The 57,671-nt window shown below is 58.7% G+C and carries 50 protein-coding genes and 1 pseudogene (1 of these 51 running past the window's edge); 41 read left to right on the top strand and 10 right to left on the bottom strand.

Translation table 11 applies throughout. The features are described 5' to 3' along the window. From Q0L62_RS13750 to Q0L62_RS13690, 13 genes are all read left to right on the top strand, one after another. Positions 1 to 1,297, top strand: partial view of a preprotein translocase subunit YajC gene (locus tag Q0L62_RS13750; RefSeq protein ID WP_296680978.1) — the 3' portion only. Its footprint begins 401 nt before the window's first position; 1,297 of the gene's 1,698 nt are visible here — the last part of the coding sequence; its start codon lies off the left edge, out of view; the stop codon is at positions 1,295 to 1,297. A 16-nt stretch (positions 1,298 to 1,313) separates the two neighbouring features. Beyond that, positions 1,314 to 2,489, top strand: coding sequence for an XrtA/PEP-CTERM system-associated ATPase (locus Q0L62_RS13745; protein WP_296680975.1), 1,176 nt, complete (start codon positions 1,314 to 1,316; stop codon positions 2,487 to 2,489). A 24-nt stretch (positions 2,490 to 2,513) separates the two neighbouring features. Beyond that, positions 2,514 to 3,386 carry an XrtA system polysaccharide deacetylase gene (locus tag Q0L62_RS13740; protein WP_296680972.1) on the top strand — a complete coding sequence of 291 codons (873 nt, stop codon included), beginning with the start codon at positions 2,514 to 2,516 and terminating at the stop codon, positions 3,384 to 3,386. Beyond that, positions 3,383 to 4,459 (top strand): FemAB family XrtA/PEP-CTERM system-associated protein, encoded by a 1,077-nt coding sequence (locus Q0L62_RS13735; RefSeq protein ID WP_296680969.1) that lies wholly within the window; start codon positions 3,383 to 3,385, stop codon positions 4,457 to 4,459. The genes Q0L62_RS13740 and Q0L62_RS13735 overlap by 4 nt, the downstream gene beginning before the upstream one ends. Next, the gene (locus Q0L62_RS13730) at positions 4,456 to 5,694 is read left to right on the top strand and encodes a TIGR03087 family PEP-CTERM/XrtA system glycosyltransferase (RefSeq protein ID WP_296680965.1); all 1,239 of its coding nucleotides are present in this window, start codon (positions 4,456 to 4,458) and stop codon (positions 5,692 to 5,694) included. Before Q0L62_RS13735 ends, Q0L62_RS13730 begins: the two co-directional genes overlap by 4 nt. Before the next feature lie 34 nt (positions 5,695 to 5,728). Further along, on the top strand, positions 5,729 to 7,240 hold the full coding sequence (xrtA, locus tag Q0L62_RS13725; RefSeq protein ID WP_296680963.1) for an exosortase A: 1,512 nt from the start codon (positions 5,729 to 5,731) through the stop codon (positions 7,238 to 7,240). An 11-nt stretch (positions 7,241 to 7,251) separates the two neighbouring features. Beyond that, positions 7,252 to 9,150 (top strand): XrtA/PEP-CTERM system amidotransferase, encoded by a 1,899-nt coding sequence (locus Q0L62_RS13720; RefSeq protein ID WP_296680960.1) that lies wholly within the window; start codon positions 7,252 to 7,254, stop codon positions 9,148 to 9,150. A gap of 128 nt (positions 9,151 to 9,278) precedes the next feature. After that, the gene (locus Q0L62_RS13715) at positions 9,279 to 10,250 is read left to right on the top strand and encodes an HlyD family efflux transporter periplasmic adaptor subunit (RefSeq protein ID WP_296680957.1); all 972 of its coding nucleotides are present in this window, start codon (positions 9,279 to 9,281) and stop codon (positions 10,248 to 10,250) included. Positions 10,251 to 10,256: 6 nt separating this feature from the next. After that, the gene (locus tag Q0L62_RS13710; protein WP_296680954.1) at positions 10,257 to 11,975 is read left to right on the top strand and encodes an ATP-binding cassette domain-containing protein; all 1,719 of its coding nucleotides are present in this window, start codon (positions 10,257 to 10,259) and stop codon (positions 11,973 to 11,975) included. Next, positions 11,972 to 13,105 carry an ABC transporter permease gene (locus Q0L62_RS13705; RefSeq protein ID WP_296680952.1) on the top strand — a complete coding sequence of 378 codons (1,134 nt, stop codon included), beginning with the start codon at positions 11,972 to 11,974 and terminating at the stop codon, positions 13,103 to 13,105. Before Q0L62_RS13710 ends, Q0L62_RS13705 begins: the two co-directional genes overlap by 4 nt. Beyond that, positions 13,102 to 14,214, top strand: a complete 1,113-nt coding sequence (locus Q0L62_RS13700; protein ID WP_296680950.1) for an ABC transporter permease — start codon at positions 13,102 to 13,104, stop codon at positions 14,212 to 14,214. Before Q0L62_RS13705 ends, Q0L62_RS13700 begins: the two co-directional genes overlap by 4 nt. A gap of 135 nt (positions 14,215 to 14,349) precedes the next feature. Next, entirely contained in the window at positions 14,350 to 15,321 is a 972-nt protein-coding gene (locus Q0L62_RS13695) for a crotonase/enoyl-CoA hydratase family protein (protein WP_296680947.1), read from the top strand. A 172-nt stretch (positions 15,322 to 15,493) separates the two neighbouring features. Further along, positions 15,494 to 17,644, top strand: coding sequence for a TonB-dependent receptor (locus Q0L62_RS13690; protein ID WP_296680945.1), 2,151 nt, complete (start codon positions 15,494 to 15,496; stop codon positions 17,642 to 17,644). Between the two features lie 5 nt (positions 17,645 to 17,649). On the opposite strand, the gene zapE is transcribed toward Q0L62_RS13690, so the two are convergent. From zapE to Q0L62_RS13660, 6 genes are all read right to left on the bottom strand, one after another. Further along, a complete protein-coding gene (zapE, locus tag Q0L62_RS13685) occupies positions 17,650 to 18,759 on the bottom strand; it encodes a cell division protein ZapE (protein ID WP_296680942.1) in 1,110 nt (369 codons plus the stop codon). Beyond that, positions 18,756 to 19,217: a PaaI family thioesterase gene (locus Q0L62_RS13680; RefSeq protein WP_296680939.1), complete on the bottom strand. Its 462-nt coding sequence runs from the start codon at positions 19,215 to 19,217 to the stop codon at positions 18,756 to 18,758. The genes zapE and Q0L62_RS13680 overlap by 4 nt, the downstream gene beginning before the upstream one ends. Continuing rightward, positions 19,218 to 20,000 (bottom strand): succinate dehydrogenase iron-sulfur subunit, encoded by a 783-nt coding sequence (locus tag Q0L62_RS13675; RefSeq protein ID WP_296680935.1) that lies wholly within the window; start codon positions 19,998 to 20,000, stop codon positions 19,218 to 19,220. Between the two features lie 135 nt (positions 20,001 to 20,135). Then, complete coding sequence (locus Q0L62_RS13670; RefSeq protein WP_296680932.1) at positions 20,136 to 20,672, bottom strand: helix-turn-helix transcriptional regulator; 537 nt, start codon at positions 20,670 to 20,672, stop codon at positions 20,136 to 20,138. A gap of 72 nt (positions 20,673 to 20,744) precedes the next feature. Next, positions 20,745 to 21,593, bottom strand: a complete 849-nt coding sequence (locus tag Q0L62_RS13665) for an MBL fold metallo-hydrolase (RefSeq protein ID WP_296680929.1) — start codon at positions 21,591 to 21,593, stop codon at positions 20,745 to 20,747. Positions 21,594 to 21,737: 144 nt separating this feature from the next. After that, entirely contained in the window at positions 21,738 to 24,473 is a 2,736-nt protein-coding gene (locus Q0L62_RS13660) for a ribonuclease E/G (RefSeq protein WP_296680926.1), read from the bottom strand. A gap of 490 nt (positions 24,474 to 24,963) precedes the next feature. On the opposite strand from Q0L62_RS13660, the gene Q0L62_RS13655 reads away from it, so the two are divergent. The 6 genes from Q0L62_RS13655 (at position 24,964) to Q0L62_RS13630 (ending at position 32,512) form a co-directional block, all read left to right on the top strand. Next, the gene (locus Q0L62_RS13655) at positions 24,964 to 25,863 is read left to right on the top strand and encodes an N-acetylmuramoyl-L-alanine amidase (protein ID WP_296680923.1); all 900 of its coding nucleotides are present in this window, start codon (positions 24,964 to 24,966) and stop codon (positions 25,861 to 25,863) included. 86 nt (positions 25,864 to 25,949) lie between these two features. Next, positions 25,950 to 28,550 carry a transglycosylase domain-containing protein gene (locus Q0L62_RS13650; RefSeq protein ID WP_296680918.1) on the top strand — a complete coding sequence of 867 codons (2,601 nt, stop codon included), beginning with the start codon at positions 25,950 to 25,952 and terminating at the stop codon, positions 28,548 to 28,550. 37 nt (positions 28,551 to 28,587) lie between these two features. After that, positions 28,588 to 29,142 carry a peroxiredoxin gene (locus tag Q0L62_RS13645; RefSeq protein ID WP_296680915.1) on the top strand — a complete coding sequence of 185 codons (555 nt, stop codon included), beginning with the start codon at positions 28,588 to 28,590 and terminating at the stop codon, positions 29,140 to 29,142. 96 nt (positions 29,143 to 29,238) lie between these two features. After that, the gene (gene prfB / locus Q0L62_RS13640) at positions 29,239 to 30,366 is read left to right on the top strand and encodes a peptide chain release factor 2 (RefSeq protein WP_296680912.1); all 1,128 of its coding nucleotides are present in this window, start codon (positions 29,239 to 29,241) and stop codon (positions 30,364 to 30,366) included. Positions 30,367 to 30,431: 65 nt separating this feature from the next. Further along, positions 30,432 to 31,097: a class I SAM-dependent methyltransferase gene (locus tag Q0L62_RS13635; RefSeq protein WP_296681089.1), complete on the top strand. Its 666-nt coding sequence runs from the start codon at positions 30,432 to 30,434 to the stop codon at positions 31,095 to 31,097. Next, positions 31,094 to 32,512 carry a nitronate monooxygenase gene (locus Q0L62_RS13630; protein WP_296680910.1) on the top strand — a complete coding sequence of 473 codons (1,419 nt, stop codon included), beginning with the start codon at positions 31,094 to 31,096 and terminating at the stop codon, positions 32,510 to 32,512. The genes Q0L62_RS13635 and Q0L62_RS13630 overlap by 4 nt, the downstream gene beginning before the upstream one ends. Positions 32,513 to 32,547: 35 nt before the next feature. Here Q0L62_RS13630 and Q0L62_RS13625 read toward each other — a convergent pair whose 3' ends face one another. Continuing rightward, on the bottom strand, positions 32,548 to 33,852 hold the full coding sequence (locus tag Q0L62_RS13625) for an ammonium transporter (RefSeq protein ID WP_296680907.1): 1,305 nt from the start codon (positions 33,850 to 33,852) through the stop codon (positions 32,548 to 32,550). Positions 33,853 to 33,969: 117 nt separating this feature from the next. Beyond that, positions 33,970 to 34,989, bottom strand: a complete 1,020-nt coding sequence (locus tag Q0L62_RS13620) for a D-glycerate dehydrogenase (protein WP_296680906.1) — start codon at positions 34,987 to 34,989, stop codon at positions 33,970 to 33,972. 85 nt (positions 34,990 to 35,074) lie between these two features. Between Q0L62_RS13620 and Q0L62_RS13615 the strand changes: the two genes are divergently transcribed. Continuing rightward, positions 35,075 to 35,545 carry an SH3 domain-containing protein gene (locus Q0L62_RS13615; protein ID WP_296680903.1) on the top strand — a complete coding sequence of 157 codons (471 nt, stop codon included), beginning with the start codon at positions 35,075 to 35,077 and terminating at the stop codon, positions 35,543 to 35,545. A gap of 29 nt (positions 35,546 to 35,574) precedes the next feature. On the opposite strand, the gene Q0L62_RS13610 is transcribed toward Q0L62_RS13615, so the two are convergent. Continuing rightward, positions 35,575 to 36,771 (bottom strand): acetyl-CoA C-acyltransferase, encoded by a 1,197-nt coding sequence (locus Q0L62_RS13610; protein WP_296680900.1) that lies wholly within the window; start codon positions 36,769 to 36,771, stop codon positions 35,575 to 35,577. A gap of 130 nt (positions 36,772 to 36,901) precedes the next feature. Here Q0L62_RS13610 and Q0L62_RS13605 point away from each other — a divergent pair, with 130 nt between their 5' ends. The 21 genes from Q0L62_RS13605 to Q0L62_RS13505 all read left to right on the top strand — a co-directional run bounded on the left by Q0L62_RS13605 (position 36,902) and on the right by Q0L62_RS13505 (position 57,018). Next, complete coding sequence (locus tag Q0L62_RS13605) at positions 36,902 to 38,329, top strand: coniferyl aldehyde dehydrogenase (protein WP_296680897.1); 1,428 nt, start codon at positions 36,902 to 36,904, stop codon at positions 38,327 to 38,329. Between the two features lie 139 nt (positions 38,330 to 38,468). Further along, positions 38,469 to 38,843 carry an NADH-quinone oxidoreductase subunit A gene (ndhC, locus tag Q0L62_RS13600; RefSeq protein WP_296680894.1) on the top strand — a complete coding sequence of 125 codons (375 nt, stop codon included), beginning with the start codon at positions 38,469 to 38,471 and terminating at the stop codon, positions 38,841 to 38,843. Beyond that, complete coding sequence (locus Q0L62_RS13595) at positions 38,840 to 39,397, top strand: NADH-quinone oxidoreductase subunit B family protein (RefSeq protein WP_296680891.1); 558 nt, start codon at positions 38,840 to 38,842, stop codon at positions 39,395 to 39,397. Before ndhC ends, Q0L62_RS13595 begins: the two co-directional genes overlap by 4 nt. A gap of 7 nt (positions 39,398 to 39,404) precedes the next feature. Beyond that, complete coding sequence (locus Q0L62_RS13590) at positions 39,405 to 40,208, top strand: NADH-quinone oxidoreductase subunit C (RefSeq protein ID WP_296680889.1); 804 nt, start codon at positions 39,405 to 39,407, stop codon at positions 40,206 to 40,208. Continuing rightward, positions 40,205 to 41,416, top strand: coding sequence for an NADH-quinone oxidoreductase subunit D (locus tag Q0L62_RS13585; protein ID WP_296680887.1), 1,212 nt, complete (start codon positions 40,205 to 40,207; stop codon positions 41,414 to 41,416). The genes Q0L62_RS13590 and Q0L62_RS13585 overlap by 4 nt, the downstream gene beginning before the upstream one ends. After that, positions 41,413 to 41,769 carry a hypothetical protein gene (locus tag Q0L62_RS13580; RefSeq protein ID WP_296680884.1) on the top strand — a complete coding sequence of 119 codons (357 nt, stop codon included), beginning with the start codon at positions 41,413 to 41,415 and terminating at the stop codon, positions 41,767 to 41,769. The genes Q0L62_RS13585 and Q0L62_RS13580 overlap by 4 nt, the downstream gene beginning before the upstream one ends. A gap of 1 nt (position 41,770) precedes the next feature. Then, positions 41,771 to 42,439, top strand: coding sequence for an NADH-quinone oxidoreductase subunit NuoE (gene nuoE / locus Q0L62_RS13575; RefSeq protein WP_296680881.1), 669 nt, complete (start codon positions 41,771 to 41,773; stop codon positions 42,437 to 42,439). Between the two features lie 3 nt (positions 42,440 to 42,442). Then, positions 42,443 to 43,729, top strand: a complete 1,287-nt coding sequence (nuoF, locus tag Q0L62_RS13570) for an NADH-quinone oxidoreductase subunit NuoF (protein ID WP_296680878.1) — start codon at positions 42,443 to 42,445, stop codon at positions 43,727 to 43,729. Beyond that, complete coding sequence (locus Q0L62_RS13565; protein WP_296680876.1) at positions 43,726 to 44,082, top strand: hypothetical protein; 357 nt, start codon at positions 43,726 to 43,728, stop codon at positions 44,080 to 44,082. The genes nuoF and Q0L62_RS13565 overlap by 4 nt, the downstream gene beginning before the upstream one ends. Then, positions 44,075 to 46,078 carry an NADH-quinone oxidoreductase subunit NuoG gene (gene nuoG, locus Q0L62_RS13560; protein WP_296680874.1) on the top strand — a complete coding sequence of 668 codons (2,004 nt, stop codon included), beginning with the start codon at positions 44,075 to 44,077 and terminating at the stop codon, positions 46,076 to 46,078. Before Q0L62_RS13565 ends, nuoG begins: the two co-directional genes overlap by 8 nt. Beyond that, on the top strand, positions 46,075 to 47,130 hold the full coding sequence (nuoH, locus tag Q0L62_RS13555) for an NADH-quinone oxidoreductase subunit NuoH (RefSeq protein ID WP_296680870.1): 1,056 nt from the start codon (positions 46,075 to 46,077) through the stop codon (positions 47,128 to 47,130). The genes nuoG and nuoH overlap by 4 nt, the downstream gene beginning before the upstream one ends. Further along, positions 47,127 to 47,612, top strand: coding sequence for an NADH-quinone oxidoreductase subunit NuoI (nuoI, locus tag Q0L62_RS13550; RefSeq protein ID WP_296680867.1), 486 nt, complete (start codon positions 47,127 to 47,129; stop codon positions 47,610 to 47,612). The genes nuoH and nuoI overlap by 4 nt, the downstream gene beginning before the upstream one ends. 12 nt (positions 47,613 to 47,624) lie before the next feature. After that, positions 47,625 to 48,242 carry an NADH-quinone oxidoreductase subunit J gene (locus Q0L62_RS13545; protein ID WP_296680864.1) on the top strand — a complete coding sequence of 206 codons (618 nt, stop codon included), beginning with the start codon at positions 47,625 to 47,627 and terminating at the stop codon, positions 48,240 to 48,242. After that, positions 48,239 to 48,544 carry an NADH-quinone oxidoreductase subunit NuoK gene (gene nuoK, locus Q0L62_RS13540; RefSeq protein ID WP_296680862.1) on the top strand — a complete coding sequence of 102 codons (306 nt, stop codon included), beginning with the start codon at positions 48,239 to 48,241 and terminating at the stop codon, positions 48,542 to 48,544. Before Q0L62_RS13545 ends, nuoK begins: the two co-directional genes overlap by 4 nt. Positions 48,545 to 48,551: 7 nt before the next feature. Further along, positions 48,552 to 50,570: an NADH-quinone oxidoreductase subunit L gene (gene nuoL, locus Q0L62_RS13535; protein ID WP_296680860.1), complete on the top strand. Its 2,019-nt coding sequence runs from the start codon at positions 48,552 to 48,554 to the stop codon at positions 50,568 to 50,570. Between the two features lies 1 nt (position 50,571). After that, positions 50,572 to 52,134 carry an NADH-quinone oxidoreductase subunit M gene (locus Q0L62_RS13530; RefSeq protein WP_296680857.1) on the top strand — a complete coding sequence of 521 codons (1,563 nt, stop codon included), beginning with the start codon at positions 50,572 to 50,574 and terminating at the stop codon, positions 52,132 to 52,134. After that, a complete protein-coding gene (nuoN, locus tag Q0L62_RS13525; protein ID WP_296680853.1) occupies positions 52,134 to 53,600 on the top strand; it encodes an NADH-quinone oxidoreductase subunit NuoN in 1,467 nt (488 codons plus the stop codon). The genes Q0L62_RS13530 and nuoN overlap by 1 nt, the downstream gene beginning before the upstream one ends. Next, complete coding sequence (locus Q0L62_RS13520) at positions 53,597 to 54,307, top strand: biotin--[acetyl-CoA-carboxylase] ligase (RefSeq protein ID WP_296680850.1); 711 nt, start codon at positions 53,597 to 53,599, stop codon at positions 54,305 to 54,307. The genes nuoN and Q0L62_RS13520 overlap by 4 nt, the downstream gene beginning before the upstream one ends. Positions 54,308 to 54,326: 19 nt before the next feature. Next, positions 54,327 to 55,109, top strand: a complete 783-nt coding sequence (locus Q0L62_RS13515) for a type III pantothenate kinase (RefSeq protein WP_296680847.1) — start codon at positions 54,327 to 54,329, stop codon at positions 55,107 to 55,109. Beyond that, positions 55,106 to 56,740 carry a ribonuclease J gene (locus Q0L62_RS13510; protein ID WP_296680844.1) on the top strand — a complete coding sequence of 545 codons (1,635 nt, stop codon included), beginning with the start codon at positions 55,106 to 55,108 and terminating at the stop codon, positions 56,738 to 56,740. The genes Q0L62_RS13515 and Q0L62_RS13510 overlap by 4 nt, the downstream gene beginning before the upstream one ends. A 5-nt stretch (positions 56,741 to 56,745) precedes the next feature. After that, positions 56,746 to 57,018 carry a DUF1467 family protein gene (locus tag Q0L62_RS13505; protein ID WP_296680841.1) on the top strand — a complete coding sequence of 91 codons (273 nt, stop codon included), beginning with the start codon at positions 56,746 to 56,748 and terminating at the stop codon, positions 57,016 to 57,018. On the opposite strand, the pseudogene Q0L62_RS13500 reads toward Q0L62_RS13505, so the two are convergent. Further along, positions 57,015 to 57,671: pseudogene (locus tag Q0L62_RS13500) on the bottom strand (ATPase); the annotation flags it as partial. The gene Q0L62_RS13505 and the pseudogene Q0L62_RS13500 overlap by 4 nt on opposite strands.

The following is a 57,671-nucleotide window of genomic DNA, read 5'->3' as shown; positions in this document are numbered from 1 at the left end:
CAATTTTGAAATCGGAGCCATGGCTGCCCGCAGTTCGGTTGAAAACAACGGATCGACGGTCAACGGGCTTGAACTCGGCAACAGCACCCAGGTCTATTCGGTTTACGCGGGACCCAGCGTTGCGACCCGTACTGGCGATGTTGCGATCAACGGCCATTACTATTTTGGATATAACCGGGTGACCACGCCCGATACACTTGTACTGGCACCGGGGCAGGATCCCGTTGACCTGTTTGCCAGCTCAACCCTGCACAATGCGGAACTGCATTTCGGGACCAAGGCGGGGGAACCGCTTCCGGTCGGCCTGGGTGCTGGTGTCGGGTACAACCGCGAAGAAATATCCAATCTCGATCAGCGTGTCGAAGACTTTCATGCCCGCGGCGATGTAGCTGTTCCAGTTACCAGCGATCTCCAACTGGTCGGCGGCGTGGGCTGGGAGAAAGTCAAGGTTTCAAGCCGCGATGCACAGGTCGACACGTTGACCGGATTGCCAGTGATTGGCCCCGACGGCCGATTTGTCACTGACACCTCCGCACCGCGCCAGATCGCATTTGAAAGCGAAGGACTTATCTGGGACGCAGGCGTGCTATGGCGGCCAAGCCGACGTACCGCGTTCGAAGCCCATGTCGGCAAGCGCTACGGGTCGACCACATATTATGGCAGTCTTGCCTATGCGCCCAACACGCGGATGAACGCAAATGTGAGTGTTTACGACAGTTTGACCGGACTTGGCGGGCTGTTGAACCAATCGCTTATCGCGTTGCCGACCCAATTTGATGCTCTTCGCAACCCGCTCAACGGCGATCTCAATGGGTGCGTCGTTTCGCAGGGTCCAGTGTCGGCCGGGCAAGGCACCTGCCTTACCGGCGCGCTTAGCAGCCTGCGGTCGTCGGTGTTCCGTAGTCGCGGTGTAAACGCCAGTTTAGGTTTAAAGAGCGGTCGGTTCGGATACGGCCTTGGAGCCGGATACGATCGTCGCCGCTACATCGCCGCACCCAATTCGGTGTTGGGTGTAACTAATCTGACCATCGACGAAAACTGGTGGATCGGTGCTTATCTCAAAGGTCAGATTGATGCGCAGTCTTCGGCCGGCGCAACGGTTTGGGCCAATTGGTTCGATAGCGGAGATGCCTTGGCTGGCAAGACCAACGGGGTTGGCGCTACCGCATATTATAACCGTTCGATCAGCAGTCGGTTGAGCGCAACCGCCGCTATCGGCCTTAATGGGGTCAACCGCGAAGACCTCGAAGACGTGTGGACTGCTCAGGCTTTGGCCGGCGTCCGCTATCAGTTCTGAGCCTGGAGTAACTTCGATGTTCGACGATTTTTATGGGCTTACAGGGCGAGCGTTCCAGCTTACGCCAGACCCTGCATTTTATTTCGAGAGCCTGACGCACCGGAAGGCGTTGTCCTACCTTTCCTATGGCTTGGCTCAAGGCGAAGGCTTCGTCGTCATCACAGGCGAAGTCGGGGCAGGTAAATCGACTTTGGTAGCGCATTTGATGGCAACCATTGATCCCGTGCGCCTGACCGCCGCCCAGATAGTTACCAGCAAGCTAGACGGTGAGGAATTGGTCCATGTGGTAGCCCAGGCCTTTGGACTGATCGTCGAAGGACACGACAAGGCCAGTGCACTTGGCGCGATCGAAGCTTTCCTGCACGATGAGGCCCGCGCGGGTCGGCGCTGCCTTCTGGTCGTTGACGAAAGCCAGAACCTCGAGCTCGAGGCGCTGGAAGAACTTCGTATGCTGTCCAATTTTCAGCTTGGCGCGCATCCTTTGCTGCAAACCCTGCTGCTGGGACAGCCCGAATTTCGTGAAACAATCCAGGTACATCCTCAGCTTGAGCAGCTCCGCCAACGTGTGATTGCTGCACACCACCTGGAAGCGATGGAGCAAGGCGAGGTTCAGGCTTATATAGAACATCGTCTGACGAAGGTGGGCTGGGAAGGAAATCCTGCTTTCGACCCTGAAATCTTTGCCGAAGTGTTCGAAGCATCGGGAGGGGTCCCACGCCGCATCAACCAAATCTGCAACCGCCTTATGCTGTTGGGAGCCATTGAGGAACGCTGCCGGATCGACGGTGGGATGCTGGGTACGGTGCTGGAGGAACTTGACCGTGATGGCGCGATGCAATTGCCCAAGCCCGAGCGTCTGATCGAGGAAGCCGGTGCTGCGGCGCAGGCTGACGCTTTTGCCGCGGCTGTCCGGGTTCCTGCAGTTGACCTGGCGTATGTCCAGGCTTTGCTGTCCGAGCGCGATTCACAGATTGCCGAGTTGCAACAGGCGGTGATTGAACTGGCCAATGAGCGCGAGGCTGCACCAGATGGAATTGGTCACGGAGTCAGCGCGGCGGCGATGGACCAGCTCGAAGTCAAGTTCGCAGCGCTTGAAGCGAAGATGCTGGAGCAGGAACGGACCATTCGCCATACCCTGACCATGCTGATTGAGTGGATCGAGGCAGACGATTCCGGCCGCGCAGCTGCCTGACGGTTGCGGAAAAGCACAGCCAAAATGGCACACTCTTCCTTGGTTAACGGCCTTTCCGTCGATGTCGAAGACTGGTTTCAGGTTGGCGCTTTCGAAGGCGTGATAGGACGCGATCAGTGGGACGCGCTGGGATCCCGCGTCGACCGCAACTGCAATGCAATTCTCGACATGTTCGACCGTGCGGACGTGAAGGCGACGTTTTTCACGCTAGGCTGGGTGGCGCAGCGGCATGGGGCATTGATCCGCCGAATAGTTGCCGAAGGTCATGAAGTGGCCAGCCATGGCTGGGATCACGCGCGCGTATTCCGCATGGATCAAGCCAGCTTTGCCGCCGACATCGAACGTAGCCGCAAAGTTCTGGAAGACGCCGCGGGAACGGCCATAGCCGGATACCGTGCCCCCAGCTTTTCAATCGATCAGCGTACGCCATGGGCCTACGCTGTGTTGGCAGAGCAGGGCTTCGTTTACAGTTCTAGCGTTGCGCCGATCAGCCACGATCACTACGGCTGGCGCAACGCGCCCCGCTTTGCCTTTAAGCCGCTGCCGTGGTCAGATTTGATCGAGGTTCCGGTCACCACGGCTGAGTTCGCCGGGCGCCGTTTGGCCGCTGGCGGGGGCGGTTTTTTTCGTGTGTTGCCCTATGGATTTTCGCGCTGGGCAATTCGCCAGGTAAACAGCCGCGACCAGCGCCCCGCAGTATTCTATTTTCATCCATGGGAAATTGATCCGGCGCAGCCTCGCGTTACCGGGGCTTCGCTGCGATCGCGTGTGCGGCATTATACCAACCTGTCAGTGATGGCCGACAAGCTGGAACAACTGCTTACCGAATTTGCGTGGGGGCGCATGGACGTGCTCGCGCTACGCGAAGCCCATTTTGCAATTGATTTGGCGGCATGAACGCGCCCTTCCGTCCGCAAACGGCGTCGGTCCGCATTTGCGATCTTTCGTCGCCAAATGAGCGGGCGCGGATTGAATCGCTTGTCGCCGGGCACAGCGACGGCACGGCGTTCCATCGCCCTGCCTGGATCCGTGCCGTCGCAGTGGCGACCGGCAACCGTGCTCTTGCCTTGATCGCCGAGCGAGACGGTGAACTGTGTGGCCATTTGCCATTGGTTGACATCCGATCGCTGTTATTTGGCCGCGCGATGGTCTCGAGCGGCTTTGCCGTGGGTGGCGGCATTCTTGCGAGCGACCGTACTGTATCAGAAAGCCTGTTCGCTGCTGTCGAAGATCTTGCTTTGGAGGAAGGCGCCCCATCAATTGAACTTCGCGGCGGCGTGCTGCCGCTGGACCGCAAGGGATGGACTGTCCGCAAGGATGCGCACTGCGGCTTCGTCCGTTCATTGGCGGACGACGACGAGGCGCAACTGACTGCAATCCCGCGCAAGCAGCGGGCCGAAGTGCGCAAGGGATTGGCAAGTGATCTGACGGTAACGATCGGCAGTGGTGTGGTTGACCGCTCCGCTCACTATGCCGTTTATGCCGAAAGTGTCCGCAACCTTGGGACGCCGGTGTTCCCAAAACGCCTTTTCAACGAAGTACTCGACAGCTTCGGCACGAATGCCGACATCCTTACGGTCTGGTCCGGTCCGGCACCGGTCGCCAGTGTTCTTTCGCTGTACCATCAGGGAGCAGTGATGCCTTATTGGGGAGGCGGTACTCGCATGGCGCGTAGTCTGCGCGCCAATGACCGCATGTATTTTGAACTTATGCTCCACGCCCGCCGGAGAGGATGTGACCGGTTCGATTTTGGCCGCTCAAAAACCGGAAGCGGCGCTTATGATTTCAAACGCAATTGGGGCTTTGAGGCGCAACCACTGAGTTATGCGGTGTGGACCGTACCAGGCGGTGAGCCGCGCAACACTGATCCGACTAGCGATGCTCACGGCGCCAAAATCGAGTTATGGAAGCGTCTGCCTCTGTCTATTGCCAATCTGGTCGGGCCTTGGATTGCGCGAGGTCTTGGATGAGCGGCGACATTCTGTTTCTGTCGCATAGGATGCCGTTCCCGCCTGATCGCGGCGACAAGATTCGCTCGCATCATGTATTGCGCAAGCTAGCGACACTGGGCCCGGTTCATGTTGCAACCTTTGCCGACGACGATCGCGATATTGCCGAAGAAGTCGAACTAGCGTCTATTGCGCGCAGTTATCGCCTGATCCGGCGCGTTAAGCCGCTGATCGTTGCGGGTTTGCAATCGATCTTGCGCCACCAGCCAGTTAGCATTCCGGCATTCTATAGCTCAGAAATTGCTGCTTATGTAGCTCAAGTCATTGCAGAGCATGGGATATCCGTAATCTATGCATTTTCGGGTCAGATGGGGCAGTACATTCCTGATGATTTTGACGGCCAGGTGATTTTTGATTTCGTCGATGTCGATTCTGCCAAGTTTGATGCCTATGCCGACAAGGCCAACGGTCTACGGCGTTGGCTGTTTTCGCGCGAAGCGAGGCTTTTGGCGGCGGAAGAGATCCGTCTAGCCCGGCGCGTAGATGTCAGTCTGCTAGTTTCATTCGAAGAGGCGGAATTGTTTCGAGAGCGACTACCGAGCGGTGCTCGCGATCAATGCGATGTGCGCGCGTTGCGCAATGGCATCGACAGCCGCTTCTTCGATCCAGCTGCTGTTGTTCCAGCACCGGATCTAAGCAAATATCCCGGTCCGCGACTGCTTTTTGCGGGTCAGATGGACTATGCTCCGAACGTTGAGGCAGCTCTTCGCGTAATCAACCGCCTTCTCCCAGCAATTCGTGCGCGTTTACCTGATACGACGTTTCATATTGTCGGCCGAAACCCAGACGAGGAGCTGCTAAACCATAGCGGCAAGGGCGGTGTTGTCGTGTGGGGCGGAGTGGACGACATGCGTAGCTACTTGGCTGCGGCTGATCTTGCCTTGGTCCCTTTAGAGATTGCACGTGGCGTGCAGAACAAGGTTCTGGAAGCCATGGCCATGGCATTACCCGTAGTCGCTACCGGAGATGCGGCGATGGGAATCGGGGCGCAGGATGGCAGACACTTGCTGATCGCGGACAGCGACCAGGACTTGATTGACGAAGTCATTAGCCTGGCTACCGATGGCCAGCGACGCACGCTTATCGGGGCCGAGGCCAGGCGCTTCGTACTTAATCATTTAAGCTGGCAGGCAACGCTGACACCGTTGGTCGACATGCTCAGCGCCCCTCCAACAAGCGCGCGTGATGTCGCCTGAGCCGACCCTTTACCTCCGTCGCATGGGAGCGGCGATGCCCGGGCCAGCTTGGCGCGGAGCATTGCTGCGACTTGGAATTGTCTGGTTGGCGCTTCTTGCATTGTTTTCCAGCGATTGGGGGCGGATCGCCGGTCAGTGGTGGAATAGTTCCACCTACAATCATATGATGCTGGTACCGGTCATGGTTGGCTGGTTGGTGTGGCAACGAAGTAACGCCATATCCATGTTGCAACCTTCGACGTGGTGGCCAGGTCTGGTTGTCGCCACTGTCGTTTTGATAGTCTGGACGCTGGGCGCCTTAACCGGCTTCGATCTATTGCGGCAGGCTGCCGTTGTTGCTCTGTTACCGACGACTTTGCTCGTCATGATGGGCCCTCGCGTCTTTGCAGGCCTGCTTTTCCCGCTCGGATACATGGCATTTATGGTGCCGTTTGGCGACGAGTTGGTTCCGCTGCTTCAAATGGTTACGGCAACCTTGACCGTTGCCCTTGTCAAACTGAGCGCCATACCTGCCGCGATCGATGGGGTGTTCATAGAAACGCCGGCAGGACTTTTCGAAGTGGCCGAGGCTTGTTCGGGCGTGAAATTTCTAATCGCGATGATCGCACTAGGAGTTTTCGCGGCTCACGTTTGTTTTACCAGCTGGCGCCGGCGGGCAGCGTTCATGGCTCTGTGCATTGCAACGCCGATTCTGGGCAACGCGATTCGCGCCTACTCCACGATCCTGGCAGCGCAGTATGTAGGCGCTGAGCGGGCCGGCGGGATTGACCACCTGATTTACGGCTGGGTCTTTTTTGGCGCGATAATTGCGAGTGTATTGTGGGTATCGTGGCGCTGGTTTGATCGCGCGGCTGACGATCCGATGATCGATATTCCGGCAATTTTACGTTCGCTTACGCTGGCACGGCTTGAACAGGCTTCCACCAGCCCAATCACTGGTCTGATCGGCCTTTTTATTCTGCTAGCATCGGCTTTGCTGTGGGCTCGCGCTGCCGACGGACGCGCAGCGATCCTGCCAGACCGCATCAAACTGCCCGCTGTGGCCGGATGGCAGCGCAGCGACTATGTTCCAGCCTTCGCTTGGGAGCCGCGCGCAACCGGTGCAGAACACCGTCTGCTTGGCCGCTACGTAAATGCGACGGGTGCCCAAGTGGACGTGTTCTACGCGCTATATTCAGTTCAGCGCGAAAACAAGGAGGCGGGCGGCTTTGGCGAAGGGGCACTTCGTGCCGAAAGCGGATGGTCCTGGCTTGGGAGCGGGGATAAACACGCGAACGCGCGGTCCGATCGTCTGCGTGCTGAAAATGGGACAGAGCGCTTGGCCGTAACCTTTTATCGGACAGGCTACCTGTTGACTGGAAGCAATGCCGCCCTGAAGCTAGCAGCGCTGCGCGATCGCGCGCTACTGCGAGATCAACCTACCGCCTTGCTCATCCTGTCGAGCGAGGCAAGATCAGAACGCGATCCCGCGAACGACGTTGCGGCTTTCAGCGATGCGATCGGACCGATTGACCAATGGATGGACCGCATCGGCGCAGGGCGCTAGGAGCGCCAGCCATGTGCGGTATTGCAGGCATCTATCATCTGGCCACCCCCAAGCCGGTCGAACCCCAGCGGGTTGAGCGGATGTGCGACACAATGGCGCACCGCGGGCCCGATGGCGCGGGAGTATGGACTGCACCGGGCGTAGGGCTAGGCCACCGCCGCCTTTCGATCATTGACGTGGCTGGGTCGCCGCAGCCCATGGCGGCGCGTGACGGGCGCGCTATGCTTGTCTTCAACGGGGAAATCTATAATTTCCGCGAACTGCGTGAGGAGCTCCGCGCAACTGGCGCCACTTTTCACACTGATGGGGACAGCGAAGTTATCCTGGCTGCGTGGCAGCGTTGGGGGGCTGATTGTCTGCCGCGCCTTCACGGCATGTTCGCCTTTGCAATTTATGATCAAAGCGCTCGGTCGCTCTTTCTGGCGCGTGATCGGCTGGGCGTTAAACCGCTGTTCTACGCGTCGCTCAGCGACGGCAGTTTGGCCTTTGCATCCGAATTAAAAGGCTTGCTGGCCCATCCGCTGCTACGGCGGGAACTAGATCCGCTGGCGATCGACGATTACCTGGCCTGGGGTTATGTCCCCGATCATCGATCGATCCTTTCCGGCGTCCAAAAGTTGCCGGCTGGGCATTCGTTAGCGCTTCAGCACGGCAAAGCGCTTCCCGCTCCTACGCAATGGTGGGATGTCACCTTTGCCGACCGGCGGATTGGCCGCACAGCCGATCTGGAAGCTGAATTGCTGCATCTAATGCGCCAGGCGGTTTCATCGCGCATGGTCGCCGACGTGCCGCTTGGAGCGTTCCTGTCGGGAGGGGTCGACAGTTCGAGCGTTGTTGCTTTGATGACTGAAGCGGGATGCGATCCCGTCAAAACCTGTTCGATCGGGTTTGATGCACGGGCCATGGACGAAAGCGCTTATGCCAGCCAAATCGCGCATCGCTTTGCTACCGATCACCGCAGCCGCAACGTAACGGCAGACGATTTTGGTCACGTCGAAACACTGGCCGCAATGTTCGACGAACCGTTCGCCGATGCCTCGGCCCTGCCAACATGGCGGGTGTGCCAGCTGGCGCGCGAAACGGTAACCGTGGCGCTGTCAGGTGACGGGGCCGATGAAGCTTTTGCCGGATATCGCCGTCATGTCTTCCAACACGCCGAAGACCGCTTGCGAGGCGTGGTTCCACATGGCTTGCGTAGGACAGTGTTCGGCGGGCTCGGCGCACTCTATCCTAAGGCTGACTGGGCGCCGCGCCCGCTGCGCGCCAAGAGCACGCTTCAGGCACTGGGCCTTTCCAGCGAAGAAGCTTATGCGCGCGCGGTCGGTATTATTCCCGCGGAACTGCGCCTAGCCCTCTACACTCCGGATTATCTCAGACAGCGGGGAGATTATCGCGCCGAATTGTCCCTGATGGAATTGATGCGCCAAGCCCCGGCGCGATCAGGTTTGGACCGTGCCCAGTATGCTGATCTCAAATTCTGGCTGCCTGGTGATATTTTGACGAAGGTTGACCGAACCAGCATGGCGGTAAGCCTTGAAGCGCGTGAACCGCTTCTGGACCACCGCTTGATCGAGTTTGCTGCAAGCCTGCCTGAAAACATGCGCGTTCGGCGTAACGAGGGGAAGTGGCTGCTCAAAAAAACCATGAAGCGCTACTTGCCTGACGAAATCCTCTATCGGCCGAAACAAGGCTTTGTGACGCCGATCTCGGACTGGTTTCGGGGACCCTTGGCTGAAACGGCGCGTACTATTGGATCGTCGTCTGCACTCGCTCGGACTGGATGGTTTAATGGGCAGCGCATTTCGTTGCTGGCTGATGATCATATTTCGGGCCGTTCGGATCATGGCCGACTGCTGTGGCAACTTTTGATGCTAGACAAATCTCTAAAGTCATTGTCCGCTTCTGCCTGACTTTTTCTTGACCCGACTTGCAGTTGCTCTAGCTATCGCCCAGACGTCTGCAAGGACGCGGGGGAGTAGGAATGGGGTCAGCAGAAAGTTCATCGCCTAAAAGCAAACGTTTGCTTGCCGTTCTTATCGTGGCAGTTATCCTTATTGCAGTTTGGTCGGGCGGACGGGCCTTTGGCCTGTGGGGTGCGAAAGTCGACGGCGCTTTGCGTCTTTACGGCAATGTCGAAATCCGTGAAGTGCAATTGGGATTTCGTGTTCCTGGAAGGATCGAACGGCTCCTGGTTGATGAAGGGGATCGGGTAACACCCGGCCAGGTCCTTGCAGAACTTGATACCCGGCCATTGCAGGATAAGCTGGCCGGTGCGGACGCTCGCGCTGTTGCCGCTTCAGCGACTGCAGCGCGGGATGTCAACGGTTCGCGCCCACAGGAGATAGGCGAGGCCCGGGCCGAAGTTGCCGCAGCGGAGGCCTCACTGAACGAGGCACAGCGTCAGTACGAACGGCGCCAGGCACTGGTAGATAAAGGGTTCATCAGCAAGGCTGATGTGCAAACAGCCGATGCGGCTCTGCGCAATGCCCAAGCCCGAGTTGCCCGATCCAATGCAGCGCTGTCGCTGGTACTCGCCGGAACCCGGGTTGAAGATCAGGCTGCCAGCCAGGCGAATCGGCAGGCAATCCTGGCCGAACGAAGATCAGTTGAAACTGATATCAGTGACGCGGTAATTCGTGCGCCTGAACCCGGCCAGGTTCTGACGCGCGCTCGAGAAGCCGGTGCGATAGTGGCTGCTGGCCAGACTGTGCTTACCGTGGCCCTGACCCAACCTGTACGGATCCGTGCTTACGTTGCCGAACCGGATCTACACAGGATCAAGCCGGGCATGACAGTGAGGGTCCGGACCGACGGGACGAACAGGCAATGGCCCGCGACGATCGGCTTCATTTCTCCAGTGGCAGAGTTTACACCTAAGACAGTCCAGACCGAACAGCTTCGTGCAGATCTGGTATATCGAGTCAGGCTGACCGTGCAGGATCCCGGCGGGGATCTGCGGCAGGGCGCACCCGTCACTGTGATTGTGCCCGACGCGCCGGGTCGGAACTGATTTCGGATGGCGGAGGCGCCGCTCCTCCGGCTAACTGACGTCGCCAAGCGATTTAAAGGATCGCGGCGCGGCGCGCCTCATGTCCAGGCGCTCAATGGAATAAACCTGATCCTCGCGCCGGGGCGTTCGCTCGGCTTGGTCGGGCCGGATGCCGGAGGCAAGACCACGCTGATGCGCATTCTGGCGGGTTTGGTTGAGGCTGACCGAGGCGAAGTTGAGGTCATGGGGCGCCCTGTTGCTAATCTTGACCGAAGCCTGGTCGGCTATATGCCTCAAAGCGGGGCACTTTACGGCGAACTGACTGTGCGCCAAAATCTTGAGCTTTACGCCCGGCTGCGCGGTCTTGAGCCGGGCGATAGTCCTGAGCGCATGGACATGCTTTACCGCGCAACCGGACTTTCGCCATTTACGGACCGTGCTGCCAACCGTCTGTCTGGGGGTATGCGGCAAAAGCTGGCGTTGGCCTGTGCGGTGGTCGCCGCACCGCCACTGATGTTGCTCGATGAGCCTTCGGTCGGTGTCGATCCCGTTTCGCGGCGTGAAATCTGGGATCTGGCTCTGGAACTTGCAGGTCCGGGTAGCGCAATCGTCTGGACTACCAGTATTCTTGACGATGCTGGCAAGTGCGACGACGTCATCTTGTTGCATAGCGGCCACATTCTCTACAACGGCCCCCCCGAAGGACTGGCCGAGGAAGCGCGGGGACATACTTTTGCGCGCCCGCTGCCGCCAACGAGCCGTCGTGCATTCTTGCAAGAAGCACTTGAGAGGCCTGAAGTAATCAGCGCGACAATGTCAGGCAAATCGCTTCGTGCGGTATGCCGTTCGGCTTCTCCCCCGCCCGGCAAGGGTTGGATACCGATCACGCCAGAAGCTGAAGACGGATTCGCAAGAATGCTTGATGATGGGCTACCGCTTGCGCCCAGCGCCCTTGCTGCTGCGTTCCCGCTACGTGCAGCGCAGCCTGACCGGCCGGCAATTGCAGCGCTTCAGCTCACCCGACGCTATGGAGCGTTTACCGCAGCACGGGATATCACATTTACTGTTTTTCCAGGAGAGATTTTCGGACTGCTCGGCCCGAATGGTGCCGGAAAATCGACTACCTTCCGAATGCTATGCGGGTTGCTTTCGCCAAGCAGCGGGCGCGGGACTGTGGCAGGGCGAGAGCTTAGCAGCGCACGCGCGCAAGCCCGTGAAGCAATGGGATATATGCCACAGAAGTTCTCGCTTTATGGCGACCTATCGGTACTCGCCAATCTTCGCTTTGTCGCGGGAGCATACGGTTTGATTGGCAATAAAGCACGCGATGCGATTGACCGCGTGGTCAATGCGCTCGATCTAAGTTCATTCACAGCGCAGATGGCCGGGCTACTGCCTCTAGGCATCAAGCAGCGCCTCGCGCTGGGCGCAGCCGTACTACATACACCGCCAGTGCTGTTCCTTGATGAACCAACGTCGGGGGTTGATCCGCTCATCCGGCGTGAGTTTTGGCACCACATCAACGCAATTGCTGCGCGCGGCACAGCAGTTCTTGTCACTACGCATTTCATGGACGAAGCGGAGAATTGCGACCGCTTGCTGCTGATCAATCGGTCAGAGGCAATTGCCAGTGGAACACCTGACGATTTGAAGCGTGCCGTAATTGGCAAATCAGATCCAACCTTGGAAGAGGCTTTCATCACTCTGATCGAAGCGCAGGGCAAAGGCGAAAGCGAAGCGGCATGAGTGCGGACGATCACTCTGCTGGCCGCCGTGCTCGAGCTATTCGCGCGAAGGAATGGGCGCAGGTCTGGCTTGATCCTTCAACTTTCGGATTGGTCGTCCTGATGCCCCTAATCCTTATGATATTGTTTGGGAATGCTGTCAGCCTTGACGTCAAGGGATCGCGGCTTGGCGTGGTTGACCAGGATCATAGCGCTGCTTCGCGAGAACTGGTTCAGGTCTTGCGTCACAACAAAAGCTTTTCAGTCATCGAGGGTCCAGCTTTAGGGCATTTAGAGGACGGTCTCAAGGATGGCTCGCTGCGTGGGATCGCCGTTATCCCAGATGGCTTTGGCCAAGCGCTGATCCGAGGGCAGCCGCGCGACGTGCAACTTGTCACCGATGGTGCGCAAGTTAACATAGCCACCTTTCTGACCGGGCACATGCGCGGCGCATTGCGAGATTGGGCTGCAGCGCGTGCTGCGGAAGGCGGCAAAGCCGCGCCTCCTGTGCTCGAAATTGTCACGCGTTATACTTACAATCCCGGTTTGCAGAGCCGCTTCATGCTGGTTCCAGGTGCGATAGGGATCGTCATGGCGATGATTGGCAGCCTCCTCACCGCACTGATCATGGCGCGCGAATATGAACGTGGCACGATGGAAGGGCTGTTATCGACGCCTATCACAATCCCTTCTCTCGTTCTGTCAAAGTTGATTCCATATTACGTGCTCGGTCTAGGCTCGACGGGAATTTGCGTTCTGGTTGCGGTTTTTGGCTACGGGCTGCCGTTTCGTGGCTCGATCATCGCTTTGGTATTAATCGCTTCGGCGTTTCTGGCCGCGGTGCTAGGTCAGGGGTTGTTGATTTCGGCGGGGACTAAGAATCAATTTGTTTCAACGCAGTTCGCTCTGCTATCCGGGTTTCTGCCTTCCTTGTTGTTGTCGGGTTTTTTGTTTGAAATCGATTCGATGCCACGTGCGATCCAGTGGCTGACTTATATCGTTCCAGCCCGATATTTAATTCCTTCACTGCAAAGTGTTTTCCTGGTTGGCGATGTCTGGCGGATATTCCTGCCTAACATTGCGGTCCTCATGGGATTTGGGGCTTTCTTCTTTTTTCGCGTCACCCGCGCAATCAAGCGGCGGATCGCATGACCGGAGCCTTGGTCCGTATCGCTGCTATGGCCTTGAAGGAACTCCGCGTTGTTTTGCTCGATCGGCGCGTGCTGACAACGCTCGTCATTTCACCAATCATCCAGCTGATCTTGTTCGGTTTTGCAACGACGCTCGAGGTGACAAATATCGACATTGGATTGGTCAACCGCGATAGCGGCGCTGCGTCCGAACGTTTTCTGGCGTCAAGCGCTGCGCTTAGGAACGTACGCTCAATTCGGCCCTACGCCACAGAGCGAGCACTGTCTGACGCTATCGAGCAGCGCGAAGTGATCGCTGGTCTTATCATTCCGGCAGATCTCTCGGCGCGCGTTGCACGCGGAGATCGAGCGCAAGTTGGCCTTTTGCTTGATGGTCGGCGCGTGAACGCAGCGCAGATCGTGGCTGGTTACATGGGAGAGGTCGCTAACCAAACTGGGACACTCTTGCGCCCAGAAGATATCATTACAGCTCCGCAGGTGACGGCTCGGCATTGGTTCAACCCCAACCTCGAATATCGGTGGTTTACGCTTCCGGGAATGATCACGCTGATCACCACGGTGGTAGTCCTATCCGTTTCGGTTCAGGCCATTGCCCGCGAACGCGAAGCGGGGACCTGGGATCAGCTAATGGCGATGCCGATGCGGCATTGGGAAATTCTTGCCGGAAAATGCGCCCCAGCGTTCACCGTAGGCCTATTCAATGGCGGACTTTATGTCGTTATTATTCCACTGGCGTCGAACGTTCCATTCAATGGTTCGTTGCTATTGATGCTTTTAGCGATCGCGAGTTTCAGCCTTTCTGTAACCGCAATCGGATTGTGTGTCTCGACACTTGCCCAAAACCAGCAGCAAGCATTTCTTGGCGGTTTCTTGGTAATTGTGCCGATGATGCTGCTTTCCGGTTACGCCAGTCCGGTCGATTCAATGGCTCCATGGCTTCAACCAATCTCCCGGGTCGATCCGCTGAGCCACATGCTCGTGATTTGCCACGGACTTTTCCTGAAGGCGATGCCCGCAGCGATGGTGTTCCGTCAAATCATGCCAATGCTAGCAGTGGCGGTCGTAGCCCTAGGGTCGGCTACCCTGTTGCTTAAATGGCGCAGTGAATGACCAGAAATGGGACTCGGAGTTACCTATTAAACAAATTATCCTTTGCCAAGAGCCGTCTGCCTAGCATAGCTTGCAAGAATTGGGGCGCTTAAAAGACCCCACCGCATTACTTAGGTCGCAAAAGAAGAGGGGCGTATGGATCGACTTACGAGCGATCTTGGTAGGCGTGAACAAGCCGTCGACAACCTGTCAGGCGGCGCATCTGCGATCAACCATAATTCCGATGAATTGTTGGTTCAATCGCATATTCGGTTGGCTGTGCCGGACGAACTCTTTCGGCTCGATCAGCTTGACGTGCTGTATGATGACACCTCTCAAGCGCTGTGGACATATATGTGCCCGGTCGGAAGGCCCAGTTTTACACCGCCGATGTTGGGCGACTTTGTCAACTGGCAGCGGCTGATCGGGTCGCACTTCGGTCCAGACCGTGTGCCGCTACGTTATCTCGTTCTGGGCAGCCGCGCGCCGAGCGTTTTCTGTTTTGGCGGCGACCTCGAACTTTTTGCGTCACTCATCCGTGACGAAAACCGCGACGGATTGGCTGCCTATGGCTATCGTTGCGTCGAAATCCTGAACCGCAATTTGCATTCGCTCGACTTGCCAATCCTTACTATCGGGCTGGTACAGGGCCAAGCGTTGGGCGGCGGCTTTGAAGCGTTGCTGTCGTTTGATTATATCGTCGCAGAACGAGGGGCGACGTTCGGATTGCCAGAGGTAAAGTTTGGACTGTTCCCCGGCATGGGTGCCCACGCGTTTCTGTCTCGTAAGCTCGGATCGGCGATGGCTGACCGGGTGATCATGAATGATACGAATTTCACCGCAGAACAGCTATACGACATGGGCATTGTCCATGTTCTGGCGGAGCCTGGTGAAGGCGAGGTTGCAGTCCGCAGTTTCATGGCGCGGTCTGAGCGGCGGCATGCCGGGCTGGTTGGCGCACGCCGGGCCAGCAAGCGAGCAGATGACATCACGCTTGCTGAATTGCGTGACATCGTCGATTTCTGGGCAGACGCAGCACTCAAGTTGCGCGATCAGGACCTCAAGCTGATGGAGCGACTTGCTGCAGCCCAAGTTCGGACCAACGGGCCGGTTTCTGCGGCAGCTTGACCCGTGGTTTGCTGACGCGTCGAACCTACCGCGTAGGCGGTTGGGCGCAAAATTAGCGGCAAAGCGGTTAACTTAAAAGATAGACCGCCGTATCACCGATTAAGTGATGTTGTAACATCGCGAATGACCGATTAGTGAGCGCAGACGCTTCTTGGTCATCACGGGCAGTCCAGTGTTCAAACATAATTTGTCACATCGTTGCCTACTGGCCGCCTGGCTGGTTGTTATCGCTTCAGGCGCCAAAGCGCAGGACCATCAGGATGGGGCGACACGCGACACTGGGACGATCGATCATTCGTCGGCGCAAGACACCTATCACAATAAGTCTGACGAGATCGTTGTAACCGCACTGCTGCGGACGGAACGAATCGACAGTCTTTCTTCGGTCGCGGTTTTGACCGGGCAGGAACTGACAGCAGTGCTGCGTCCATCGATTGGGGATACACTTTCGCATGTTCCGGGGATTAGTTCGACATCGTTCGGGCCGACGGCTTCACGCCCCGTGCTTCGTGGATTACAGGGCGAACGGGTACGCTTGCTCACCAATGGCATTGGTTCGATAGACGTGTCGAACACCTCGGCAGATCATGCTCCGGTTATTAATCCGTTGCTGGCCGAACGGATCGAAGTCCTGCGTGGCCCACAGGCGCTTCTATTTGGTTCCTCGGCAACCGGCGGCGTCGTAAACGTGGTGGACGGGCGAATTCCCAACGCAATCCCGGATGAAGTGGTGCACCTGTCGGCGCTTGCGGGTTATGCCACAGCGGCTCAAGAACGGAATGCTTCGGCGGCTGCTGACATCAACTTGGGAGATGGATTCGTCGCGCATTTCGACGGCAGTTACTTGAAATCACGTGACGTACGCATAGCAGGCTTTGCGCTTGCTCCTGCGTTGCGCCTCGAGGCCATAGCATCGAGTTTACTTCTGGCTCCGGCCAATAGTGTCGCCGATTTTGCAGGCAACGCTGCTGCTCAGGGCGTCTTGCGAAATACTGCTGCGCGAACATGGACTGCAGCTGGAGGGCTTGCCTACATCAACGATGGCGGCAGTCTGGGTGTGGCGTACAGCCAATTTGACAGCTTATACGGCGTGCCCATTCGTTTGGCGACACGGCCAGGGCAAAGTGAAGAAGCGCCTCGGCTGCAACAACATCAGAACCGCGTTGATGCGCGGGCCGAGATCAAGCCGAATAGCGGACCCGTAGAGCTGATCGCATTCCGATTCGGTTACGCCAATTATGTCCATGCCGAACTAGAGCCCGACGGCGCCGTGGCAACGACGTTTTTCAATAAGGGCATGGAGGGAAGGCTTGAGCTGCGCCAGGCGAAGTCTGGAGCGTGGAGCGGGATAAGTGGAATACAATTTGTCCGCCGCGATTTCGATGTGCAAGGGGATGAGGCCTTTCTACCACGCAATTCGACATCCCAATTTGGTCTATTTTCAAAGCAGCAAATCGATATTGGCGCGTTGCGGTTCGAAAGTGGTGCGCGCTGGGAGCATGCGCTGATAAGCGCTGCACCTTATCAGGACCAAACCCAGTTTTTTATAGGGGATCGTACTTTCGATGCATGGTCTGGAGCTTTTGGAACATCCTACGAATTCGCACCGGAATGGCGACTAGGTGTAAACCTTTCGCGAACCGAACGTGCACCGGCGGCGGAGGAATTGTTCGCTAGCGGTCCCCATGCCGGAACAGCTTCATATGAAATCGGCGATACGCTATTGGGCAAGGAAAGTGCCTGGAGCCTAGAGGCCATCTTTCGCGGCAAGGCGCCTGGCTACAGCTTCGAGCTGAGCGCCTTCCACAGTTGGTTTGGCAATTTTATCTACGAGCAAGGGATGGGAGCTGTCATTGATGGTTTGCCTGTTTTCCAGATCAGCCAGGCTGATGCGCGCCTTTATGGTTTCGAAGTCGAAGCCAAAGCCACCGTGTTTCGTGTCGACCGCTGGACGCTAGAAGCCGAGGGAATGGCCGACTATGTCCACGCAACAATTGCCGGCGCTGGCGCCGCCCCGCGCATTCCACCTTTGCGGATGCAGGGGGGGCTCTATTTGTTCTCATCGCATATGGATTTGAGAGGTGAGATTGAGCATTCAATTGCGCAGAAGCGCATAGCCCGTTTTGAAACACCCACCCCTGCATACACGATGGTCAATTGCGAGATCGGGTGGCGCCCTTGGGGACGTGACCGGCCACTTAGCCTTTTGGTGAGCGCAAATAACATCTTAAACGTTGCCGCCCGGCGGCACGCCTCTTTCGCCAAAGACTATGCACCTTTGGCCGGACGTGACATTCGGTTTTCGGCGCGGTTGACCCTGTAGGCCGCTCAATCCACACCATGGCCAGCGGCTAGGTATTTGGCGCTCTGCATTTCGTTCAGTCGACTTACAGTGCGATTAAACTCGAAATGCCCGTCTCCTGCAATGTACAGGTCTTCAGGGTCAGCTGCGGCAGTGACGAACAATTTCACTTTGTTCTCGTAGAGCGCGTCAATGAGTGTGACGAAGCGTGCGGCCTCGTTTCGATTTTCAGGGCCCATATATGGTATCCCGACGAGGATAACTGTATGATAGGTTTGCGCAACGGCCAGATAATCTGCAGCGCCGCGAGCCTCGCCGCAAAGCTTGCGAAAGCTGAATACGGCAACTCCCTTTAGGCTTTTAGGGACATGGAGTTGGCGCTCGCCGCCCAGTTCGAGATCTGCGGAGGGCACGTGAACGCTATCCTCGGGTGGATAGTCGGTTAGCCGAAAGAAGGCTTCGCGTACTTCAGCTGTCGCCGCGTCACCCAACGGGGTGTGCCAAACGTCAATGCCGGCCAATCGCTGCATTCGATAATCAACCGGACCGTTAAGCGGCAGCACGTCCAACTCACGTTCAATAAGCGCAATAAATGGCAGAAAATGTTCCCTGTTAAGCCCATTTTTGTAGAGTTCCGACGGTTCCCGATTGGACGTAGATACCAAAGCAACGCCTTCATCGCGGATTAGTGCGGTGAAAAGCCGGCTCATGATCATGGCGTCGGCAGAGTTGTTCACGACCAATTCGTCGAAAGCAAGACAACGCACTTTGCTTGCAAGCTCGGCAGCGACTTTCGGAATTGGATCGCCGGGATCGATATCGCGCCATTTGCGCATCGATTGGTGCACGCCCAACATGAAGGCGTGAAAGTGTACCCGGCGTTTTTCGCTGATGGCAAGATTTTGATGAAAAAGGTCCATCAGCATTGATTTTCCACGTCCAACTCCTCCCCAGAGGTAAACGCCACGCGGAGCAACATCATTTCGTTTAATTAGACGAGCGACAAAGCTTTTTTCGACTGGATTTTCAAGTTGGACCTGAAGCGCCGTTAGCCGTTCTGCTGAAACCTTCTGCTCAGCATCGGCGTGCAGCTCCTTTGCCGAAACCAGCGCATTGTAAGCGTCAATAATCCTCATCGCGGCGCTGTAGGCTTCCGTATGGTTCCAGAGAATGCGGCAATCAAGCTTCCATCGCCCTGTTCTACGACACCACGCAGGAATACGAGGCGGCGCGTTTCTTTAAGCAGTTCTGTCACCGCGTCGCACGGCTCTCCTGGTTTGCCCGCGCCGATAAATTGAACTGACAAGTCTAGCGTAACGGCTGTACCCGCTTCAATGATTCCCAGCATGCGCGAACAGGCAAAAAGCGCGATGTCGACCAACGCAAGCACTGCGGCGCCGTGAATGTTATCAGCCAGATTGGTGTGACGGCGTTCCGGGAACATCCGCAGCCGAGCCTTTCCATCGGGATCGGCGCGGACAAGCAACTTGGGGAACATCCAGCTGTTAAAGCGCGTAGGATCGTTCAGATGCCACGTAAGCCAGCCCGGATTTTCCGGATCGGGCTCGCTACGAAAGCCGCGGTCGTCGCTCACTTAGACGTGCCGTTCTGCCTGCATTTTCTTGATTTCGGCAATTGCGCGCGCTGGGCTCAGCCCTTTGGGGCACACGTTGGCGCAATTCATTATCGTGTGGCAGCGGTAAAGCCGAAAGGGATCCTCTAACTCGTCCAATCGCTCACCAGTCATCTCGTCGCGGCTGTCGGCAAGCCAGCGATAAGCTTGGAGTAGGATCGCCGGACCCAAGAATTTGTCACCATTCCACCAGTAGCTGGGGCATGCTGTAGAGCAGCAGGCACAAAGGATGCACTCATATAGTCCATCGAGCTTTTCGCGCTGTTCGGGGCTTTGTAGCCTTTCCTTCCCCGATGGTGTGGTACTGACTGTCTGTAACCATGGCCTAATAGAGGCATACTGAGCGTAAAAGTGCGTAAAGTCCGGCACAAGGTCCTTAATGACATCCATGTGGGGCAGCGGGGTGATCTTAACGTCGCCATGCAGATCTTCGATTGCGGTAGTGCAGGCCAACCCGTTACGTCCGTTCATGTTCATTGCGCAGGACCCACAGATCCCTTCGCGGCAAGACCGGCGGAAAGTGAGCGTCGGATCCTGCTGCGATTTCATCAAAATCAGTGCATCCAGTACCATCGGCCCGCAGGTATCAAGGTCTATGTCGAAAGTGTCATAGCGTGGGTTTTCGCCAGAATCGGGGTCATAGCGATAGACTTTGAACTTTTTCACCCGGCCTTGAGTAGCCGCTGCATTGTGACGGGCCTTGCCGTTGATCTTGCTATTAGCGGGAAGAGTAAAGGTCGCCATGTCGATCCCTGTCACTGCGCGGCGAGGGCCGCCTCGACGCTCTCTCTAGCGATCCAGCGCTCGGGAGCAAGTCGTTGAGGGGTTAATTGGCACGGAGTTCACGAAAGGGCAACGTGGATGAACTCGTCCGAGTGCCTAAAACCGAAAGGATTGCAACAAGTCCCTGATGCCCGCAACTATATCAAGCAGCAACGCGATAGTTGCCACGAGGAGGAATAACGACCCGGTTAGAATGCAAATACGAATCCAGCGCCCGGACGGTCCGTCCAAGGCGCTGGCAAGGTTTGTGAAAACCTCGATGAAGGGGTGCGACCCGACTTGGCTCTGCGCCTGCGACGGCGTGATAGAAACCTGGGAACCCTTCGGCTCTGATAGCTGCCCGTCATACCCCTCGGACATAAGCTGGATTGAATTACCTGTAACCGAATTACTGGATGGGACGGTTAGAACGACTGTATTCATCCGCCGGTAAAGTCGAGCGATATGGGTTCGAGGCATCCCTCCAAGCCGTTGCCGAACGACCTCGATGCGTTGATTCACAGCCGATTCTGAAATGTACAGCTTGCGGGCAATTTCCTTGCTGGTCATTCCGTCTGCAACCAGCGCCAAGACTTCCTTCTGCTTGTCAGTTAGGCCATCCAATGCGCTAGTCTGTTCAACAACGTCATCCATGTCGCGCCACGCTTAGGCTAGAGATCGCCGCGAAACAAACCTATTTACTACGTACTGGGACCGCATCAGTAATCAAAAACCACGGGCCTCACCGACCTGCAAAATCCAGGCGTTGCTTGCACCGTATTGCTGTTCGAGTGCAGCTTTGCGAAACCTGGCCGGGGCTTCGAAAGGGTTTTCAGGAGTCAGCATTATTGAGCCCCAGTGCATGCCGACCGCGTGCCGAGCGCGAATCTGCCGGGCTATTGTAATCGCTTCCTCGGGCGTAGCGTGGCTGGCCTCCATTATAATGCGTGGCTCGTAGGCTCCGATTCCGACTAAGGCTAGATCGAAGGGACCGGCACGATCACCGATTTCATCGAACACGGCTCCGGCAGCAGTATCACCGCCAAACCAGATCCGCCGCTCTCCAGCGGCGATCGACACGCTTGCCCATAAGGAACGGTTGCGATCAAGGAGGCCGCGTCCGGAAAAATGGACAGCGGGCAATGCGCCGATGGTTAGCCCGGCTTGTGACCAGTTTTGCCACCAATCAAGTTCGTGGACCTCTGTAAAACCTAAGCGACTAAGCAGTGCGCCGTTGCCAAGCGGACAAATCATCGGTGTTTCATTGCGCCATCGATAAGCGCGGAGCGCCTTGCTATCGAGGTGGTCATAGTGGTTGTGACTTATAACTATGGCGTCGAATCGTGGCAGATCGGCGGAACGAACTGCTGGATGTAAAAAGCGCTGGGGGCCAAAGCCAAACGGTCCAGCAGTGCGGCTAAGATAAGGGTCGGTGAGGACAAGGTTGCCGGCTATTTTAATGGCAAAGCAGGCGTGGCCCAGCCAAGCAACGTGGTTGTCGGGAAGTTCGGCTAGATTAAGCGGTCGCTGTGTAGCTATGTCCGCTGGTATCGGCGGCAGCGTGGCCCGCCGCATATCGACCAATAAAAACTTTATAAAATCCTGGAGTTTTGCTTTTTGTTTAGGGCTACCGGGAGGATTGCGAAAACCCCCGCCTAGCCGGTGATGCGCAGGGCGATCAATTGGCGGGACGGGGGCGTCGCTAGTCACAGGTTCTTATTACTCGCCGAAAGTGCGCTGCCACCAACCGCGGCGCGGCTTGCCGTCGTCATCCGCTCCAACGTCGACGGTTTGCGGGGCGGACGCTGACGTGGGTTCGGTTAGCACTGCTGCAACTTCATCAGTTTCCGTCAGAGCCTTCTTCGCACGCGTCCGTTTTGGCTTTGCTGGTGCCTCCTTAGCGATCACCGCTTCTGCTGGCACATCGGCCTCGGCTTCTATCTCGACCTTCTTTTTACGCGTACGCTTTGGCTTGGTTGGAGCATCATCGGCAGCAGCTTCGCTTACCGCTCCGGCGAGAGGCGCTGCATCGTCTGAAACCAAATCATCGCCCGGTTTTTTGCGACGAGGGCGTTTGGGCTTCACCACGACTTCGTCAGAAACAGCGTCAACCGATCCAGCACTGTCAACGAAATCCATCTCGGGCTGTTTGGTCCCGCTTTTACCAGCGTCACCATCATCGCTTCCTGTGTGTCCTTCAGCCTGGCCTTCGTTCTCGCCATCGCCGCGGCCCCGGCCACCCCGCCGGCGGCGACCACGGCGACGACGCTTGCGCGGTGCATCGTCGTCATCGCCATGATCTTGCATGCTTTCAGCAGTGACTTCGCCATCCTCAGGTTCGAGTCGGTCGTCTGCGTGTTCGGCCGATTCAGACTGTTCGCGAGCGTCGCCGAGTTCACGGTCTCGCTGGCCCCCGCGCCGGCGGCGCTTGCGTCGGCGCTTTCCTTGTCCGTCGCTGTCGCCGTCGTCACTGCGTCCGCTGCGATCATCGTCGTCATCTTCAAGCTCGTCTTCGTCCTCGATGATGTCTTCACCGTCTTCTTCCACGGCGATCGCTTCGAATTTTGGTGTGAACTCAGGTCGGGGGCCTGACGATCCGACGCGCATCTTTGCGCCTTCATTCTCACCTTCGGGCAGTACTTCGACACGCACGCCGTACCGTTCCTCGATTTCAGCAAGGTCTCCTCGCTTAGCATTGAGTAAATAAACAGCCGCTTCGGTGCTTGCGAACAGCGAGATGACCGAGCCGCGGCCCTTTGCTGCTTCATCCTCAATCAAACGCAAAGCCGAAAGACCAGCACTTGATGCGGTGCGAACCAGTCCAGTTCCGTCGCAATGCGGGCATCCGCGGGTAGTAGCTTCAAGCACACCAGTGCGCAGGCGCTGCCGGCTCATTTCCATCAGGCCAAAGCTTGAAATTCGGCCAACCTGAATGCGGGCTCGGTCATTTTTGAGCGCGTCTTTCATCGCTTTTTCGACCTTACGGACGTTTGAGTTGTACTCCATGTCGATGAAGTCGATGACAACCAGTCCGGCCATGTCGCGCAGGCGCAGTTGGCGGGCAATTTCGCGTGCCGCTTCAAGATTAGTGTTAAGCGCAGTTGCCTCTATTCCGTGTTCCTTGGTCGAGCGGCCGGAGTTAATGTCGATCGAAACCAGCGCCTCCGTCGGATTGATAACGATGTATCCCCCGCTTTTGAGCTGGACTTCTGGATCATACATCGCAGTCAATTGGTCTTCGGCACCGTAGCGCTGGAATAGCGGCACCGGATCAGCGTATTGTTTCACCCGCTTGGCGTGGCTGGGCATGAGCAACTTCATGAAATCACGCGCAGCGCGGTAACCGTGCTCGCCTTCCACAACAACGTCTTCAATCTCGCGATTGTAGATATCACGGATCGCACGTTTAATAAGATCACTGTCAGAATGGATCAGCGCTGGCGCCGTACTTTTCAGCGTGGTTTCACGAATCCCGTCCCACAGCCGGGCCAGATAATCGAAGTCGCGCTTAATTTCGGTCTTGGTTCGTTGCAGCCCCGCGGTGCGGACAATACACCCCATCGACTTTGGCAAATCGAGTTCTGCAATGATTGTCTTGAGCCGCTTGCGGTCTGCTGCTGAACTGATTTTGCGACTAATCCCGCCACCATGGCTCGAATTTGGCATAAGTACGCAATACCGCCCTGCCAGACTGAGATACGTAGTCAGGGCCGCGCCTTTGTTGCCGCGCTCTTCTTTGACGACCTGAACCAGCAATACTTGGCGGCGCTGGATCACATCCTGAATCTTGTAGCGGCGGCGAAGCGCCATACGCTTCGCGCGTAACTCGTCAGCTTCCTTGGCGTGGCCGCGATTGCCGTTGCCACCCTGGCGGCGGCGCCCACGCGTGCGCCCACGGCCCCCATCACTTTCAGCGTCGCCATTACCTTCGTGTTCGCCGGAATCTTCTCCGTCGTGATCAAAGGCGGTCTCGACGTGACCATCCTCGATTGTGGCAACTTCGTCTTTTTCGTCCGTGTCGACTTCTGTCAGACCGCCATGATCGTCATCGTGATGGCCGTGGCTGGTTCCGGCCAGGTCATCGGCGAGGCTTTCGCCCAGTTCGTCATCACCAACAAAGTCTTCTTCGCCCTCGGCAATCGCGCGCAAGGCTGCTTCTTCCTCGGCGTGAGCTGCTTCCTCGGCAAGTAGGGCCTCGCGATCCTCTTTGGGGATTTGGTAATAGTCCGGGTGGATTTCGCTGAACGCCAGAAATCCGTGCCGGTTACCACCAAAGTCGACGAATGCCGCCTGCAGAGACGGTTCGACCCTGGTAACCTTGGCTAAATAGATATTGCCTTTGATCTGCTTGTGTTCGGCAGATTCAAAATCAAACTCGTCAATCCGGTTGCCTTTGAGCACCGCCACCCGGGTTTCTTCCGGGTGGCGCGCATCGATAAGCATGCGCGTTGTCATCGTAAATTCTCCATGCGCGCCAATCGAGCGCCGGCCCATTGCGGGCGGCCCTGGTGGTGGCGCGGCTTAAAGCGGGAACTCCGCCCGGTGCGGTGCAACGGGCGGTAGCAAGTGAAGTGCCGGATCGCGAATGCAATCCAGCGGCGTATTGCGTGTCTGCAGCAGCGAAAAGGCGCGGCGACGTAGTGCGCGCACAACCAGCCATTCCAGCCGCCCGCACCCTTGCGGGCTGCGACGGACAGAACGGCGAAAGGCTTTTCATTACGGCATCAACCTGACTGATCCCGGCCAAACAGTGCCGGTTTCCCCCGCCGGTTTCCGTGCCGATCCGAAAAGCCACATCGCACTGGAATTGCGCGGTTTGCAGCACGGAGATCGGGACAGGTCTGCCCGGCAGCCGGTTGCCTAGCAAAGCTTCGCAAGCGCGGCAAGCAGCTTGGCAGATGCCAAGGTGATTGCGCGGCAATGCGGGATTCCTTAAGCCGTCACCATGCGCCGTCCGATCATGTTGCTGTTGCTGTTTGTTATTCCACTTGCCGTTTTCGGGGCGATGATCGCTGTAGATCGGTTGTTCGGCGCGCCGGGGCGCGGTTTTGACTATGTCGTGGATGTAAATCTGCCACCTGCTGAAGGCGTGGTTGGACTGCCGCCGGTCGAAGGGCCGCAAGACAGCAGCCGACCGCTTGTGGTGATCGACGCCGGTCACGGCGGCAAAGACCCGGGCGCGGGCGCGGGCAATCTGCGTGAAAAGGAATTGACCCTGGCCTTGGCCAAGGCGCTGCGCGACGAATTGCTCAAACGGGGGGGCATTCGTGTAGCCCTGACGCGCGCCGACGATCGCTTCTTGGTGTTGGGTGAACGGTCTGATATTGCCCGCAGGCTGGGTGCAGACATGTTCATATCGATCCACGCTGACAGCACCGGTACAAATACCAAAGCAAGCGGGGCATCCGTCTACACGCTTTCAGATAAGGGAACGAGCGAGGCGGCCAACCGCATCGCCGCGCGCGAAAACGCCGCCGATGTCATCAACGGCGTGGACCTGGGCAAGCAGACGAACACCGTAAGCTCGATCCTGGTCGACCTGTCGCAGCGTGAGTCGCTGGAAAAAGCCGCGCAATTCGCCGATCTTCTGCTGCGCGAAGGAAAGGATCGCATTCCCTTTCGTGAGCGATCCGAGCAGGCGGCTGCGTTTGTTGTGCTCAAGGCTCCCGATGTACCATCGGTGTTGTTTGAAACTGGTTACATCAGCAACGTCAGCGACGCTGCGCGGCTGTCTTCTGTCGAAGGCCAGAAAACCTTTGCCGAGGTAACCGCGCGCGGCCTGCAAGTTTATTTCGCGCGCCAGGGGCCATCTGGCAAAGACACCATTCCGGGCCTGCAATATTGACGCGATACAAGCGATACAGCTGCTGCCGCGCCATGCTGCCTAGCCTCTGGCAAATCGTGCATCGGCCATGCTAAGACCCCGTTCCTATGCCCGAAAGCCCTGAGCCTGAATCGATCCACCTGCGCATCCGGCGCGAGGCTGGTGGACTTCTTTCCCGGATCCGCTCCGGGCTTGCTCCGCTTGGCGAGCGCATCGAACGCAGCGATATGGGGGACTGGTTCGCGCGGCGATGGCGTGCCAGCCGAGGCTTTCGCATCGTTGGCTATCTTTTTGGGGCCTTTCTGGCTCTGAATGTCGTCCTGTGGATTGCAGTGACCCGCAATTTGCCTTCGGCTGAAAGTTTGCTGACCTATCAACCACCGTTGCCCACCATGGTGCGCGGTATCGATGGCAAGATTGTTTACAGTTATGCGCGTGAACGGCGCGTGCAATTGCGCTTTGTGGATTTTCCAAGGCCATTGATCAATGCGTACTTGTCAGCAGAGGACAAGACCTTTTGGTCGCATGGCGGGGTGGACTACACGGGCCTGGTCGGCGCTGTGTTTGATTATATCACGAAGTTCGGGTCTGATCAGCGCGCCCGCGGCGGATCGACAATAACCCAACAGGTCGCCAAAAACATTCTGATCGGCAATGAATATTCGATAACCCGCAAATTAAAGGAAATGATCGTTGCGCGCCGGATCGAGGGTGTGCTCAACAAGCAGCAAATCCTGGAACTTTACCTGAATGAAATACCGCTGGGCAGGCAAAGTTTCGGGGTTCAGGCAGCCGCAAGGGCTTATTTCGGCAAGGATGTCGGCGATCTTTCACTTGCTGAAAGTGCGTTCCTGGCAATCCTGCCCAAGGCGCCGGAAAAATATGGTCGCGCAAGCCATGTCGAAGAAGCGGTCATACGCCGGAATTGGGTCCTTGATCAGATGGTCAAGAACGGCGCCGTGGCATCGGCTGAGGCGCAACAGGCCAAAGCCCAGCCACTGGAGATCATCCCCCGCCGGATTGAGGCCTATGACCCTTCTGCGGGCTATTTTGTCGAAGAGGTGCGTCGCCGTCTGATCGATAAATACGGCGAAAAGGCGGAGGACGGACCCAATAGCGTCTACGCGGGCGGCTTATGGGTGCGCACCTCGCTTGATACGGAATTGCAAAAGGGCGCGCAGACAGCGCTGCGTGCTGGCCTGTTGCGTTATCAAGGCGGTCGCGGTTGGACAGCCCCCATCATGCACATCACTCTCGACACGGATACCTGGCAGGGCCAACTGGCAACGGCTAACAAGTCGATTACTTACCAGAATTGGCGGACGGGTCTGGTCCTGACACGGCGTGGCCCGCAGGCAACGATTGGCTTTGTTGACGGAAAGACCGCACCATTGGTCGGCGTGCCTGATTCACTGAAGGCCGGTGACATTATTGCCGTTGCACCTTCGGGCAGCAGCTGGGCGGTCCGCACGATCCCGACCGTTTCAGGGGGCATGGCGGTGGTCGATCCGCGCTCCGGGCGCGTTCTGGCGATGCAGGGCGGTTTCGATGCCGGCCTCGACAGCTTCAATCGTGCCACTCAGGCTGAACGCCAGCCAGGCTCGACAATCAAACCCTTCGTCTATGCAACTGGTCTGGACTTTGGGATGACACCTGCCAGCGAAGTCGTCGACGGACAATTTTGCGTGTGGCAAGGGGCGTCACTAGGACAGAAGTGTTTCCGCAATTTCGGCGGTGGCGGAGGCAGCGGAACCCATACCATGCGCTGGGGTTTGGAGCAGTCGCGAAACCTGATGACGGTCCGTATCGCGAACGATGCCGGAATGGAAAATGTCGTCAAGCAGATCGAACGGGTCGGTATCGGGAAATATCAGCCCTACCTTTCGTTTGCGCTGGGCGCAGGTGAGACGACGGTATTGCAAATGTCCAATGCCTATGCGGCGTTGGCCAACAACGGCGTGCAATATCCCGCATCCACCATTGATTTCGTGCAGGACCGCAATGGTAAGGTGATCTGGCGGGCCGATACGCGCCGCTGCGACAAATGCAATATGAAGCAGTGGGACGGAAAACCGATGCCGCGGCTTGCCAACCGCGGCAAGCAAGTGATGGATCCGCGCACCGCGTATCAGGTGGTTCACATGCTTGAAGGCGTGATCACGCGCGGCACCGGCGTAGCGCTGCGGGACCTCAACATGCCGCTGTTTGGCAAAACCGGAACAACGACCGGTCCGACCAACGTCTGGTTCGCGGGCGGCGCGCAGAATATTGTCGGCGCCGTTTACATCGGGTTCGATCAGCCGCGCTCGCTGGGTGGCTACGTTCAGGGCGGGACTTTTGCCGCACCCATATTCAAGCAATTTATTCAGGAGACCCGGAATCGCTGGGACAGCCGCCCGTTTGTCGCGCCGCCTGACGTTCACATGGTCAAGGTTGATCGGGTCAGCGGCAAGCGCGTCTTCGAAGGTGTCGTGACAAAGGATCCTAAATCCGGCGTGATCTGGGAAGCGTTCAAAGCCGACGCCGAGGCAAAACGAAGCAACGGGTTCGAAGATCTCGCCAAGCAGCGTGACGCCCTGCTTGCAGCGCTGCGCCGCGGTGCCAACAGGGTGCCGGCGCGGTCTTCCGCTTCTTCTGCACCTGCGGCGCAAAATGAGCCTGATGCTTTGCCCACTGTCGTTCCCGAAGAGGTAGTTGGCACGCAATAAACTGGACAAGTCGCGCGCCATATCGCAGCTTCTGCCAATGATCAGATACTTAATGCATTTCGCTGCGGCTGCTGCTGCCCTTGGTCTCGCCGGTGCTGTGCAGGCTGACTTGCCCAACGGAGCCAAGGCTCCCGGCTTTACGACCCAAGGTGCCTTGGCTGGCAAGCCTTTTGCCTTCAACCTCAAGGCAGCACTACGCAAAGGGCCGGTAGTGCTCTACTTCTACCCCAAAAGCTTTACGCAAGGCTGCACACTGGAAGCGCACGCATTTGCTGAGGCAACGGATGAGTTTCGCAGCGCCGGGGCAACGGTAATAGGCCTTTCCGCAGATGATCTGGCCACCCAGCAGAAGTTTTCGAAAGAGGCGTGCCGCGACAAGTTTGCCGTCGGGGTTGCTAGCCCGGCTATCGTCGCTGCCTATGACGTGGCGCTGAAAGGAAATGGCGCACCCGCCGGCATGACTAGCCGGACCAGTTATGTGATCGGTCGCGATGGCAGGATCAAGCTGGTCTTTACTGACATGAACTTTCGCGATCACGTCCGTATGACGCTGGCCGCGGTCAAGGCTCTGTCTGCCAAACCGGCGCGCTGAGGCGCGCCGCCTTTACAATCCGAAACCGTGCGCTAAGCGGGGCGCGAATGGAATGTCGCCCGGTTATGCGGGCGCGAGTGACGGAGTTTTCGTGTCATGCGTGCCGAAGGGCAGGCTCATATAGATCGGATCGGGGCAGCCTTGGCCCTCGTGCGCAAGTTTCTGGATTGGGACCGTGCGCTGCGCCGGCTCGACGAGCTGAACGCCCGGGTCGAGGATCCCAAGCTTTGGGACAATCCCAAAGAAGCGGAAGCCGTCATGAAGGAGCGCCGGCGGCTGGAAGCCGCGGTGAACACGGTCAACGACATTTCAGCGCAGATGGCAGACGCGGTTGAGTTCATCGAGCTGGGCGAGATGGAAGACGATGACGCCACCATCGATGAAGGCGTTGCCGCGTTGGCCGCGTTGGCCGATCGCGCCGATGCCGACAAGGTCCAGGCGCTGCTAGGCGGCGAAGCGGATAGCAATGACACCTTCATTGAAATCCATGCCGGGGCCGGCGGCACCGAAAGCCAGGACTGGGCTGAAATGCTGCTGCGGATGTACAGCCGCTGGGCCGAACAGCGTGGCTTCAAAGTCGATGTGATCGAATACCAGTCGGGCGAGCAGGCTGGAATCAAATCTGCTACTATCCAGGTCAAAGGCGAGAACGCCTACGGCTATGCCAAGACCGAAAGCGGCGTGCACCGTCTGGTGCGCATATCGCCCTACGACAGCTCGGCTCGTCGCCACACGAGTTTTTCGTCGGTATGGGTGTTCCCGGTAATCGACGACAGCTTTGAGATTGAGATCAACCCCTCTGACCTTAAAATTGATACCTACCGGGCGTCGGGCGCGGGCGGACAGCACGTCAATACCACCGATTCGGCGGTGCGGATTACGCACATCCCCTCAGGCATTGTTGCCGCCAGCCAGCAAGACCGCAGCCAGCACAAGAACCGCGATATCGCAATGGGGATGCTCAAGTCGCGGCTTTACGAAGAGGAAATGCGCAAGCGCGAGGAAGCCGCCAGCGCGGAACATGCTGCAAAGAGTGATATTGGCTGGGGGCATCAGATCCGGTCTTATGTTTTACAACCCTACCAGATGGTCAAGGACTTGCGCACAGGTGTGACCAGCCCGACCCCCTCGGACGTGCTCGACGGTGCGCTTGATCCCTTTATGGCTGCCGCATTGGCGCAGCGCGTAACTGGTGAGAAGATAGCGGTGGAGGACGTCGATTGACTGGTCGCGTGGCTGCATCGGCTTTGCTGCTGGCGCTGGCTGCGTGCAACCGCGCCGATCCCGATATGTCGCGCGCCGAAGGGGCACGCGGATTTCCTCTCGCCGATCGGGCGGTGTCTAAGGTTATTTCGACCGAGTTCAGCAGCGAAGACCAGCGCGACAATTTGGGTGAGGCCAAGGTCGTCATGGATCTGGCTGCCATCAACGAGGGCACGACCGTTGCCGATATCGGTGCGGGTGAAGGGTACTACACCGTCCGCCTGGCGGAACGCGTCGGATCCAAGGGACGGGTGCTTGCACAGGATATCGACGGCGAAGCTATGCAGCGACTGGGCCAGCGGATCGTGCGTGAACGGCTGGACAACGTATCCATAAAGGTTGGCGCGCCCGAAAACCCGCGGCTGCCAGATAACAGTTTCGACCGCATTTTTATGGTCCACATGTATCATGAAGTAGCCGAACCCTATGCTTTTCTGTGGCATATGCGCCCGGCACTGGGACCGCACGGGCAGGTGATTGTGGTTGATGCCGACCGAGCAACCGATCAGCACGGAATGCCGCCGGCGCTGCTGTTCTGCGAATTCAACGCGGTGGGGTTCCGCTTGGTGGAATTTGTCCGTAAGCCCGAACTCAAGGGCTATTACGCGCAGTTCGAAGCAAACGGACCGCGGCCGAATGCCAAAGATATAAAGCCGTGCAGCGCGGCCAAGGGAAAGACTGGGACGCGATGACTGGGGCCGCAATTTTCAAGGGGCTGAAGCCCATCCTTTACGGTGGGCGCGAAGTTTGGCCGCTCGTTGAAGGCGGAAAGGGTGTTTCTGCGACCAACCATATGTCGTCGGGCGCCTGGGCGGCTGCTGGCGGCATCGGCACCGTAAGTGCCGTCAATGCCGACAGCTATGACGTGGACGGTAACCCGATCCCGCAGATCTTTCCGCAAGCAACCCGCAAGGAACGATTCGAACAACTGGTGCGCTATGCCATCGATGGCGCGACTGAGCAGGTAAAGCGCGCCCACGAAATCGCCGCCGGCAAAGGCGCGATCAATATCAACGTTTTGTGGGAAATGGGCGGCGCCCAGCAGGTGCTAGAAGGCGTGCTGGAAAACTGCCCGGGCATGATCACCGGCGTTACTTGCGGCGCGGGAATGCCGTATAAGTTGGCCGAAATAGCCCAGCGTCATAATGTTCACTATTTGCCGATTGTCAGTTCCGCACGCGCTTTTCGCGCACTGTGGAAGCGCAGCTATTCCAAGGTCCCGCAGCTGATGGCAGCTGTCGTATACGAAGATCCATGGCTTGCCGGCGGCCACAACGGCCTGTCGAATGCCGAAGACCCTCGCACGCCGGAAGATCCTTATCCCCGCGTCAAGGCGCTGCGCGAAACTATGCGCGCCGAAGGAGTATCGGAAGAAACCGCGATTGTCATGGCGGGCGGGGTCTGGTGCCTGCGCGAATGGGACCACTGGATCGACAACCCTGAATTGGGCTCGATCATGTTCCAGTTCGGAACTCGTCCGTTGCTAACGCAGGAAAGCCCGATCCCACAAGTTTGGAAGGAAATGCTCCGCACTGTTGAGCCAGGCGACGTCCTGTTACATCAGTTCAGCCCGACCGGTTTTTATTCCAGCGCGGTCAAGACGCCCTTCCTTTACGATCTTATTCACCGTTCAGAACGCCAGATCCCCATTTTCAAACGCGATGAGGAAGAAGGCACTGTCCCTCTATCCGATCACGGAAAAGCCAAGTATTTCTGGGTCCATCCGGGCGACCAACGCAAGGCGCTCGCCTGGATCCACGAGGGCTTTACCGAAGCACTCAAGACGCCGGACGATACAGTCGTTTTCGTGACGGCGGAAAGCGCTGAACGAATCCGTGCCGATCAGCAAGGCTGCATGGGATGTCTTTCGCACTGCCAGTTTTCGAGCTGGAAGGACCATGACGACAACACCACCGGGCGTTTGGCCGACCCGCGCAGCTTTTGTATCCAGAAGACGCTGCAGGACATCGCTCACGGCGGCGACCCCGACGATAACCTGGCTTTCGCCGGCCACGCGGCATACCGCTTCAAACAAGATCCGTTCTATTCCAACAACTTTACGCCAACGGTGAAGCAGCTTGTCGACCGGATTCTGACCGGAGATTGATCAGCGACAGATGGCGCGTGATAATCTGCGCGCGTTCAATCGAGCTCCCACGCCCGTTCGCCGTGGCTGGCCAGGTCCAGGCCCTCCCGTTCATCATCCTCGCTGACCCGCATCGGGAACAGCAAAGATACGGCAACAGCCAAAACTGCCGTTGCAACTGCCGACCAGATTGCAACCACCCCGACGCCAACAGCCTGGGCCGCAATCTGACTGATCATGGTCTTGCCATCGGCGTAGCCGGTTCCGCCAAGGGCATCGGAAAGAAATACGCCGAGCAGCAAGGATCCGGTTATCCCGCCAACGCCATGAACAGCGAACACGTCAAGGGAATCGTCGATCCTCAGGCGCTTTTTGACAATCTGAATCATCGGATAGCAGATTAGAGCCGCAAGCGCGCCGAACACAAACGCGGCGCCCGGCGAAATGAACCCGGCTGCCGGGGTAACCGTGGCCAAGCCCGCAACAGCGCCGGTAGCAAAGCCGACGCTGGTCGGCTTGCCCACTGTAAATCGTTCGATCAGCAGCCACACCAGGGCCGCCATGCATGCGGCAACATGAGTGTTTATTATTGCACTGGCCGCGTCATCGTTGGCCGCAAGTGCCGATCCCCCGTTAAAGCCGAACCATCCTACCCACAGCAGTGCAGCCCCGGCCATCGTCAGCGATGGTGCGTGAGGCAGCATCATGGTCTTGGGAAAACCGTTGCGCTTGCCCACCAGAAGCGCGGCGACCAGCGCCGAAACGCCAGCAGTTGTGTGGACCACAATGCCGCCGGCAAAGTCCAGCGTTCCGATTGCAGATGACAACCACCCGCCGCCCCAAATCCAGTGGGCCACGGGGCTATACACCACCAGGACCCACAGCGCGGTGAAGGCAACGGTCCAGCCAAACCGGGCGCGGTCAACCCATGCGCCGACCATCAGCGCAGGTGTAATCGCTGCAAATGTCATTTGAAAAAGGGCGTAAGCGCTTTCCGGAACGGTGTATCCCGCGCGAACGTTGCCCAGGTTGTTGAGCATCAAGTTGCCAAATCCGCCATACCACCCGTTGCCTCCGGTCCCGAAGGCAACCGAATAACCAGCGACGATCCAAAGCAACGATGCTGCTGCAGCAACTGCGCCGACCTGTACGAGTACAGACAGGAAGTTCTTGGCCCGAACCAGGCCGCCATAGAACAAGGCAAGCCCGGGCATGGTCATCATCAGTACCAGCGCGGCTGAAATCAGGATCCAAGCGGTATCTCCTGTATCGGCAACATCCTCTGCTCCGTCCTGTGCCCAAGCGATTGCGGGCAGCGCCAGAACCGTGGCGGCAGCACCGATTGCAGCAAGCTTGCGCATTGAACCGTATCTCCCCCGCGCGGCATCCTTGCCCGCGATTTTCGTGTGCGGCGCCTTAGAGCAATGATCGCAAGGTTCGCAAGCGCCAGAACGTTAGCTTGTTGCGCGCGGTAGAGGTTATACCCAGCCTGTCAGCACCTGATCGGGCGGACGATGGCCGTCGACCCAAAAACGGATGTTGGCGATAATCTTTTCGCCTGCATGCTCCCTTCCTTCGACCGTCGCGCTGCCCAAATGAGGCAAGGTGATGACGTTGGGAAGATCAATCAGCCGATCGTCGACTGCCGGCTCGGAAGCAAAGACGTCCAGACCGGCTCCGGCGATCGCGCCCTGCTGCAATGCTGCGATCAACGCTTCTTCGTCAATCAGGTCTCCGCGTGCGGTATTGATAATGTAGGCGGTCGGCTTCATCTCGGCCAACCTGGCCGAATTAAGAAGGTGGCGTGTTTCCGGCCCCGATGGACAGTGAAGCGTCAGGATATCAGCCTCTGCAATCAGTTTCTCCAGATCCGGTTCGTATGCGGCACCAAACATGTTCTCGACGCTGGGTGGAAGGCGTTGGCGGTTGTGATAGACCACGTCGAGCCCAAAGGCGCGGGCGCGGTGTGCCACGGCCTGTCCGATCCGGCCCATGCCAACGATGCCAAGCCGCTTTCCACCAATGCAGCGGCCCAGCATGGCAGACGGCGCCCACCCGGTCCAATGCCCATCGCGTATCAGGCGGCTGCCTTCACCCAGGCGGCGGGGCACAGACAGGATCAACATCATCGCCAGATCAGCCGTATCATCGGTGAACACGCCGGGCGTGTTGGTAACGATGATCTTGCGCCGCCGCGCTGCCGCCAAGTCAATATGTTCAATGCCCGCGCCAAAGTTGGCGATCATGCCCAGCCGGTCGCCTGCTTCTGCCAGCATCGCGCCGTCGATCCGATCAGTGACCGTGGGAACAATGACGTCGCTGTCGCGCATCGCGCCTACCAGTCCTTCGCGGCCAAGCGGACGGTCATCGGTGTTAAGGACAACGTCGAAAAGCTCGCTCATCCGTGCCTCTACCGAAGGCAATAACCGGCGGGTGACGTGAACGCGGGGCCGCCCGGGCAGCCGGCGTCCAGGAGCGGTTTCTGTGACGACAGTCATGCATTGGTCGCTAGGCTTGGGGTGCTACACTGGTCAAGCCACTTGAAGCGCACGGGCGACCAGGTCTATCGGAGAATCAACTGTTATGAACTCTCTGCGAATCTTCATTTCCGGCCTTTGCGCCGCGTTAATTGCTACTGCTGCGTCAGCCGACGACGTCAAGACGCCTTACTGGGCTTCGATCCGGGCCGGCGAAGTCAACATGCGTGCCGGGCCGGGTGAGGACTACCGTATCCAATGGGTTTATCACCGACCCCAATTGCCGGTAAAAGTCATCCGGATGATGGAAGGCTGGCGATTGGTCGAAGACCCGGATGGCGCCCGGGGCTGGATGCTGGCCCGGTTCCTCACGCGCCAGAGAAGCGCTTTCGTCGACGGTAAGGGTCTTGCCGAAATGCGGGACAAGGCATCAGGCGATGCGCGCTTGCTGTGGCGCGTTGAACCCGGGGTTGTCGCCCTGCTTGATGATTGCCGCGCTGACTGGTGCGGCGTTCGAATTGGCGATCGTGCTGGTTTTATCCGGCAAGATCGCTTGTGGGGAGCAGGCGAGCTCTGAAGGCTTGCCACAGCGGCGGATATTGCCGCTTAGACTAGTTCGATGGCAACTGCGGTTGCTTCGCCGCCGCCAATGCATAGGCTGGCGACGCCCTTGGTCTTGCCATGCCGCTTAAGGGCTGCAATCAGCGTGGTAACAATGCGCGCGCCCGACGCGCCGATCGGATGCCCTAAGGCTGTTGCGCCCCCGTGAACGTTAATCTTTTCATGCGGGATTCCTAGATCCTGCATCGCGAACATCGCAACGCAAGCGAACGCCTCGTTCACTTCGAACAGATCAACATCGTCCAGCTTCCATCCCGCACAGTCCAGCAACTTGGTGATTGCGCCGACCGGGGCAGTGGTAAAATCCTTGGGTTCCTGGGCATGGGCCGCCAGTGCGATGACCTTGGCGACGGGACAGAGGCCCTTGGCCCTGGCTTCGCTCTCTCGGGTCAGGACGAGTGCGGCTGCGCCATCCGAGATCGAGCTTGAGGTTGCTGCTGTGATTGTGCCGTCCTTGGCGAAGGCAGGTTTCAGACCAGGAATCTTGTCGGGACGACCCTTACTCGGTGCTTCATCAGTGTCGACAACGCTTTCACCTGTCCGGCTGATCACGGTCACTGGCGCAATTTCGTCAGCAAAGGCACCTTCATCTATTGCGGCCTTGGCGCGGCGGAGCGACTCAATCGAGTAGCCATCCTGTGCCTCACGTGTCAGCTGGTATTCGTTGGCGGTATCCTGGGCAAAGGTCCCCATCGCCCGGCCGGGTTCATACGCGTCTTCAAGCCCGTCAAGGAACATGTGATCATAGGCCGTATCATGACCGATCCGCGCACCTGAGCGGTGCTTTTTGAGAATATAGGGCGCGTTGGTCATGCTTTCCATTCCGCCTGCGACGACCAGGTCAATCGTCCCGGCGGCCAGTGCCTCGGCGCCCATGATCAGAGTTTGCATGCCTGATCCGCAAACCTTGTTCACGGTCGTCGCCTCGACCGACTTGGGTAGACCAGCCTTGATCGCCGCCTGACGGGCAGGGGCCTGGCCAAGCCCTGCGGGCAGAACACAGCCCATGTACACGCGATCAATTTCCGCGCCGTTGACGCCCGCCCGTTCCACCGCCGCCTTGATTGCAGTCGCGCCAAGATCGGTCGCGGCGACATCGGCCAGCGCGCCTTGCATCGCGCCCATCGGGGTGCGGGCATAGGACAAGATGACGATGGGATCGTTCGCGGAAATCTGGGCCATGGCAGGGTTCTCTTTTGAGCAAGAGGAAAGGATTGCCGCGATCTTAATGCTGCACTGCGGCGATGGCAATCGCCTTGCCATTGGCCTCGACATAGGAAACAAAGGTGGCAATTCAAAACGGGAGATACCAATGCCTGCCGATACCGCCGCAATGCAATCGCTTCTGCAGGTCCAGCGTGATGCCTTTACTGCCGCGCGGCCTGAACCGCTATCGGTGCGCAAGGACCGGCTTAAGCGGGTGATTGCGATGATGAAGGACAGCGGCGATGATTTCGCCCGCGCGATCAGCCGCGATTTCGGGCATCGGAGCCACGAACAAAGCCTGATGACCGATATCATGCCATCAGTCACCGCGGCCAAATATTGCCTCAAGCACATTGACCGTTGGGCGCGGACAGAACGGCGAAGCCCGATGTTTCCGCTCGGGCTGCTGGGGGCCAAGGCCGAATTGCGTTATGAACCCAAGGGGGTGGTCGGCATTGTCAGTCCATGGAACTTCCCGGTCGGGCTGACGGTCGGCCCGCTGGCCCAGGCGTTCGCGGCCGGCAACCGGGCGATGATCAAACCAAGCGAGTTCACTGAAGATACCTCGCAAATGATGAAAGATGTCTTTGCCAAATACTTCGGCGAGGATGAATTGGCGGTTTGTGTCGGCGGACCGGACGTAGGCCAGGCGTTCTGCTCACTGCCGTTCGATCACTTGCTGTTCACCGGCGCTACCGGGGTCGGCAAGCATGTTCTCCATGCGGCCGCCGACAACCTTGTCCCGGTTACGCTTGAACTGGGCGGCAAGTCGCCCACCATCCTTGGACGCAGCGCCAACATCGAGCGCGCGGGTGAGCGCATCGCGATGGGCAAGATGCTCAATGCTGGGCAGATCTGCCTTGCGCCTGATTACATGATGGTCCCGCAGGACATGGAGGACCGGGCAATTGGCGCGGTCAGCAAGGCAGTGAGCGCGATGTATCCGACGCTGCTTAACAACGATGACTACACCTCTGTCGTAAATGCGCGCCACCGCGACCGGATCCAGGGCCTGATCGATGATGCCAAGGCGAAGGGCGCCGAGGCTATCGAGGTCAATCCGGGGAACGAGGATTTCTCATCATCCAACGGACACAAGATGCCGCTGACCATCCTGAGAGGTGTGAGCGACGATATGGCGGTGATGCAGGACGAGATTTTCGGACCGGTCCTGCCGGTCAAGACCTATAAGGCGATCGACGAGGCGATTGACTATGTTAACGCGCACGACCGCCCGCTGGGTCTGTATTATTTCGGTGAGGACAGCGCTGAGCGCGAGCGTGTGTTGACCCGCACAATTTCAGGTGGTGCGACCGTAAACGACGTAGTGTTCCACGTGTCGATCGATGATCTTCCGTTCGGCGGTATCGGTCCGTCGGGCATGGGCAGTTATCATGGCCCTGAAGGCTTCAAGACTTTCAGTCATGCCCGCTCGGTCTATCACCAGCCCAAAACCAATGTCGCCAAGCTGGCAGGCTTGATGCCGCCCTATGGCAAGACCACGCGCAAGACGTTGGCCCGCGAACTGGGTTGACGCAGAATTGCCCCTCGGGGAGGTTGCAAAGATTGCAATAGATGGTGCAAACCGGCCTTGCCTACTTGCGTCGCTCATGTCCCGGGACTAGGGCGCGCTCAACGTTCGCAATGCCGATTCCGGCGCCAAGGGACTTCACGTGGTCGACCTGTCGCAATATTTGCCGATCCTGATCTTCCTGGCCATCGCGCTGGGCCTGTCGGCGGCCTTTGTGTTCCTGCCAATGGGTGTTGCCCGCCTGACGGGTGCACATAATCCAACTGCTGAGAAACTCAGCGAGTACGAATGCGGCTTTCCCGCGTTTGAGGATCCGCGCAGCCAGTTCGACGTCCGTTTTTATCTGCTGGCCATCCTTTTCGTGGTCTTCGATCTGGAAGCCGCGTTTCTGTTTCCCTGGGCGGTGACTTTCACCAAGCTGGGCTGGTCGGCATGGATCACGATGATGATATTCATCGGCGAACTGCTTGTCGGGCTCGCCTATGCCTGGAAAGTCGGAGCACTGGACTGGGAATGAGCACGCTCGTCAATTCTGCGGGACAACCGCTTGCCGCAGGTCAGCCGGTCACGCCGCCGGACCAGAGCTTTTTCAACGACATCAATGGTGAAGTCCATGACAAGGGCTTCCTGGTTACCAGTACCGAAGATCTGTTCCAGTGGGCCCGCACTGGCAGCTTGTGGTGGATGACTTTTGGCCTGGCTTGCTGCGCGGTCGAAATGATCCACGTCAACATGCCGCGTTATGACATGGAACGGTTTGGCGTCGCCCCGCGCGCGTCCCCGCGCCAGTCCGATGTGATGATTGTCGCCGGCACGCTGTGCAACAAGATGGCCCCGGCGCTGCGCAAGGTCTACGACCAGATGTCGGATCCCAAATACGTGATATCGATGGGCAGCTGCGCCAATGGCGGCGGCTATTACCATTATAGCTATTCAGTTGTGCGCGGATGTGACCGGATTGTCCCGGTCGATATCTACGTTCCCGGGTGCCCGCCCACGGCCGAGGCGCTGCTGTACGGCGTAATGCAATTGCAGCGCAAAATCCGCCGCGTCGGCACGATCGAGCGGTGATGGCGTGATGAGCGTGCTTCACTCTGCGCCGCGCATGGCCTCGAACGAGGGCGTAGTTGCCGCAGTCACCCAAACGCTGGGTGCCAAGTTGCTGAATGGCCGCGAAGAGCACGGCGAGATTATCCTTACCGTTGCGCGCGGAGCGATCGGTGAATGCCTCGCTGCGCTGCGTGACACGCATCAATACCAGCAGCTGATGGAAATCGCCGGTGCTGACTACCCCCAGAGGGCCGAGCGGTTTGACGTGGTCTATATGCTGCTATCGGTCACCCGCAACCACCGCCTGATCGTCAAGGTGACCGCCAGCGAGAGCACGCCGGTGCCCACTGTCACGCACCTGTGGCCCAATGCCGGTTGGCTGGAACGCGAAGTGTTCGACATGTACGGCGTGATTTTCGAAGGAAACACCGATCTTCGCCGGATCCTGACTGACTATGGTTTTGAAGGGCACCCCTTCCGCAAGGATTTTCCGCTCACCGGCTATGTCGAGCTGCGCTATTCCGAGGAAGACCAGCGTGTCGTCTACGAACCGGTCAAACTGGCGCAGGATCTGCGACAGTTCGATTTTATGAGCCCGTGGGAAGGGGCCGATTATGTCCTTCCCGGCGATGAGAATGCCACGCCGACCACTGCCGCTCCAACGCCGACCGCGACGCCCACGCCCGCGCAAACGGGAGCTGGCGCGAAGGCCAACGCCGCGGCTGCCGACACCAAGAGCGCGGGCGCTCCGGCCGTGCATACGACGGCCAAGGCTGATGCCGCTGCACCGAAGAAGACCAGCAGCAGGCCGAAAAAGGGAGATAAAGCATGAGCTTCACTCTCGAACAGTCGCCGACCACCGGTGACGAAGTCATTTCCAATTACACGATCAACTTCGGTCCGCAGCACCCCGCCGCGCACGGCGTTCTGCGCATGGTGCTGGAACTGGACGGTGAGCTGATCGAACGGGTCGATTGCCACGTCGGCCTGCTTCACCGCGGCACAGAAAAGCTGATCGAGCACAAGACCTATCTCCAGGCGCTGCCCTATTTCGACCGGCTCGACTATTGCAGCCCGCTGGCGATGGAACACTCCTACGTGCTCGCCATTGAAAAGCTGCTCAACTTGGAAGTGCCGCTACGCGCCCAGTACCTGCGCGTGCTGTTCGCCGAGCTTACCCGCATCTGCAACCACATGCTCAACATGGGGTCCCACGTGATGGACGTCGGCGCGATGACGCCGAACCTGTGGCTGTTCGAAATTCGCGAGGACTGCCTCAACTTCTTCGAACGTGCCAGCGGTGCCCGGATGCACAGCGCATGGTTCCGTCCCGGCGGAGTCCATCAGGACGTGCCGCAGGACCTGCTCGACGATATCGACGCCTGGCTCGACACCCGGCTGAGGCCGCTGTTCAATGATGCGATGAGCCTGGTGGTCGACAATCGCATCTTCAAGCAGCGAAACGTCGACATTGCCCTGGTCAGCAAGGAAGACGCGCTGGCCTGGGGCTTTTCCGGCCCGATGATCCGCGCCGCCGGGGTGCCGTGGGACCTGCGCAAAAGCCAGCCCTATGACGTCTATGACCGGATGGATTTCGAGATCCCGGTCGGCACCCGCAGTGATTGCTATGACCGCTTCATGGTCCGGGTTGAGGAAGTGCACCAGTCGGCCCGGATCATCCGCCAGTGCATCGCCGAAATGCCCTCGGGTCCGATCGCCTCGGACGACCGCAAGGTGGTACCGCCCAAGCGCGCCGAAATGAAAAGCTCGATGGAAAGCCTGATCCATCACTTCAAGCTTTACACCGAAGGCTTTCACGTGCCGGCCGGCGAAGTCTATGTCGCCACCGAAAGCCCCAAGGGTGAATTCGGGGTCTATCTGGTCAGCGACGGCAGCAACAAACCCTACCGCTGCAAGATCCGCCCGACCGCGTTCTCGCACCTGCAAGCGATGGACTTCATGTGCAAAGGCCACATGCTGCCCGACGCGACCGCCATCCTCGGCGCGATCGACGTGGTGTTCGGGGAGTGTGACCGGTGAGGCGTGAGCTGATATTCTTGGCTCTGGTTCCAATGATTACTGGAGCAAAATATGCTGACGAGCGGGCAGTCCGCGCTGTCCTTAATCAAATGATCGCTGGTCAGCCTGTTTCTGATGCGATTTTGGATCGGCAAATTGGACATCCGGAATTTGCCAATCTCGATGCGACGGTTGCCTCAGTCAAAGGTTGCAAAGCTGCCGAATTGGAACCGCTGCCGAACGGTAGCTTTGGCGTGCAATGGTATTGCAAGGACCGCAAAGCAAAGGACCAACCGAGCGCCATGATGGTCTACTTGAGCAAAGGCCAAGTTACCCGAACTACCACTGCAAACGTGATGATGGTTCGGAACTGACATGGCTGACCGTCATCTCGAACCCGATACGCCCGAACTGCGCGTGCGGTGGGGCGGCTTTGCCTTTTCCAAGGCCTGGGACGCCAAGGCCAAAACGGCGATCGCCAAATATCCCGACGGGCGTCAGCGCTCGGCGGTAATGGCGCTGCTCGACTTTGCCCAGCGCCAGGTGGGTGAAGAGACCGGCACCCAGGGCTGGCTGCCGATCCCGGTGATGGAATATGTCGCCCGCTATCTCGACATGCCGGTGATCCGCGTGGTCGAAGTGGCGACGTTCTATTTCATGTACAACCTGGTTCCGGTGGGCAAATTTCACGTCCAGGTCTGCGGCACCACGCCGTGCATGCTGCGCGGCTCGGACGACATCATGGCCGTCTGCGCCAAGCGCGGAATGCACAAGGGCCACACCACTGACGACGGGATGTGGACCCTGACCGAAGTCGAATGCATGGGCAACTGCGCCAGCGCGCCGATGGTCCAGATCAACGATGGCAATTATGAGGATCTGACAGTGGAACGCTTCGACGCGGTGCTCGATGCACTGGCGGCCGGCAAGACGCCCAAGGAAGGTACCCAAGACCCGGAGCGGCACACGGTTGAGCCGGTTGGTGCGCTCAGTTCGCTGCAGCAGATGGTCAAGGCCAACCACGATTACCGGGGGGAATGGTAAGCCATGTCGCTCCACGACAAAGACCGCATTTTCACCAATGTCTATGGCTACCAGCCGTGGAACCTCAAGGCCGCCCAAGCCCGGGGCGATTGGGACGATACCAAGGTGCTGATGGCCCGCGGGCAGGATGCGATTATCGAGGAAATCAAGGCCAGCGGCCTGCGCGGGCGCGGCGGGGCCGGGTTCCCGACCGGGCTCAAGTGGTCGTTCATGCCCAAGGAATCGAAGGACGGCCGCCCCAGCTTTCTGGTCATCAATGCCGACGAGTCTGAGCCGGGCAGCTGCAAGGACCGTGAAATCATCCGCCACGATCCGCATAAGCTGATCGAAGGCGCGCTGGTGGCGGGCTACGCGATGCGCGCGCGCGCCGCCTACATCTACATCCGCGGCGAATACATCCGCGAGGCGCAGGTGCTCGAAGCGGCAGTGCAGGAAGCCTATGATGCCGGGCTGATCGGGAAGAACGCCTGCAAATCAGGTTACGATTTCGATGTCTTTGTCCACCGCGGCGCGGGTGCATACATCTGCGGCGAAGAAACCGCGATGATCGAAAGCCTGGAAGGCAAGAAGGGCCAGCCGCGCCTCAAACCACCATTCCCGGCCGGGGCAGGCCTCTATGGCTGCCCGACCACGGTCAACAACGTTGAAAGCATCGCGGTCGCCCCCACGATACTGCGGCGCGGCGCTTCCTGGTTCTCAAGCTTCGGGCGCGAGGGCAACAAGGGCACCAAGCTCTTCCAGATCAGCGGGCACGTGAACAAGCCCTGCGTGGTGGAAGAGGCGATGAGCATTCCGTTCTCGGAACTGATCGAAAAGCATTGCGGCGGCATCACCGGCGGGCGCGGTAACCTGCTGGCGGTAATCCCCGGCGGCTCCTCGGTCCCGCTGGTTCCGGCGGCCGAGATCTGGGACGCGCCGATGGACTTCGACGGTCTGAAGGCGGTCGGCTCGGGCCTTGGCACCGCGGCTGTCATCGTCATGGACAAGTCGACCGACATCGTCCGCGCGATTGCCCGCCTGTCCTACTTCTACAAGCACGAAAGCTGCGGCCAGTGCACCCCCTGCCGCGAAGGCACCGGCTGGATGTGGCGGGTGATGGAACGCCTGCGGACGGGTGATGCTGCGGTTGAGGAAATCGATATGCTCCAGCAGGTCACCAAGCAGGTCGAAGGCCACACTATCTGCGCGCTGGGCGATGCGGCGGCGTGGCCGATCCAGGGCCTGATCAAACACTTCCGTCCCGAGCTGGAACGGCGGATTGCGGAAAATGTGCGGGAGGCGGCAGAGTGAAGCTATTTGGTTCATCAGCGCGTACTACGCAGCTCACTTGCGACGAGATAGTAGGGCAATTTGCGGAGCTCTTAGAGAAGTTTCCCGCTGGCAACGCTGCGCTACCTTTCGAAGCTGAGATTATTAAGGCCGCTATTGTTGCTCGGGCGGCTGAATCGGATGACCCAGTGCTCTTGGGTTACGCCCGTGAGGGATTTATAAGTCTCGTTCAGTTTACTGGCAAACATAAGCATGTGCCACTTGCCGACTTGAGCGAAGCAAGTGCCATAGCGTTAGTCGATCGAGAATGCGCTACCTTGAGAGATGAGTTCGAAAAGCGATTGGCTCTGAAGCAGGAATATTTGGATGCCTAAAGTCACCGTAGACGGCATCGAACTCGAAGTTCCCGCCGGGGCCACCGTGCTCCAGGCGTGCGAGCTGGCGGGCAAAGAAATCCCGCGGTTTTGCTACCACGAGCGGCTGTCTATCGCGGGCAATTGCCGGATGTGTCTGGTTGAGGTTGCCCCCGGACCGCCCAAGCCGCAGGCGTCGTGCGCGCTGCCCGCGACCGAAGGTCAGGTGATCAAGACCGACAGCCAGATGGTCAAGGCCGCGCGTGAAGGGGTGATGGAGTTTCTCCTGATCAACCACCCGCTCGATTGCCCGATCTGCGATCAGGGCGGTGAGTGCGATTTGCAGGACCAGTCGGTCGCCTATGGCCGGGGCCGCTCACGTTTTCACGAAGAAAAGCGCGCGGTCACCGAAAAATACATGGGGCCGCTGATCAAGACCACAATGACCCGCTGCATCCAGTGCACCCGCTGCGTGCGCTTCAGCGAGGAAGTGGCCGGGGTGGATGAAATCGGCGCGCTGTACCGCGGCGAAAACATGCAGATCACCACATATCTGGAAAAGGCGGCCAAGCACGAGCTTTCGGCCAATGTGATCGATCTGTGCCCGGTCGGCGCGCTGACCAGTGGGCCGTACGCTTTCGAAGCGCGGCCGTGGGAGTTGAAAAAGACGCTGTCGATCGACGTATCGGACGCGCTGGGTTCCAACATCCGCCTCGACAGCCGGGGCCGCGAAGTGCTGCGCATCCTGCCGCGGATCAACGACGACGTGAACGAGGAATGGCTGTCTGACAAGGGCCGCTACATGGTCGATGGACTGACCCGCCGCCGCCTCGACAAGCCGTGGCTGCGGCGTGACGGCAAGCTGGTTGCGACCAGTTGGGACGAAGCTTTTGCCGCCATCGCCGCGATCAAGCCGGGCAAGTCGGTTGCGGTTGTCGCGGGCGACATGGTCGATTGCGAAACGATGTTCGCCGCCAAGGCGCTGGCCGGGGCGCTGGGTTCCAGCCTGCTCGAAGGGCGCCAGACCGGGATGGACTATGATTGTTCAAACCTGGCTGCGGTCAATTTCAATTCCGGCCTGGCCGGTATCGAGGACGCCGACGCGCTGCTGATCGTCGGTAGTCACGTTCGCTGGGAAGCGGCGGTACTTAACCCGCGCCTGCGAAAGATCGCTAAACGGGGCGGCAAGGTGTTCATCGTCGGGCCTGAGTGGGAGACCACGTTCCCCGCGACATTCCTGGGTAATGATCTGGCGGTGCTGGGCAAATTACCCAAGGCCGCTGCCGATGCCTTTGCCAAGGCTGAGCGTCCGGCAATCATCATGGGCGGTGCAGCTTTGGGCAAAGGCGCGCTGGCTGCTGGCCTGGCCTTTGCCGGGCAGTTCAAGCTGGTGCGCGAAGGCTGGAACGGCTTCAACGTGCTGCACATGGCGGCGGCGCGGATGGGCGGGTTGATGCTTGGGTATGCGCAACGGGGTGGTATTGCCGATGTGGTGCAGGCCAAGCCCAAGATGCTGATTTCACTAGGCGCGGATGAGGTGGACTATACCAAGTTTGCAGGCTCTATGATCGTCTACATCGGGCACCACGGAGACAAGGGCGCCCATGCCGCCGATGTCGTCCTGCCCGCTGCGGCGTTCAGCGAAAAGTCCGGGACGTACGTCAACACCGAGGGCCGGGTGCAGTTCGCCGACAAGGCGGTCTTTGCCCCGGGCGACGCGCGCGAAGACTGGACGATCCTGCGCGCGATGGCTGACGCTTTGGGCATATCGGTCGGCTTCGACAGCTTTGACCAGCTACGCACTGCAATGGCTTCCGACGTTCCCGCGCTGGGCCGCGAAGGCGTAGCGGGTTACGGTGCTTTGCCCAATGGAAAGGCCGGCGGCAAAGGCATGATCGAGGGCTATCCGATTAAGGACTTCTACCTTACCAACGCAATCGCCCGCGCCAGCGAAACGATGCAGCGCTGCTCGGCCGAACTGTTGAACGGGGAAGTATTCGCAGAGGCTGCGGAATGACCGCCTTCTTCAACCAGTGGATGTCTTACGACGCAGCATGGCTGACCGCCACAATTGTCGGTATCCTGCTCATCGCCCTGCCGCTGATGCTGTCCGTTGCGATGGTAATCTATGCCGATCGCAAGATCTGGGCAGCGATGGCGCTGCGCCGCGGTCCCAATGTGGTCGGCCCGTGGGGCCTGCTGCAGTCTTTCGCCGACGGGCTCAAAGTGTTTCTGCAGGAAACCATCGTCCCTTCGGCGGCCAACAAGGGCCTGTTTCTGATCGCGCCGATCATCACCTTTACCGTGGCCCTGATGGCCTGGGCGGTGATCCCGTTCAATTCGGGCGCCGTGCTGGCGGACATCAACGTCGGGCTGCTCTACGTCCTCGCGATCTCCTCGCTCGGCGTCTACGGCGTGATCATCGCCGGGTGGGCGTCAAACTCGAAATACCCTTTCTTCTCGGCGATGCGCGCCAGCGCCCAGATGATCTCCTACGAAGTGTCAATCGGGTTCATCCTGATCTGCGTGGTGATGTGGGCGGGGACGTTTAATTTGAACGGCATCGTCAAGGCGCAGGAAAATCACGTCTGGCTGTTCAACGGGTTCGTGTTCAACCCGCTGCTGTTCCCGATGTGGGTGATGTTCCTGATTTCCGGCATGGCCGAAACCGCCCGTGCGCCGTTCGACCTGACCGAAGCGGAGAGCGAGCTCGTCGCTGGCTATCAGACCGAATATTCCAGCATGAGCTTCGCGCTCTACTGGCTGGGCGAGTATGCCAACGTCCTGCTGATGTGCGCGCTCAACGCTACGCTGTTCTGGGGCGGGTGGCTGCCCTTGATCGACATTCCGTTCCTTGGACTGTTCCCGGGCATCGTGATCCCAGGCTGGCTGTGGCTTTTCGCCAAGATCTTGTTCTTTTTCTTCGTTTTCAGCTGGGTCAAGGCGACCGTCCCGCGCTATCGCTATGACCAGCTGATGCGGCTTGGCTGGAAAGTGTTCTTACCAGTGTCGCTGCTGTTCGTCGTGCTGGTAAGCGCGTGGCTTATGTACACGAGGTACGGCATATGACGGTCGGGCAACTCATCAAATCTTTTACTCTGTGGGAGTTCGTCAAGGCGCACTGGCTGACCTTGAAGTATTTCTTCAAGCCCAAGGCGACGATCAACTATCCGTTCGAGAAAAATCCGCTCAGCCCGCGCTTTCGCGGAGAGCATGCGCTGCGGCGCTATCCCAACGGCGAGGAGCGCTGCATTGCCTGCAAGCTGTGCGAGGCGGTCTGCCCGGCGCAGGCGATAACCATCGAGGCCGAACCGCGCGATGACGGTTCGCGCCGCACCACCCGCTATGACATCGACATGACCAAATGCATCTTCTGCGGCTTTTGCCAGGAAGCCTGCCCGGTCGATGCCATCGTCGAGGGGCCGAACTTCGAATATGCGACTGAAACGCGCGAGGAATTGCTCTACGACAAGACCAAGCTGCTGGCGAACGGGGACAAGTGGGAGCGGGCACTGGCCGCGAACCTTGAAGCCGATGCGCCGTATCGCTAGGGGCGCGCGCAGATGATCACGGTTCTTGCCTTTTACCTGTTTGCCACGCTGACCGTGCTGGCCGGCGCGGTGACGATCCTGGCGCGCAACCCGGTCCATTCGGTGCTGTGGCTGATCGTCGCGTTCTTCAACGCGGCCGGACTTATGGTGCTGGTCGGGGCGGAGTTCATCGCGATGCTGCTGGTCATCGTCTACGTCGGCGCAGTCGCGGTATTGTTTTTGTTCGTGGTGATGATGCTCGACATCGATTTTGCGCAGCTGCGCGCTGGGTTTGTCCGCAATTTCCCGCTGGGGCTGCTGCTTGCGGTGGTGCTGCTGGCCGAAATGGGCATCGGTATCGGCGCCTGGAGCGTCGGCGGGATCAAGCTGGGCACTCCGGATGGTTCGGCCCCTACGGGCGCTGCGGCCAGCAATATCGAAGCGGTCGGCATGCTGCTTTACAGCAAATACCTGTTCCTGTTCGAAGCCGCCGGGGTGCTGCTGTTGGTTGCAATGGTTGGTGCAATCGTACTGACCCATCGCCAGCGCAGCGGCGTGCGAGGTCAGAACATCGGCCGTCAGATCGCTCGGCGGCCGGACGAGGCGACGGTTAACGTCAAGCCCGAAGTCGGGCAGGGGGTGACGCTATGATCGGTATCGGCCATTACGTAACCGTCAGCTCGATCCTATTTGTACTGGGCGTGCTGGGGATTTTTCTCAACCGCAAGAACGTGATCATCATTCTGATGGCAATCGAGCTGATCTTGCTGGCGGTGAACATCAATCTCGTCGCCTTTTCCAGCTATCTTCACGATCTGACCGGGCAGATATTTGCTATGTTCGTGCTGACCGTGGCCGCTGGCGAGGCCGCCGTAGGATTGGCTATTCTTGTAATCTATTTCCGTGACCGCGGCACCATAGCGGTTGACGACGTCCACAACCTGAAGGGGTAAGGTACCAGTGGATCCGATCCTCTTCATCGTTTTCCTGCCGCTGCTGGCAGCGATGATCGCTGGCCTGGGCAATCGGGCGCTGGGCAGTGTTGCGGCCAAGACAGTGACCACGGGCGCGCTGTTCATTGCCTGCGCGTTGAGCTGGCCGATCTTCCTCGGTTTCCTGGGCGGCCATGCCGAACCGCATGTGGTTCCGGTGCTGCAATGGGTCCGGTCGGGCGCGCTCTCTTTCGACTGGGCGCTGCGGGTCGATACTCTGACTGCCGTGATGTTGGTGGTTGTCACGTCGGTCTCGGCGCTGGTTCACCTTTATTCGTGGGGTTACATGGACGAAGACCCGGATCAGCCGCGGTTTTTCGCTTACCTGTCGCTGTTCACCTTCGCCATGCTGATGTTGGTGACCGCTGACAATCTGGTCCAGATGTTTTTTGGGTGGGAAGGGGTCGGCCTTGCCTCGTACCTGCTGATAGGTTTTTGGTTCAGGAAGCCTTCGGCCAGCGCCGCAGCGATCAAGGCCTTTGTGGTCAACCGCGTTGGCGATCTGGGTTTCATGCTGGGGATTTTCGGCACCTTCCTGGTGTTCAATACAGTGTCTATCCCCGAAATCCTGGTTCGTGCGCCGGCCATGGCTGGATCAACCATTCATTTTCTCGGCATGCAATGGGATACAATGACGATCCTGTGCGTACTCCTGTTCATCGGTGCAATGGGTAAATCCGCCCAGCTCGGCCTCCACACCTGGCTGCCTGACGCGATGGAAGGACCGACCCCTGTGTCGGCGTTGATCCACGCCGCGACCATGGTCACGGCGGGCGTGTTCATGGTTTGCCGCCTGTCACCGATGTTCGCCGCCAGCCCGACCGCAATGGCCTTCGTCACGATCGTCGGCGCCTGTACGCTGTTCTTCGCCGCGACGATTGGCACGACGCAGTGGGACATCAAGCGCGTTATTGCCTATTCGACCTGTTCGCAGCTGGGCTACATGTTCGTTGCTGCCGGTGTCGGCGCGCCGGGTGCGGCGATGTTTCACCTGTTCACCCACGCCTTTTTCAAGGCGCTGCTTTTCCTGGGTGCAGGATCGGTCATCCATGCAATGCACCACGAACAGGATATGCGGTTCTATGGCGGGCTGCGCAAACAGATCCCTTGGACCTTCTGGGCAATGATGGCAGGCACGTTGGCAATTACCGGGGTCGGCATTGTCGACGTATTCGGCTTCGCGGGATTCTATTCAAAGGACTCCATCCTTGAAGCAGCCTATGCCTCAGCCAGTGAAAGTGGCCGTTTCGGGTTCTGGATGGGCATTTTCGCGGCGCTGCTGACAAGCTTCTATTCGTGGCGTCTGATGTTCCTGACCTTCTATGGCAAGCCGCGTTGGGCCGGGTCCGAACATGTTCAGCATGCAGCGCACGGTGATCATCATGGCGCTGATACGCATGCCCACGGGCACCACGATGACGGCACCGCCGGCTATCATCCGCATGAAAGTCCGCTAAGCATGCTGGTGCCGCTGGTGCTCCTGTCGACCGGCGCGGTGCTGGCTGGATTTGCTTTCCATCATTCCTTCATCAGCGGGGGTCCGGGCGAGTTCTGGAAGGGCAGCGTCGCGTTCAGCGAGGAACTGATCCACCACATGCACGGCGTTCCCTGGCAGGTGAAATGGGCGCCGTTCGCCGTGATGCTGACCGGCTTTCTCACCGCCTGGCAATTCTATATCCGCAAGCCCGAAACCCCGGCGCAGGTCGCGGCGCAACTTGGCGGTCTATACCGGTTTGTCTATAACAAGTGGTACTTCGACGAGCTTTATGACCGTGTCTTTGTTCGGCCCGCCTTCTGGCTGGGGGAAAAGTTCTGGAAGTTAGGCGACATTGGGTTGATCGACCGGTTTGGACCCAACGGCGCGGCCTGGGTTGTTGCCCAGGGAAGCCGCGGCGCGCAGCGCTTCCAATCGGGTTATCTTTACAGTTATGCGCTGGTCATGCTGCTCGGTCTGACCGCGGCGATCAGCTGGGTGATGGTGCACTAGAATGACTGGTTTCCCCATCCTCACGCTGTTGCTCGCCGTGCCGCTTCTGGCGGCTCTGGGTTGTCTGCTTGCCGGCGCACAAACCGCGAGAAGGCTAGCCTTGGCGGCAACGCTGATAGACTTCGCACTCGGCGTTGTGCTTTGGTCCCGCTACGATATTGGCGGCGCGCAATGGCAGTTTACCGAGAATGTCGCGTTGTTTGCGGGTTTTTCGTATAAGCTGGGGATCGACGGCATTGCCTTGCTACTGATCATGCTTTCGGTATTCCTTATGCCGATCTGCATTGGCGCTTCGTGGCGCTCGATCGACAAGCGGGTTGGCGAATACATGGCTGCTTTCCTGCTCATGGAAACGCTGATGATCGGCGTGTTTGCAGCGCAGGATCTATTCCTGTTCTACATCATGTTCGAAGCCGGCCTCATCCCGATGTATCTGATCATCGGCGTTTGGGGCGGAGCGGACCGGATTTACGCGAGTTACAAGTTCTTCCTCTACACCCTGCTTGGTTCGGTTCTGATGTTGATCGCCATGATGTGGATGGTGAACGATGCCGGGACGACGGACATCCCGACCCTGATGGCCTATGACTTCCCGGTTGGCGCACAAAAGTGGCTGTGGCTGGCCTTTTTCGCCAGTTTTGCGGTGAAGATGCCGATGTGGCCGGTTCATACCTGGCTGCCCGATGCTCACGTACAGGCACCGACTGCAGGCTCTGTTATTCTGGCAGGTGTCCTGCTCAAGATGGGGGGCTATGGATTCATCCGCTTTTCGCTGCCGATGTTTCCTGAGGCTAGCGCGCAGTTCGCGCCGCTTATCTTTGCGCTGTCAATGATAGCAGTGATCGCGACGAGCCTGATTGCGCTGGTCCAGCACGATATGAAGAAGCTCATAGCCTATTCTTCAGTTGCGCACATGGCGATCGTGACGATCGGGCTCTTTGCTTTCAATGTCCAGGGGCTGGAAGGCTCGATGATTGTCATGCTTAGCCACGGGCTGGTTTCGGGTGCCTTGTTCCTTGCGGTCGGCGTGATCTACGACCGGCTGCACACGCGGGAAATCAACCGATATGGGGGGCTGGCCATCAGCATGCCCCGCTACGCGCTGTTCTTCATGCTGTTTACGATGGCATCGGTTGGCCTGCCTGGCACCAGCGGCTTTGTGGGTGAAGTCCTGGCCCTGACCGGTGTCTACCAGGTGTCGAGCTGGGTCGCCGCGGTCTGCGGCATGGGCGTAATCCTGGGGGCTGCCTATATGCTGTATCTGTATCGGCGCGTCGTTTTCGGGATCCAGGCAAATCCGGATGCTGCTGCGATGACCGACCTTGACCTGCGTGAGTGGCTGATGATGGTCCCTCTTGCTGGTGCCGTCCTATGGATGGGCATCTACCCCGAAAGTTTCCTGAGGCCCATGCGCCAGGATATTGCGGCGTTGGACGCACGCTTGTCCCGGGCACGACCCACAGGCGATGCAACGTTGACGCCAGGAAAACCGCAGTCAGCAGTTCGCGCCGTGACTGAGACCGGGCACGAGCAGCCAGCCTCCGCGCCGATGAGAGCGCACTGATGAGCTGGACCCACTCGCTAACTCTGGTTGCGCCCGAGGAACTCCTGAGCGTGACAGGCCTGGTCCTGCTTCTTGCTTCCGCCTGGTCGCGCGGTCAGCGCGACGCGCGTGCCATTACCTGGCTTTCGGTGCTGGCGCTGGCGATTGCCGCGATTATCGTTGTGCCTGCGCTGTGCGGCGGGCTGCGCGGGGATGCCGCCAATGCCTTTGACGGGCTTTATTCCGGTGACTCCTTTGCCGCCTTCGCAAAGCTACTGGTCTATGCCGCGGCGGGCGCGAGCCTTCTGATCGCGCCGGTATTCTTTGAAAAAGCACGTTCGATGCGGCCCGAATATCCGGTGCTGGTTCTGTTCGCCGTGGCGGGCATGGGCATGATGGTTTCGGCCACCAACCTGTTGACGCTGTATGTCGGGCTCGAATTGAACTCGCTTGCCGCCTATGTGCTGGCAGCGTTCCTGCGCAACGACCAGCGCTCGGCCGAAGCGGGGCTCAAATATTTTGTCCTTGGCGCATTGGCAAGCGGCATCCTGCTGTTCGGGATGAGCCTGACCTACGGTTTTGCCGGCACCACCAGCTTTGCCGGCATAGCCGCAGCGCTTACCGGTGACATTTCGACCGGCGCGCTGTTCGGCCTGGTATTCATGCTGGCAGGCCTGGCTTTCAAGATCAGCGCCGCACCTTTTCATATGTGGACACCGGACGTTTACGAAGGCGCGCCGACGCCGGTGACCATGTTCTTTGCCTCAGCCCCCAAGGTAGCCGCATTGGCGCTGACCATGCGGATTGCGATCGTCCCGTTCGGCGCGCAGACTGTTGCTTGGCAGCAAATTGTCATTGTCGTGTCGTTGATGTCGATCATAATTGGCGCGCTGGGTGCGATAGGGCAAAGCAATCTAAAGCGCCTGCTGGCTTACAGCTCTATCAACAATGTCGGCTTTCTGCTGATTGGTCTGGCCGCCGCTACCCCGGCCGGAGTGGGGGCAATGCTGGTCTATCTGGCGATTTATGTTGCCATGACCGTGGGCGGATTTGTGGCACTGTTGATGCTCAAGGACGTGGATGGCAACCAGGTCGAACAGATTGACCAGATCGCCGGTTTGTCGCGTGAGCGCAAGGTGCTCAGCCTGTGCTTTGCAATGGTCATGTTAAGTTTGGCTGGCATCCCGCCGTTATTCGGGTTCTGGGGCAAGTTCGTGGTGTTCCAGGCCGCCGTGGCAGCGGATCTGCTGCCACTTGCGATCATAGGCATCGCCGCCAGCGTTATTGGTGCGTTTTATTATCTGAAAGTCGTCAAAGTAATGTATTTTGACGAACCGGCAGGGGTTGCCCTGGGTAAAAGCGATTGGGTCCACCAAGCGCTGTTATTGCTGGCAGCGCTGATCATATCGCCGCTCGGCTACCTGCTGACCAAGTGGTTGAGTGACCTGTCTTCGCTCGCGGCAGGTGCGCTGTTTGCAGGCACTTGATCAAGACTGTCCCAGTAACAGGTTCAACCAACGCTGACCTTGCCGCTCGACTTGCGGCGGGAGAACGGATTACTGAAGGCTATTGGCTGGTTGCTGACCGGCAGTCTGCCGGCAAGGGCCGCCATGGACGCACCTGGTTTGATGGCGCGGGTAATTTCATGGGATCGACGGTAATCCATGTTGGCAGGTGTGATCCTCCCGCCGGCACGCTGGCTTTGGTCGCTGCACTGGCAGTGGCAGAGGCGGTAACGTCTTATCTCGCCCCACCGCATCGCGTTGTGTTGAAATGGCCGAACGACGTGTTGGTAGGCAACGCAAAATTGGCCGGCATCCTGCTCGAAATGGTCGGAGGAAGTGTAATCGCCGGGATCGGGGTGAACCTTAAAGCAGCTCCCGTTCTTTCCGACCGCGATACGGCAACCCTGGCAAAGTTCGGTGCGCCGCCAGATCGCGATCTGTTTGCGGCAAATCTGGCCAGCCATCTCGACGCAGAGGTGGCGCGCTGGCGAGTTTATGGTTTGGAAGCGGTTCTTGCGCGCTGGCAGGCGTTGGCACACCCGGCAGGCACTCCGCTGCGGATTGGAGAGCCTGGGGAGGAAACGCTGCACGGCACATTTGCAGGACTTGCCGCAGATGGAGCCTTGCAACTCCGGCTTGCAAACGGCACGACGCGCACAATCCACGCGGGCGAAGTGCGCCTTGCCTGACCAGGAAGGAAGCGCAGCCATGCTGCTGGCGATCGACAACGGCAACACCAACGTCAAGTTCGCGCTGGTCGATGCCAATGGCAGCATCGTTCAACGCTGGCGGATTGCCACTGATGTGAAGCGAACTGCCGATGAATACGCCGTGTGGCTTGTCCAGTTGCTTAGCATGGAGGGCTTTTCGCGCGAAGACGTGAACGCGGTGGTGATTGCATCGGTTGTTCCTCGCGCGCTGCATAACCTGCAGGAACTGGCGACCAAATACTTCAGGGTGGAAGCCTTGATCGGTGGACGTGCGCCAGTCGAATGGGGGATCGCGCTTAAGGTTGATGAACCGCGCGCACTGGGTGCCGACCGTGCAGTCAATGCAATTGCCGCACAAGCGCTGGAAGCAGGCGACAAGATCGTCATCAGCTTTGGAACAGCGACAACCTTTGATCACATCGGCGCTGACGGTGCCTATTTGGGCGGTTCGATCGCCACCGGGGTCAGCCTGTCGCTCGATGCTTTGTACAACGCTGCCGCGATGCTTCCGCGCATTGCGATCGAGCCACCGCCTAGCGATAGCGTGATTGGCCGAGACACCGTCAGCCAGATGCAGATCGGGATCTACTGGGGTTACGTGTCTATGATCGAGGGCATGATCGCCCGGCTCAAAAAGGAGATCGGCCGTCCGGTAAAGGTGATTGCCACTGGCGGCCTGGCACCGCTGTTCCAGATGCATACCGACCTGTTTGACCGGGTCGAACCCGAACTGACCCTGCGCGGTATTGCCCTCCTCTATTCAAATCGGACTACCGCATGAAACCGGGTAATGAATTGCTGTTCCTGGCTCTCGGCGGGTCGGGAGAGATTGGAATGAACGTCAATCTCTACGGCTGCGATGGCAAGTGGCTGATGGTTGATCTGGGCATGACCTTTGGAATGAACGAATATCCCGGGACAGAGCTCGTTTTCGCGGACCTGGAGTTTATCGAGGAGCGTAAAAAGGATCTGATCGGGATCGTTCTTACTCACGCGCATGAAGATCATATTGGCGCGGTGCCCTATTTCGCCGAGGAACTGGGCGTGCCGCTGTTTGCGACGCCTTTCACCGCCAAGCTGGTTGCTGCCAAGCTGGAGGAAGCAGGCAACGCTGCAACGGTCGAATTGAATGTGATTGACCATCTTGACCGGTTTGAGCTCGGGCCGTTCGGCATCCGTTACGTACCGCTCGCACACTCAATCGCCGAAGGTAATGCGCTCTTGATTGACACGCCTTACGGCAACATCTTCCATACGGGTGACTGGAAGCTTGATGACAGGCCTTTAATTGGCACTCCTGCCACGTCCGAGGAATTGACCGCTATTGGCGATGGTGGTGTGCTGGCGCTGGTTTGCGATTCAACCAACGTGTTCAACCCCGAACCCTCCGGATCTGAAGGCGATGTGCGCGATGGACTGCTGGCCGAAGTAGCCCGCCACGCCGGAAAGCGCGTGGTGGTGACGACGTTTGCCTCCAACGTCGCGCGCTTGCAGACATTGGGCGAAGTGGCAAAAGCAACAAAACGGCAATTGTGTGTAGCAGGGCGATCGCTCGACCGCATCATCCGAACAGGGCAGGCTTGCGGCTACCTGCAAGAGCTGCCGCCGCTGATTGATTTCGATACCGCGATGGGACTGCCGCGCGGCGATGTGCTGATACTCGCTACCGGTGGGCAGGGAGAACCTCGCGCCGCTCTGTCGCGTATATCCGAAGACAGTCACCAGATTGCGCTTGAAGCTGGCGACGTAGTGCTGTTTTCGAGCCGACAGATCCCCGGAAACGAAATTGCCATCGGGCGCATTCAGAACCGCCTCGCCGCGCGGGACATAAAGTTGGTCACCGACCGGCAGAGCCATATTCATGTGTCTGGACATCCGGGCCGACCGGAACTTGAAGCGCTTTATGGCTGGTTGCGGCCGGAAATCCTGGTGCCGGTTCACGGCGAGGTTCGTCACATGCGCGAACAGGCGCGGGTCGGCAAAGCCAGCGGCGTTCCAAAGGCGGTGGTCCAGCAAAACGGCGATCTTGTCCGTCTGGCTCCCGGGAAGCCGGGCAAGATCAGCGAAGTCAGAGCAGGACGTTTGATCCTCGATGGGGACATCATCGCGCCGGCCAACGGAGAGGCTCAAGTCATGCGGCGGCGACTGGCGCAAAGCGGACTGGTAATCGTTGTACTGGATGGCAAGGGCCGCGCTCATGTCGAGGCAATTGGTCTACCGCTAGACGAAGATCTCGACGATTTTCTGCATGAGGCCAAGGAAGACGTTGCCGCTGCTCTGGCTCGGATGAAAAGTGGGCAGCGCCATGACCGCGACGCCGTATCCGAAGCAGCGCGCCTTGCCGCGCGCCGGGCCGCGCAGCGTTGGTCAGGCAAGAAACCCCAGGTGCGCGTCATCTTGCCGGAGTATTGATTCCAATGAAGCTGACTTCCATCGTCGCCATATTTACGCTCTTCTGGGTGCTGTCGGCGTTCCTTGTGCTTCCGTTTGGCATCCGAACCCATGACGAGGCTGGGCTTGCCAAGGTACCCGGACAAGCGGATAGCGCCCCGGCAAACTTTGATGCGAAACGCGTGGCAAAACGCGCCACCATTCTAGCCGCAATCTTGTTCGGATTGTTCTATATGAACTACATCTATGACTGGATCGATATCTCGTTGTTCGACTTCTACGCCAGCCACGAACGCTAGGCGCGTAGTCTTTCGATCGATTGCGCCAAGGCTACATAGAGCTTGCCCATATCCGACGACAACAAGGTCACGCCCAAGGCATGGCCATCACGTGTCGACAGGAGCTGCCGCAGCATCGCCTCGAAATCGTGGATGTAGCGGCTGACGTTATCGCGGAAACTCCGGTCGTCATCGTAGAGTTGGGCAACGGCTTTTGAATCGGGTGTTTCGAGCAACTTGACCGCGCGGCGCGTGAATATCCCGCGGTCTCCCTTAAGATAGGCTGCCCAGGCGGTATCCGACACATCGGAATCCATCGCCCGCGATATATCGATGGCATGGGAATTGAGAGATTCGTTGATAAGTGCGACGCGCCTAGCAAAGTCATTGTCGACCTGTTCTTCGGCGCGGCTGCGGGCGTGAGCCACCCGGCGCTCCAGATTGCTGGCCAGCTCGTTGACCTTTGCTAATTGATCGCGCAACTGAACCGCCGCGTCGCGGCTGACCCCAGCTGCTTGGGCAGCGGCCTGTTCGAGATGAACCGCGACTTCCGAGGCACGACTGCGCATGACCTGGTCGATCGCAGCACTGCTTTCTTCTCCAAGGCGGGCGGCAAGATCAGCAACGGCCTTTGCGCTCATATCTTCGATGCCAGCTACTGCGGCGCGGGCCGA

The organism is Novosphingobium sp. (assembly GCF_024642085.1).
Taxonomy (GTDB): domain Bacteria; phylum Pseudomonadota; class Alphaproteobacteria; order Sphingomonadales; family Sphingomonadaceae; genus Novosphingobium.
This window is presented reverse-complemented; position numbering and strand designations above follow the sequence as displayed.

Bases quoted from the DNA above. Each gene is read 5' to 3' on its own strand.
- Q0L62_RS13730 (WP_296680965.1), top strand. From the start codon at position 4,456: ATGAGCGGCGACATTCTGTTTCTGTCGCATAGGATGCCGTTCCCGCCT.
- Q0L62_RS13665 (WP_296680929.1), bottom strand. From the start codon at position 21,593: ATGCGGCGGGCCACGCTGCCGCCGATACCAGCGGACATAGCTACACAG.
- Q0L62_RS13590 (WP_296680889.1), top strand. From the start codon at position 39,405: ATGAGCGTGCTTCACTCTGCGCCGCGCATGGCCTCGAACGAGGGCGTA.
- Q0L62_RS13605 (WP_296680897.1), top strand. From the start codon at position 36,902: ATGCCTGCCGATACCGCCGCAATGCAATCGCTTCTGCAGGTCCAGCGT.
- Q0L62_RS13720 (WP_296680960.1), top strand. From the start codon at position 7,252: ATGTGCGGTATTGCAGGCATCTATCATCTGGCCACCCCCAAGCCGGTC.
- nuoI (WP_296680867.1), top strand. From the start codon at position 47,127: ATGACGGTCGGGCAACTCATCAAATCTTTTACTCTGTGGGAGTTCGTC.
- nuoK (WP_296680862.1), top strand. From the start codon at position 48,239: ATGATCGGTATCGGCCATTACGTAACCGTCAGCTCGATCCTATTTGTA.
- Q0L62_RS13710 (WP_296680954.1), top strand. From the start codon at position 10,257: ATGGCGGAGGCGCCGCTCCTCCGGCTAACTGACGTCGCCAAGCGATTT.
- nuoH (WP_296680870.1), top strand. From the start codon at position 46,075: ATGACCGCCTTCTTCAACCAGTGGATGTCTTACGACGCAGCATGGCTG.
- Q0L62_RS13545 (WP_296680864.1), top strand. From the start codon at position 47,625: ATGATCACGGTTCTTGCCTTTTACCTGTTTGCCACGCTGACCGTGCTG.
- Q0L62_RS13510 (WP_296680844.1), top strand. From the start codon at position 55,106: ATGAAACCGGGTAATGAATTGCTGTTCCTGGCTCTCGGCGGGTCGGGA.
- Q0L62_RS13635 (WP_296681089.1), top strand. From the start codon at position 30,432: ATGTCGCGCGCCGAAGGGGCACGCGGATTTCCTCTCGCCGATCGGGCG.
- nuoF (WP_296680878.1), top strand. From the start codon at position 42,443: ATGTCGCTCCACGACAAAGACCGCATTTTCACCAATGTCTATGGCTAC.
- Q0L62_RS13745 (WP_296680975.1), top strand. From the start codon at position 1,314: ATGTTCGACGATTTTTATGGGCTTACAGGGCGAGCGTTCCAGCTTACG.
- Q0L62_RS13660 (WP_296680926.1), bottom strand. From the start codon at position 24,473: ATGACAACGCGCATGCTTATCGATGCGCGCCACCCGGAAGAAACCCGG.
- prfB (WP_296680912.1), top strand. From the start codon at position 29,239: ATGCGTGCCGAAGGGCAGGCTCATATAGATCGGATCGGGGCAGCCTTG.
- Q0L62_RS13620 (WP_296680906.1), bottom strand. From the start codon at position 34,989: ATGACTGTCGTCACAGAAACCGCTCCTGGACGCCGGCTGCCCGGGCGG.
- Q0L62_RS13610 (WP_296680900.1), bottom strand. From the start codon at position 36,771: ATGGCCCAGATTTCCGCGAACGATCCCATCGTCATCTTGTCCTATGCC.
- zapE (WP_296680942.1), bottom strand. From the start codon at position 18,759: ATGAGGATTATTGACGCTTACAATGCGCTGGTTTCGGCAAAGGAGCTG.
- Q0L62_RS13735 (WP_296680969.1), top strand. From the start codon at position 3,383: ATGAACGCGCCCTTCCGTCCGCAAACGGCGTCGGTCCGCATTTGCGAT.
- Q0L62_RS13670 (WP_296680932.1), bottom strand. From the start codon at position 20,672: ATGGATGACGTTGTTGAACAGACTAGCGCATTGGATGGCCTAACTGAC.
- Q0L62_RS13650 (WP_296680918.1), top strand. From the start codon at position 25,950: ATGCCCGAAAGCCCTGAGCCTGAATCGATCCACCTGCGCATCCGGCGC.
- Q0L62_RS13705 (WP_296680952.1), top strand. From the start codon at position 11,972: ATGAGTGCGGACGATCACTCTGCTGGCCGCCGTGCTCGAGCTATTCGC.
- xrtA (WP_296680963.1), top strand. From the start codon at position 5,729: ATGCCCGGGCCAGCTTGGCGCGGAGCATTGCTGCGACTTGGAATTGTC.
- nuoN (WP_296680853.1), top strand. From the start codon at position 52,134: ATGAGCTGGACCCACTCGCTAACTCTGGTTGCGCCCGAGGAACTCCTG.
- Q0L62_RS13625 (WP_296680907.1), bottom strand. From the start codon at position 33,852: ATGCGCAAGCTTGCTGCAATCGGTGCTGCCGCCACGGTTCTGGCGCTG.
- Q0L62_RS13505 (WP_296680841.1), top strand. From the start codon at position 56,746: ATGAAGCTGACTTCCATCGTCGCCATATTTACGCTCTTCTGGGTGCTG.
- nuoG (WP_296680874.1), top strand. From the start codon at position 44,075: ATGCCTAAAGTCACCGTAGACGGCATCGAACTCGAAGTTCCCGCCGGG.
- Q0L62_RS13615 (WP_296680903.1), top strand. From the start codon at position 35,075: ATGAACTCTCTGCGAATCTTCATTTCCGGCCTTTGCGCCGCGTTAATT.
- Q0L62_RS13595 (WP_296680891.1), top strand. From the start codon at position 38,840: ATGAGCACGCTCGTCAATTCTGCGGGACAACCGCTTGCCGCAGGTCAG.
- nuoE (WP_296680881.1), top strand. From the start codon at position 41,771: ATGGCTGACCGTCATCTCGAACCCGATACGCCCGAACTGCGCGTGCGG.
- Q0L62_RS13695 (WP_296680947.1), top strand. From the start codon at position 14,350: ATGGATCGACTTACGAGCGATCTTGGTAGGCGTGAACAAGCCGTCGAC.
- Q0L62_RS13740 (WP_296680972.1), top strand. From the start codon at position 2,514: ATGGCACACTCTTCCTTGGTTAACGGCCTTTCCGTCGATGTCGAAGAC.
- Q0L62_RS13630 (WP_296680910.1), top strand. From the start codon at position 31,094: ATGACTGGGGCCGCAATTTTCAAGGGGCTGAAGCCCATCCTTTACGGT.
- Q0L62_RS13585 (WP_296680887.1), top strand. From the start codon at position 40,205: ATGAGCTTCACTCTCGAACAGTCGCCGACCACCGGTGACGAAGTCATT.
- Q0L62_RS13515 (WP_296680847.1), top strand. From the start codon at position 54,327: ATGCTGCTGGCGATCGACAACGGCAACACCAACGTCAAGTTCGCGCTG.
- Q0L62_RS13645 (WP_296680915.1), top strand. From the start codon at position 28,588: ATGATCAGATACTTAATGCATTTCGCTGCGGCTGCTGCTGCCCTTGGT.
- Q0L62_RS13530 (WP_296680857.1), top strand. From the start codon at position 50,572: ATGACTGGTTTCCCCATCCTCACGCTGTTGCTCGCCGTGCCGCTTCTG.
- Q0L62_RS13700 (WP_296680950.1), top strand. From the start codon at position 13,102: ATGACCGGAGCCTTGGTCCGTATCGCTGCTATGGCCTTGAAGGAACTC.
- Q0L62_RS13675 (WP_296680935.1), bottom strand. From the start codon at position 20,000: ATGGCGACCTTTACTCTTCCCGCTAATAGCAAGATCAACGGCAAGGCC.
- Q0L62_RS13655 (WP_296680923.1), top strand. From the start codon at position 24,964: ATGCGCCGTCCGATCATGTTGCTGTTGCTGTTTGTTATTCCACTTGCC.